Source organism: Priestia sp. 3CA3 (assembly GCF_056836725.1).
The window spans coordinates 502,725-559,807 of sequence record NZ_JBXENJ010000002.1 but is presented as its reverse complement, the minus strand read 5'-3'; the positions used below and the strand labels follow the sequence as shown (position 1 = coordinate 559,807).

At 39.5% G+C, this 57,083-nt stretch carries 60 protein-coding genes, 1 other RNA gene and 2 pseudogenes (2 of these 63 cut by a window edge); 42 read left to right on the top strand and 21 right to left on the bottom strand.

Translation table 11 applies throughout. From position 1 onward, the window contains the following. Together AC1VNJ_RS07975 and AC1VNJ_RS07970 are read right to left on the bottom strand one after the other, a co-directional pair. Positions 1-415: the 5' portion of an FMN-dependent NADH-azoreductase gene (locus AC1VNJ_RS07975; RefSeq protein WP_028414603.1), read on the bottom strand. It extends 221 nt beyond the left edge of the window; only the first 415 of its 636 coding nucleotides appear in the window; its start codon is at positions 413-415; its stop codon lies beyond the left edge, outside the window. A 30-nt stretch (positions 416-445) separates the two neighbouring features. Next, positions 446-763 carry a winged helix-turn-helix transcriptional regulator gene (locus AC1VNJ_RS07970; protein WP_013058076.1) on the bottom strand — a complete coding sequence of 106 codons (318 nt, stop codon included), beginning with the start codon at positions 761-763 and terminating at the stop codon, positions 446-448. Positions 764-983: 220 nt separating this feature from the next. Between AC1VNJ_RS07970 and AC1VNJ_RS07965 the strand changes: the two genes are divergently transcribed. The 4 genes from AC1VNJ_RS07965 (at position 984) to AC1VNJ_RS07950 (ending at position 4,596) form a co-directional block, all read left to right on the top strand. Next, on the top strand, positions 984-1,226 hold the full coding sequence (locus AC1VNJ_RS07965; RefSeq protein ID WP_098627597.1) for a spore germination protein: 243 nt from the start codon (positions 984-986) through the stop codon (positions 1,224-1,226). A gap of 319 nt (positions 1,227-1,545) precedes the next feature. Beyond that, complete coding sequence (locus AC1VNJ_RS07960) at positions 1,546-2,115, top strand: LemA family protein (RefSeq protein ID WP_482640567.1); 570 nt, start codon at positions 1,546-1,548, stop codon at positions 2,113-2,115. After that, a complete protein-coding gene (locus tag AC1VNJ_RS07955) occupies positions 2,115-2,888 on the top strand; it encodes a TPM domain-containing protein (protein ID WP_482640566.1) in 774 nt (257 codons plus the stop codon). The genes AC1VNJ_RS07960 and AC1VNJ_RS07955 overlap by 1 nt, the downstream gene beginning before the upstream one ends. Positions 2,889-3,225: 337 nt before the next feature. Beyond that, positions 3,226-4,596, top strand: coding sequence for a DUF2254 domain-containing protein (locus tag AC1VNJ_RS07950; RefSeq protein WP_482640565.1), 1,371 nt, complete (start codon positions 3,226-3,228; stop codon positions 4,594-4,596). Positions 4,597-4,633: 37 nt separating this feature from the next. Here AC1VNJ_RS07950 and AC1VNJ_RS07945 read toward each other — a convergent pair whose 3' ends face one another. Together AC1VNJ_RS07945 and AC1VNJ_RS07940 are read right to left on the bottom strand one after the other, a co-directional pair. Next, positions 4,634-5,938: an aldehyde dehydrogenase gene (locus AC1VNJ_RS07945; RefSeq protein WP_482640564.1), complete on the bottom strand. Its 1,305-nt coding sequence runs from the start codon at positions 5,936-5,938 to the stop codon at positions 4,634-4,636. A gap of 60 nt (positions 5,939-5,998) precedes the next feature. Beyond that, positions 5,999-6,625 (bottom strand): nitroreductase family protein, encoded by a 627-nt coding sequence (locus tag AC1VNJ_RS07940; RefSeq protein WP_080754489.1) that lies wholly within the window; start codon positions 6,623-6,625, stop codon positions 5,999-6,001. A gap of 450 nt (positions 6,626-7,075) precedes the next feature. Between AC1VNJ_RS07940 and gdh the strand changes: the two genes are divergently transcribed. Then, positions 7,076-7,861: a glucose 1-dehydrogenase gene (gene gdh / locus AC1VNJ_RS07935; protein ID WP_033580255.1), complete on the top strand. Its 786-nt coding sequence runs from the start codon at positions 7,076-7,078 to the stop codon at positions 7,859-7,861. A gap of 143 nt (positions 7,862-8,004) precedes the next feature. Further along, on the top strand, positions 8,005-8,994 hold the full coding sequence (locus AC1VNJ_RS07930; protein ID WP_482640563.1) for a DUF4003 family protein: 990 nt from the start codon (positions 8,005-8,007) through the stop codon (positions 8,992-8,994). Between the two features lie 297 nt (positions 8,995-9,291). Here the strand turns inward: AC1VNJ_RS07930 and AC1VNJ_RS07925 are convergent, their stop codons facing one another. Further along, positions 9,292-10,053, bottom strand: coding sequence for an MBL fold metallo-hydrolase (locus AC1VNJ_RS07925; RefSeq protein ID WP_482640562.1), 762 nt, complete (start codon positions 10,051-10,053; stop codon positions 9,292-9,294). Between the two features lie 144 nt (positions 10,054-10,197). Then, positions 10,198-11,778 carry a sensor domain-containing diguanylate cyclase gene (locus AC1VNJ_RS07920; RefSeq protein WP_482640561.1) on the bottom strand — a complete coding sequence of 527 codons (1,581 nt, stop codon included), beginning with the start codon at positions 11,776-11,778 and terminating at the stop codon, positions 10,198-10,200. Between the two features lie 325 nt (positions 11,779-12,103). Here AC1VNJ_RS07920 and AC1VNJ_RS07915 point away from each other — a divergent pair, with 325 nt between their 5' ends. From AC1VNJ_RS07915 to AC1VNJ_RS07905, 3 genes are all read left to right on the top strand, one after another. After that, complete coding sequence (locus AC1VNJ_RS07915) at positions 12,104-12,955, top strand: PRD domain-containing protein (RefSeq protein WP_482640560.1); 852 nt, start codon at positions 12,104-12,106, stop codon at positions 12,953-12,955. A 119-nt stretch (positions 12,956-13,074) separates the two neighbouring features. After that, positions 13,075-15,015, top strand: a complete 1,941-nt coding sequence (locus AC1VNJ_RS07910) for a beta-glucoside-specific PTS transporter subunit IIABC (protein ID WP_482640559.1) — start codon at positions 13,075-13,077, stop codon at positions 15,013-15,015. A gap of 42 nt (positions 15,016-15,057) precedes the next feature. After that, positions 15,058-16,551 carry a glycoside hydrolase family 1 protein gene (locus tag AC1VNJ_RS07905; protein WP_482640558.1) on the top strand — a complete coding sequence of 498 codons (1,494 nt, stop codon included), beginning with the start codon at positions 15,058-15,060 and terminating at the stop codon, positions 16,549-16,551. 79 nt (positions 16,552-16,630) lie between these two features. On the opposite strand, the gene AC1VNJ_RS07900 is transcribed toward AC1VNJ_RS07905, so the two are convergent. Further along, complete coding sequence (locus AC1VNJ_RS07900) at positions 16,631-17,449, bottom strand: histidinol-phosphatase (protein WP_482640557.1); 819 nt, start codon at positions 17,447-17,449, stop codon at positions 16,631-16,633. Between the two features lie 247 nt (positions 17,450-17,696). Between AC1VNJ_RS07900 and rnpB the strand changes: the two genes are divergently transcribed. Then, positions 17,697-18,085, top strand: an RNA gene (rnpB, locus tag AC1VNJ_RS07895) — RNase P RNA component class B. A 220-nt stretch (positions 18,086-18,305) separates the two neighbouring features. Next, a complete protein-coding gene (locus AC1VNJ_RS07890) occupies positions 18,306-18,695 on the top strand; it encodes a VOC family protein (protein ID WP_050690910.1) in 390 nt (129 codons plus the stop codon). Between the two features lie 125 nt (positions 18,696-18,820). On the opposite strand, the pseudogene AC1VNJ_RS07885 reads toward AC1VNJ_RS07890, so the two are convergent. Then, a pseudogene (locus AC1VNJ_RS07885) lies at positions 18,821-20,049 on the bottom strand (MFS transporter). 253 nt (positions 20,050-20,302) lie between these two features. Here AC1VNJ_RS07885 and AC1VNJ_RS07880 point away from each other — a divergent pair. Beyond that, entirely contained in the window at positions 20,303-21,187 is an 885-nt protein-coding gene (locus tag AC1VNJ_RS07880; RefSeq protein ID WP_416420626.1) for a LysR family transcriptional regulator, read from the top strand. 32 nt (positions 21,188-21,219) lie between these two features. Here the strand turns inward: AC1VNJ_RS07880 and AC1VNJ_RS07875 are convergent, their stop codons facing one another. Then, entirely contained in the window at positions 21,220-21,762 is a 543-nt protein-coding gene (locus AC1VNJ_RS07875) for a MerR family transcriptional regulator (RefSeq protein ID WP_154990176.1), read from the bottom strand. A 351-nt stretch (positions 21,763-22,113) separates the two neighbouring features. On the opposite strand from AC1VNJ_RS07875, the gene AC1VNJ_RS07870 reads away from it, so the two are divergent. Beyond that, on the top strand, positions 22,114-22,428 hold the full coding sequence (locus tag AC1VNJ_RS07870) for an MGMT family protein (protein WP_482640556.1): 315 nt from the start codon (positions 22,114-22,116) through the stop codon (positions 22,426-22,428). Positions 22,429-22,752: 324 nt separating this feature from the next. Here AC1VNJ_RS07870 and AC1VNJ_RS07865 read toward each other — a convergent pair whose 3' ends face one another. Beyond that, positions 22,753-23,370: a LysE family translocator gene (locus tag AC1VNJ_RS07865; RefSeq protein WP_034263872.1), complete on the bottom strand. Its 618-nt coding sequence runs from the start codon at positions 23,368-23,370 to the stop codon at positions 22,753-22,755. Between the two features lie 137 nt (positions 23,371-23,507). Between AC1VNJ_RS07865 and AC1VNJ_RS07860 the strand changes: the two genes are divergently transcribed. The 5 genes from AC1VNJ_RS07860 to AC1VNJ_RS07840 all read left to right on the top strand — a co-directional run bounded on the left by AC1VNJ_RS07860 (position 23,508) and on the right by AC1VNJ_RS07840 (position 27,495). Further along, a complete protein-coding gene (locus AC1VNJ_RS07860; protein ID WP_033580269.1) occupies positions 23,508-24,053 on the top strand; it encodes a helix-turn-helix domain-containing protein in 546 nt (181 codons plus the stop codon). Between the two features lie 171 nt (positions 24,054-24,224). Then, positions 24,225-25,157 (top strand): class A beta-lactamase, encoded by a 933-nt coding sequence (gene bla / locus AC1VNJ_RS07855; RefSeq protein WP_482640555.1) that lies wholly within the window; start codon positions 24,225-24,227, stop codon positions 25,155-25,157. Between the two features lie 99 nt (positions 25,158-25,256). After that, positions 25,257-25,520 (top strand): excalibur calcium-binding domain-containing protein, encoded by a 264-nt coding sequence (locus AC1VNJ_RS07850; protein ID WP_028414580.1) that lies wholly within the window; start codon positions 25,257-25,259, stop codon positions 25,518-25,520. A gap of 239 nt (positions 25,521-25,759) precedes the next feature. Further along, entirely contained in the window at positions 25,760-27,157 is a 1,398-nt protein-coding gene (locus AC1VNJ_RS07845; protein WP_482640554.1) for an NCS1 family transporter, read from the top strand. A 188-nt stretch (positions 27,158-27,345) separates the two neighbouring features. Next, entirely contained in the window at positions 27,346-27,495 is a 150-nt protein-coding gene (locus AC1VNJ_RS07840) for a hypothetical protein (RefSeq protein ID WP_013058052.1), read from the top strand. Between the two features lie 76 nt (positions 27,496-27,571). On the opposite strand, the gene bglA is transcribed toward AC1VNJ_RS07840, so the two are convergent. Together bglA and AC1VNJ_RS07830 are read right to left on the bottom strand one after the other, a co-directional pair. Then, positions 27,572-29,011 carry a 6-phospho-beta-glucosidase BglA gene (gene bglA, locus AC1VNJ_RS07835; protein WP_482640553.1) on the bottom strand — a complete coding sequence of 480 codons (1,440 nt, stop codon included), beginning with the start codon at positions 29,009-29,011 and terminating at the stop codon, positions 27,572-27,574. A gap of 13 nt (positions 29,012-29,024) precedes the next feature. Next, a complete protein-coding gene (locus AC1VNJ_RS07830; RefSeq protein ID WP_482640552.1) occupies positions 29,025-30,908 on the bottom strand; it encodes a beta-glucoside-specific PTS transporter subunit IIABC in 1,884 nt (627 codons plus the stop codon). Positions 30,909-31,076: 168 nt separating this feature from the next. Between AC1VNJ_RS07830 and AC1VNJ_RS07825 the strand changes: the two genes are divergently transcribed. The 3 genes from AC1VNJ_RS07825 to AC1VNJ_RS07815 all read left to right on the top strand — a co-directional run bounded on the left by AC1VNJ_RS07825 (position 31,077) and on the right by AC1VNJ_RS07815 (position 32,662). Next, on the top strand, positions 31,077-31,787 hold the full coding sequence (locus AC1VNJ_RS07825) for a GntR family transcriptional regulator (protein ID WP_116514238.1): 711 nt from the start codon (positions 31,077-31,079) through the stop codon (positions 31,785-31,787). 177 nt (positions 31,788-31,964) lie between these two features. Then, on the top strand, positions 31,965-32,147 hold the full coding sequence (locus AC1VNJ_RS07820; protein WP_153255133.1) for a hypothetical protein: 183 nt from the start codon (positions 31,965-31,967) through the stop codon (positions 32,145-32,147). Positions 32,148-32,170: 23 nt separating this feature from the next. Continuing rightward, on the top strand, positions 32,171-32,662 hold the full coding sequence (locus AC1VNJ_RS07815; protein ID WP_482640551.1) for a GNAT family N-acetyltransferase: 492 nt from the start codon (positions 32,171-32,173) through the stop codon (positions 32,660-32,662). 33 nt (positions 32,663-32,695) lie between these two features. Here the strand turns inward: AC1VNJ_RS07815 and AC1VNJ_RS07810 are convergent, their stop codons facing one another. Next, entirely contained in the window at positions 32,696-32,992 is a 297-nt protein-coding gene (locus tag AC1VNJ_RS07810) for a DMT family transporter (protein ID WP_482640698.1), read from the bottom strand. Between the two features lie 161 nt (positions 32,993-33,153). Here AC1VNJ_RS07810 and fabI point away from each other — a divergent pair, with 161 nt between their 5' ends. The 12 genes from fabI to AC1VNJ_RS07750 all read left to right on the top strand — a co-directional run bounded on the left by fabI (position 33,154) and on the right by AC1VNJ_RS07750 (position 39,970). Next, positions 33,154-33,933 carry an enoyl-ACP reductase FabI gene (gene fabI, locus AC1VNJ_RS07805; protein WP_482640550.1) on the top strand — a complete coding sequence of 260 codons (780 nt, stop codon included), beginning with the start codon at positions 33,154-33,156 and terminating at the stop codon, positions 33,931-33,933. A gap of 303 nt (positions 33,934-34,236) precedes the next feature. Next, positions 34,237-34,554 carry a hypothetical protein gene (locus AC1VNJ_RS07800; RefSeq protein WP_028409369.1) on the top strand — a complete coding sequence of 106 codons (318 nt, stop codon included), beginning with the start codon at positions 34,237-34,239 and terminating at the stop codon, positions 34,552-34,554. 336 nt (positions 34,555-34,890) lie between these two features. Continuing rightward, positions 34,891-35,250 carry a hypothetical protein gene (locus AC1VNJ_RS07795; protein WP_047750421.1) on the top strand — a complete coding sequence of 120 codons (360 nt, stop codon included), beginning with the start codon at positions 34,891-34,893 and terminating at the stop codon, positions 35,248-35,250. Next, positions 35,240-35,500: a metal-sensitive transcriptional regulator gene (locus tag AC1VNJ_RS07790; protein ID WP_033580279.1), complete on the top strand. Its 261-nt coding sequence runs from the start codon at positions 35,240-35,242 to the stop codon at positions 35,498-35,500. The genes AC1VNJ_RS07795 and AC1VNJ_RS07790 overlap by 11 nt, the downstream gene beginning before the upstream one ends. Before the next feature lie 91 nt (positions 35,501-35,591). Beyond that, the gene (locus AC1VNJ_RS07785; protein WP_028414566.1) at positions 35,592-35,819 is read left to right on the top strand and encodes a sulfurtransferase TusA family protein; all 228 of its coding nucleotides are present in this window, start codon (positions 35,592-35,594) and stop codon (positions 35,817-35,819) included. Positions 35,820-35,865: 46 nt separating this feature from the next. Further along, positions 35,866-36,348, top strand: a complete 483-nt coding sequence (locus AC1VNJ_RS07780) for a DsrE/DsrF/DrsH-like family protein (protein WP_013058040.1) — start codon at positions 35,866-35,868, stop codon at positions 36,346-36,348. A gap of 27 nt (positions 36,349-36,375) precedes the next feature. Next, positions 36,376-36,732, top strand: a complete 357-nt coding sequence (locus tag AC1VNJ_RS07775) for a rhodanese-like domain-containing protein (RefSeq protein ID WP_028414565.1) — start codon at positions 36,376-36,378, stop codon at positions 36,730-36,732. 22 nt (positions 36,733-36,754) lie between these two features. Then, complete coding sequence (locus AC1VNJ_RS07770) at positions 36,755-37,051, top strand: rhodanese-like domain-containing protein (RefSeq protein WP_088048717.1); 297 nt, start codon at positions 36,755-36,757, stop codon at positions 37,049-37,051. A gap of 55 nt (positions 37,052-37,106) precedes the next feature. Next, positions 37,107-37,658, top strand: coding sequence for a sulfurtransferase TusA family protein (locus AC1VNJ_RS07765; protein ID WP_482640549.1), 552 nt, complete (start codon positions 37,107-37,109; stop codon positions 37,656-37,658). 62 nt (positions 37,659-37,720) lie between these two features. Continuing rightward, a complete protein-coding gene (locus tag AC1VNJ_RS07760; protein ID WP_482640548.1) occupies positions 37,721-38,848 on the top strand; it encodes an MBL fold metallo-hydrolase in 1,128 nt (375 codons plus the stop codon). A 24-nt stretch (positions 38,849-38,872) separates the two neighbouring features. Continuing rightward, the gene (locus tag AC1VNJ_RS07755; protein WP_028414561.1) at positions 38,873-39,097 is read left to right on the top strand and encodes a sulfurtransferase TusA family protein; all 225 of its coding nucleotides are present in this window, start codon (positions 38,873-38,875) and stop codon (positions 39,095-39,097) included. 96 nt (positions 39,098-39,193) lie between these two features. Continuing rightward, positions 39,194-39,970, top strand: a complete 777-nt coding sequence (locus tag AC1VNJ_RS07750) for a sulfite exporter TauE/SafE family protein (protein WP_482640547.1) — start codon at positions 39,194-39,196, stop codon at positions 39,968-39,970. Between the two features lie 26 nt (positions 39,971-39,996). Here AC1VNJ_RS07750 and AC1VNJ_RS07745 read toward each other — a convergent pair whose 3' ends face one another. After that, positions 39,997-40,173: a hypothetical protein gene (locus AC1VNJ_RS07745; protein WP_221816836.1), complete on the bottom strand. Its 177-nt coding sequence runs from the start codon at positions 40,171-40,173 to the stop codon at positions 39,997-39,999. Between the two features lie 472 nt (positions 40,174-40,645). Between AC1VNJ_RS07745 and AC1VNJ_RS07740 the strand changes: the two genes are divergently transcribed. From AC1VNJ_RS07740 to AC1VNJ_RS07730, 3 genes are all read left to right on the top strand, one after another. Further along, entirely contained in the window at positions 40,646-41,848 is a 1,203-nt protein-coding gene (locus AC1VNJ_RS07740) for an aminotransferase-like domain-containing protein (RefSeq protein WP_482640546.1), read from the top strand. 6 nt (positions 41,849-41,854) lie between these two features. Then, positions 41,855-42,457 (top strand): dienelactone hydrolase family protein, encoded by a 603-nt coding sequence (locus AC1VNJ_RS07735; protein ID WP_482640545.1) that lies wholly within the window; start codon positions 41,855-41,857, stop codon positions 42,455-42,457. 107 nt (positions 42,458-42,564) lie between these two features. Further along, positions 42,565-43,179: a GNAT family N-acetyltransferase gene (locus AC1VNJ_RS07730; protein ID WP_482640544.1), complete on the top strand. Its 615-nt coding sequence runs from the start codon at positions 42,565-42,567 to the stop codon at positions 43,177-43,179. A 48-nt stretch (positions 43,180-43,227) separates the two neighbouring features. On the opposite strand, the gene AC1VNJ_RS07725 is transcribed toward AC1VNJ_RS07730, so the two are convergent. From AC1VNJ_RS07725 to AC1VNJ_RS07710, 4 genes are all read right to left on the bottom strand, one after another. Further along, the gene (locus AC1VNJ_RS07725) at positions 43,228-45,171 is read right to left on the bottom strand and encodes an ABC transporter permease (protein ID WP_482640543.1); all 1,944 of its coding nucleotides are present in this window, start codon (positions 45,169-45,171) and stop codon (positions 43,228-43,230) included. After that, positions 45,161-45,922 carry an ABC transporter ATP-binding protein gene (locus tag AC1VNJ_RS07720; RefSeq protein WP_098112392.1) on the bottom strand — a complete coding sequence of 254 codons (762 nt, stop codon included), beginning with the start codon at positions 45,920-45,922 and terminating at the stop codon, positions 45,161-45,163. The genes AC1VNJ_RS07725 and AC1VNJ_RS07720 overlap by 11 nt, the downstream gene beginning before the upstream one ends. Before the next feature lie 100 nt (positions 45,923-46,022). After that, the gene (locus tag AC1VNJ_RS07715) at positions 46,023-47,027 is read right to left on the bottom strand and encodes a sensor histidine kinase (protein WP_482640542.1); all 1,005 of its coding nucleotides are present in this window, start codon (positions 47,025-47,027) and stop codon (positions 46,023-46,025) included. Continuing rightward, the gene (locus AC1VNJ_RS07710) at positions 47,020-47,712 is read right to left on the bottom strand and encodes a response regulator transcription factor (protein WP_033580356.1); all 693 of its coding nucleotides are present in this window, start codon (positions 47,710-47,712) and stop codon (positions 47,020-47,022) included. The genes AC1VNJ_RS07715 and AC1VNJ_RS07710 overlap by 8 nt, the downstream gene beginning before the upstream one ends. Before the next feature lie 170 nt (positions 47,713-47,882). On the opposite strand from AC1VNJ_RS07710, the gene AC1VNJ_RS07705 reads away from it, so the two are divergent. The 3 genes from AC1VNJ_RS07705 to AC1VNJ_RS07695 all read left to right on the top strand — a co-directional run bounded on the left by AC1VNJ_RS07705 (position 47,883) and on the right by AC1VNJ_RS07695 (position 50,644). Then, positions 47,883-48,797, top strand: a complete 915-nt coding sequence (locus AC1VNJ_RS07705) for an NAD(P)-dependent alcohol dehydrogenase (RefSeq protein ID WP_482640541.1) — start codon at positions 47,883-47,885, stop codon at positions 48,795-48,797. Positions 48,798-49,182: 385 nt separating this feature from the next. After that, complete coding sequence (locus AC1VNJ_RS07700; protein WP_482640540.1) at positions 49,183-49,470, top strand: hypothetical protein; 288 nt, start codon at positions 49,183-49,185, stop codon at positions 49,468-49,470. Then, positions 49,460-50,644, top strand: coding sequence for a M20 family metallopeptidase (locus tag AC1VNJ_RS07695; protein ID WP_049165604.1), 1,185 nt, complete (start codon positions 49,460-49,462; stop codon positions 50,642-50,644). Before AC1VNJ_RS07700 ends, AC1VNJ_RS07695 begins: the two co-directional genes overlap by 11 nt. A gap of 472 nt (positions 50,645-51,116) precedes the next feature. Here AC1VNJ_RS07695 and AC1VNJ_RS07690 read toward each other — a convergent pair whose 3' ends face one another. Continuing rightward, positions 51,117-51,590: a hypothetical protein gene (locus AC1VNJ_RS07690; protein ID WP_230624691.1), complete on the bottom strand. Its 474-nt coding sequence runs from the start codon at positions 51,588-51,590 to the stop codon at positions 51,117-51,119. Positions 51,591-51,683: 93 nt separating this feature from the next. Between AC1VNJ_RS07690 and AC1VNJ_RS07685 the strand changes: the two genes are divergently transcribed. Further along, positions 51,684-52,226 (top strand): GNAT family N-acetyltransferase, encoded by a 543-nt coding sequence (locus AC1VNJ_RS07685; RefSeq protein WP_482640539.1) that lies wholly within the window; start codon positions 51,684-51,686, stop codon positions 52,224-52,226. 103 nt (positions 52,227-52,329) lie between these two features. Here the strand turns inward: AC1VNJ_RS07685 and AC1VNJ_RS07680 are convergent, their stop codons facing one another. After that, positions 52,330-53,760 carry an MFS transporter gene (locus AC1VNJ_RS07680; protein WP_033580300.1) on the bottom strand — a complete coding sequence of 477 codons (1,431 nt, stop codon included), beginning with the start codon at positions 53,758-53,760 and terminating at the stop codon, positions 52,330-52,332. Positions 53,761-54,252: 492 nt separating this feature from the next. Here AC1VNJ_RS07680 and AC1VNJ_RS07675 point away from each other — a divergent pair. Further along, positions 54,253-55,851 (top strand): annotated as a pseudogene (locus tag AC1VNJ_RS07675) (FAD-dependent oxidoreductase). Continuing rightward, on the top strand, positions 55,851-56,180 hold the full coding sequence (locus AC1VNJ_RS07670) for a 4Fe-4S dicluster domain-containing protein (RefSeq protein WP_033580302.1): 330 nt from the start codon (positions 55,851-55,853) through the stop codon (positions 56,178-56,180). The pseudogene AC1VNJ_RS07675 and the gene AC1VNJ_RS07670 overlap by 1 nt, the downstream one beginning before the upstream one ends. A 34-nt stretch (positions 56,181-56,214) precedes the next feature. On the opposite strand, the gene AC1VNJ_RS07665 is transcribed toward AC1VNJ_RS07670, so the two are convergent. Continuing rightward, positions 56,215-57,083, bottom strand: partial view of an alpha/beta fold hydrolase gene (locus AC1VNJ_RS07665; RefSeq protein WP_482640538.1) — the 3' portion only. Its footprint extends 520 nt past the window's final position; only the last 869 of its 1,389 coding nucleotides appear in the window; its start codon lies off the right edge, out of view; the stop codon is at positions 56,215-56,217.

Sequence of the window (57,083 nt, the reverse complement as noted above, 5' to 3'; positions counted from 1 at the left end):
TTCCTTTAAGCAATCCTTGAGCGCCTTCTTTTGTATATGTAAAGGTTTTACCTGACACGGTAATCGCATCAATGTACGTTTTCATGATCGCAGGAACAGAAAAATTCCACATTGGCGTGACAAAAATATATTTGTCAGCGAGTACGAACTGTCCGCCTAGTTCGGCTAACCGTCCCACTTTTAATCGTTCATCCGTTGATAAATCCTGGATGGAGGAGTGAGAACGAAGCTTTTTCCATCCGTTAAATACGTCTGCATCTAAGTATGGAATATCTGCTTGATATAAATCTAAATGAACCACATCATCTTCTGGATGGGTTTGCTTATACACGTCAATAAATTCTTTCCCTACAGCCATGCTAAGCGATTCGTCTTCAGCTAAAGGGTGTGCAGTAATATAGAGAACATTTGCCATGATGCTCATCCTTTCTATGGAGTAGTTTTATTAATCTTGGACCCAGCTTTCTGCCCACTGGCTAATCGGTCCTAGTATTTTACCTAACTCTGTTCCTTTTTGAGTCAGCGAATATTCAGAACGAATAGGGCGGTCGGGAATGACATTTCGGACAACGATTCCGTGGTCTTCAAGCTCTTTAATCCGTTCTGTCAACAGCCTTCTGCTTAAAGCTGGTATACTTTCATTTAATTCACTAAAGCGTTTAGGACCGCTCATCAGCACATAGATGATTAATCCTGTCCACTTCTTGCCAATCAGTTCGAAACTTTTTTCTACTTTAGGTTGAATATCTTTTGGTTCGTCCATATTACGTATCCTCCTTCAAACAATATGGATGAAAAATAACTTATGCATTTATTGTAACAGAAAAAGCGTAAAAACATGTGGAAACTTTGGGTGAAGCAGGGGGAAATGAATAATTTCACTAGTATTTGTACCTTGCTTTGCGCTTCTTGAAAACTTTTCACACATAGGCTTGTCACGACATACGATGTACGAATTCATTTTAAGAAAAGGTGGTATGGTCATGGCAGGAGTTATTAACATCTGTAACACGAGAATTAATGGTATGGCAAGAAACGGATCGATGAATTTTGGAGAAGTTCTTCACAACGGACACACAGCCGATGTTAAATCTGTTGGAATCAACTCAACCTATGGAGACATTTCAGCTGCTTGTGCGCGAATGAAAAACACGAACCTGGATCCAGACGTGTTTGATCAAACCGATTTAGCCAATCTTGATAACGCATATGGCAATCAGATATAAAAACGAGTAGCTTATAACAAATAAAGTTATAAGCTACTCGTTAGCTTGTCTTGCTTTTTTCTAGATGCATAGTGGACAAGATTCTGACTTTTTTCATTGTTGTACGATAAAACTAATTCCTTTGTGCTAGTGGCACAAAGGTGGTAAGGTATGACATGTGCTAGAAAAAGGAGAGACTATAAAAGAAGCGCTATAGGCACATTATAACGCTAGTTCATCTGTTTGCCCTTAATAAAATTGGCAAAAAATGAATCTTCTTAGAGCGTGGTTCGTACTAGTAAATAGATACATAATTTTGATGAAGAAAAGAGGTAGTACATTGAAAAACAAAGGTTTGATTGCTACGATTGTTGTGTTAGTACTTATTATAATTTACGGAATAAGCTCTTACAACAGTCTCGTTAGCGCAGAGGAAGATGTAGATAATAAATTTTCCCAAATAGATAATCAATTAAAAAGAAGAGCTGATCTAATTCCGAACTTAGTGGAAACGGTCAAAGGCTATGCTAAGCATGAGCAGGAAGCAATTGATTCGGTCACTCAGGCAAGAGCGCAGCTAGCGGGAGCGAAAACTCCTGAAGACAAAGCTGATGCTAATCAACAGTTAAGCGGTGCGTTAAACCGCCTGCTTGTAGTGGTTGAAAAATATCCGGATTTAAAAGCGAATGAAAACTTCAGAAGCTTAATGGACAGTTTAGAAGGAACGGAAAATCGACTCGCTGTAGCGCGTAAAGACTATAACGATGAAGTTGCAAAATACAATAAATCGGTTAAGAGATTTCCTAAAAGCATGTTAGCGGGTACGTTCGGTTTTGAAAAAAAGCCATATTTTGAAGTAACAAATGAAGAAAAACAAGCGCCGAAAGTTGATTTCGGGAGCGATAAGTGATGAAATTTCTTGCTCCGTTTGCTTTATTATTATCTCTTTTATGTAATACGGTAAGCGTTGCTTTTGCTGCACCTGATATCCCAAATCCGGTAGGCGATATTTACGTTCAAGATTTTGCTCATCTGTTAAATGACCAGGAAAAAGCGGATATCAATCAAATGGGCAGAAAGTTAGATGATGAAACGAAAGCTCAAGTAGCGATTCTTACGGTGAATTCATTAGGTGATTCGGATGTAGAAGAGTACGCAAATGAAGCGTTTCGAAAGTACAAACTCGGTGATAAAAAGCTGAACAATGGCGTTCTTATTTTGCTCGCTAAAAAAGAACAAAAAATCCGAATCGAAGTAGGGTATGGATTAGAAGGAGCTATCACCGATATCAAATCTGGAGAAATCATTGACTCTTATGCTATTCCTAACTTAAAAAACGGCAAATACGATACGGCGCTAGAAAGCACATATAAAGCTGTTTATAACCAAGTCGTAAAAGAGTATGATTTAGGAACAGATTTTGAACAAAAAGTGCCAAAAGCATCTCCGCCCTCTGATAGCGGTGTTCATTTAACAACTCTTCAAACGCTGCTGATTGCAGCTGTTATTGTGGGCTTGCTTATCCTTGACTTTGTCTTTTTTAAAGGAGCCATCACTCAATTTCTGCTAAACTTCCTTGTCATGTTTGGAGGAAGAGGCGGAGGTGGCGGCAGCGGAGGCAGCGGTCCTCGAGGAGGCGGAGGCGGAAGCTCTGGAGGCGGAGGAGCGAGCCGAGGCTGGTAAAAAGATAAGAGTTAAAAGAGGCTGAGATAAAATTAGGTTAGTTGAAAGAAAATCCGAACGAGATGGATTCTTGATTAAGAATCCAACGCGTTCGGATTTTTTGTTTGTAGGGTGAACCCAGCTTTCGTATCTTCATTCAGTTCCTTCTAGCAGTTCAGCTCATGTATCCTAGTTGTACGCATTTAAATCGAATTAATTAGGTATGTCTCAACCTCTTTTTTTGTTTGTACGATTACACCTTAAAAAATAGGTTTTTTCCATTATAGAAGCATAATTAGAAAAATTAAGGGAACTAAGAAAAAAGTTAGAGATTTACAAATAAAAAGGAAGGTTTTATATGAATACATTTAGATGGATAGCTGCAAGGAAACAGCTTTCTCCCCGCGCGTTTAAAGATGAGTTAACTAGTCAAATCTGGTTTAGTCCCTTAATTTATGCTTTCTTTTCTGTTCTTTTAGCTGCACTGACGCTGTTTCTTGACTATTATTGCAAAGTAGGAGAGAAGGTCCCTTCATTTTTTTCAATCAACATGGATTTAACGAATACGTTAGTGAGTACGATTATGCCCGGGATTTTATCGATTACCACATTTACCTTTAACTTAATGCTTGTTGTGTTTACATCATTTGCAGCTCAGTTTTCTCCTCGCGTGTTAAAAAACTTTGCTTCTTCTAAGTCTACTCAGCGAATTTTAGGTATTTTTATAGGGAGTTTTTTGTATACACTTTTTGTCTTTCTTTTTTTAAACAGCTCTCAAGTAAACGGATATTTTGCGATTCCGTTTGTGACGACAGCCCTTTCTGTTTTTAGTGCGGGCACGTTTGTCTACTTCATTAATCATTCTGTTAAGTGGCTGCAAGTAAATCATATGACTCAATCGATGAAAACAGCGTCCATAAAAGCGATTAAGACAACGATTCGCGAGGAACTGGAGATTCATCGAACGCAGTCTAGTCATAGCGAACAATTTTCCTTTCCAGAAGGAGAGAAAAAGCCGGTATGTATTCAAACATCTGGCTATATTCAAACGTTGAACTACAGCCAATTGATTCACTGTGCCAAAGAGCATAATTTAGTGATAAAAATGGAGCGTGAAGTAGGGGATTATGTGCTCAGCGGAACCGTATTGTTTTATTATTGGCATAGAGATTCGACGGAGCACGATGAAATGGATTGCGCCGTCTTTCACCAATATATCCATGTAGGGAAATCCCAGACTGATATTCAAGACACGACGTATATTATTACCAAGTTTGTGGAGATGGCGATTAAATCACTAGGAAATGATGACTTCAAAACGGCAGTTAACTCCATTCACCAAATTAGCGATATTCTTCGGGAAATTTGTGCCGCGAGTCAATTTTCTTCTTACTTAGTTGATGATAAAGGCGTGATACGAATGGTGATCCCTGACAAAAAGTTTGAGGACTTTTTATATGATGGATTTGCTAATATCCGGCACTATGCGAGACGGAATATTATCATTACGATGGAGCTGCTCAAAACGCTTGGAAATCTCGCTGAGGCCATTGGGCCAGCTTATTATGACGACATCTGGGAGTTTGCCGTATACATTTCTAAAGGCTTTGAAGAAGAGTATTTATTTGTTCAAGATAAAAAATATTTTTTACATATTCTTTGCGATTTAGCGGTTTCCACAAAAAAAGAAGAGCAGTATGAACAAATCGCCAAACAAATGAAAGAATAAAAAAAGCCGAAGTCAGACGCTGACTTCGGCTTTTTCTTTATTTATTCGAACGTTTTAAGATGCTTTTAGCATGTGAAAATGTATCAAAGCTTGCTTTTCCGTGATACGCACCCATTCCGCTGTCACCAACGCCGCCAAATGGAAGGTAGTGAGATGTCATATGGTTAATTGTATCGTTAATAGAACCTCCGCCGAATGACACGCTGTTTAAGATGTGATCTTGGACTGCTTCATCTTCAGAGAAAAGATAAAGTGCTAATGGTTTTGGACGTTTTACGATTGCTTGGATTACTTCTGAGATGTCATCGTATACGATGACTGGAAGAATTGGTCCAAAGATTTCATCTTGCATCACATTGTCTTCCCATGAGATGTTGTCAAGAACAGTTGGTTCAATAAACAGACGAGAACGGTCCGTTTTGCCTCCAAAAACGATATCTCCGTTTGTTAAGAAGCTGTTAAGACGATCAAAATGCTTTTCGCTCACTACGTGAGGGAAGTCTAGATTTTGTGAAACATCTTCGCCGTACGTGTTTGTTACGACTTGTTTTAGGTTAGCTAGCAGTTCGTCTTTTACATTTCGCTGAACAAGAATGTAGTCTGGCGCTACGCACGTTTGGCCAGCATTTGCAAATTTACCGCGCGCAATACGTTTAGCTGCTTCTTCAATATTAGCATCTTCGTGTACAATTGTAGGACTTTTTCCGCCTAGTTCTAGCGTAACAGGCGTTAAATGTTTAGCTGCAGCTTCTGCTACAATTTTGCCGACCATTGTACTTCCTGTAAAGAAGATGTAGTCAAAGTTTTCTTTTAGTAAAGCCGTGCTTGTTTCCACTTCACCTTCGACTACAGTCAAGTATTCTTCAGGGAAGTTTTCATTAAACATCTTAGCAAGAAGGCTTGACGTATGAGGTGTTAATTCAGAAGGCTTTAACACCACGCAGTTACCTGCAGCAATCGCGCCTACTACTGGTGATACAGCAAGTTGGAACGGATAGTTCCAAGGTGCAATCACTAGAGCTAAACCGTATGGATCTTGATAAATGTAGCTTTTTGCTCCAGCATGAGTAGATGGTGTTTCTACTTCTTTTGGCGCTGCCCATTCTGCAAGATTCTCAACTGCAAAGTCGATTTCGCTTAGTACAAGACCAACTTCTGCACGTTTTGCTTCCATTTCTGGTTTGTTAAGATCAGCTTTTACTGCTTTTAAAATGTCGTCTTCATGTCGGACAACAAGTTCTCTTAATTTTTTTAGCGTTTCGATACGGAACGCAACGTCTTTTGTTTTACCGCTGTTGAAGAATGAAAGCTGTTTTTTTGTAAGTTCTTGATAGTTATTCATCAGAAAGTCTCCTTTTACTTCACATTTTTAGCTCTTTACTTATTGAATAGAACTAGCTGCTTATTTCCAAGTCGTAACCGTATTGACCGGTAGACGGTAAGAAGCATGGCCTTCGCTTGCTGCTTTTCCGATTGAGATAAGCATAATTGGAAGATAACGTTCTTTATCTAGACCGAATGCTTCTGCGATTAAGTGTTTTTCGTATCCGCCGATTGGATTTGTATCATACCCGTGAGCACGAGCCACAAGCATAAGCTGCATAGACACAAGACCTGAATCGATCAGCACGATGTCTTTCATATCTGCTTTTGGCATGTTTTCGTAAATCGGCTTAAAGAAATTTAGCTGCTGTTCTTTAATGTCTTGAGGCATATAGCCCAGCTCTACGGCCTTGCCGAAAATCTCATCTGCATATTCAACGTTATTCATATCACCAAACACGGCAATAACAGCTGAAGATGTATGAACTTGTTCACTGTTAAATTTCGCAAGTTCAGCTAGCTTTTCTTTTCCTTCCGGCGTTTCAATTACAACAAAGCGCCACGGCTGCATATTAACAGAAGAAGGAGCGCGCATAGCTTCTGTAAGAATTTCCTCCATTTCCTCACGGCTAATTTTTACTGAAGGATCATATTTTTTAATTGAACGACGTTTTAAAGCAATTTCGTTAAAGTCTTTTGTAGTCATAGTCATTATTCCTTTCTTTTTAGGCGTTAAACATATTTATTGTCATTTCCATATTTTTGATTGCGGACAATTGTTTGACATATCAATAATTGATACATCAACAATATAATACATTGATTTAAGAATTGCAAGGGAAAAAGTTTAAACTTTTGAAGTGGTGTGAATTGGAAGTGTGAAGACTCATTCTCCAGGGAACAAACAACTATAAAGAGAGTAAGGAAAAAAGAAATGATAAAAATGATCAAACAAAAAGTTTGACTACTTTATCTCTCTTGGTTACGATAAGTAACGAAAAGGGAGCAAAATTGAATTTACTGCTCTTTAAATGAATGACAGTTTGACAAAGAAGAGATAGAAAAATGTTTATTCTCTTTTTAAAACTTAAACTGTATCTGTAATTAGTACAGTATAACAAGACATATTAAACAGGAAAAGTAGGAGGACTTCAAGATGTATACAGATTTAAAAGATAAAGTAGTAGTTGTAACAGGCGGATCAAAAGGATTGGGTCGCGCAATGGCCGTTCGTTTTGGTCAAGAGCAGTCAAAAGTGGTTGTAAACTACCGCAGCAACGAAGACGAAGCGCTAGAAGTAAAAAAAGAAATTGAACAAGCTGGCGGTCAAGCGATTATTGTTCGAGGCGACGTAACAAAAGAAGAAGACGTTGTGAACCTTGTAGAGGCAGCTGTTAAAGAATTTGGCACATTAGACGTTATGGTTAATAATGCTGGTGTTGAAAACCCGGTTCCTTCTCATGAATTATCATTAGAAAACTGGAATCAAGTAATTGATACAAACTTAACGGGCGCGTTTTTAGGAAGCCGTGAAGCAATCAAATATTTCGTTGAAAACGACATTAAAGGTAACGTTATTAACATGTCTAGCGTTCACGAAATGATTCCTTGGCCATTATTTGTTCACTATGCAGCAAGTAAAGGTGGCATGAAGCTAATGACGGAAACATTGGCTCTTGAATATGCACCAAAAGGAATCCGCGTAAATAACATTGGACCTGGGGCAATTGATACACCAATTAACGCTGAAAAATTCGCTGATCCAGAACAGCGTGCAGACGTAGAAAGTATGATTCCAATGGGCTACATCGGTAACCCGGAAGAAATCGCGTCAGTTGCAGCATTCTTAGCATCATCACAAGCAAGCTATGTAACAGGTATTACATTATTTGCGGATGGCGGTATGACAAAATATCCTTCTTTCCAAGCGGGAAGAGGTTAATAAATAGAACTGAACAAAAAAGACCTCGGAATATTCCGGGGTCTTTTTTGTATGTAATAAATGTATAGGATATTTACTAAATATTGAAACTTTTGTTGAAGTGCTACGTATATAAGCTAACGACGAATAAAGGACGTGTTGATATGCTCCCGGAAACGATTCAACAAAAAGTAAATCAGTATAGAGATTTTTATATAAGCTTAAAAAATGAGCTCAAATGGAAAGCGGCAGATCACAAGCAGTTTATGGCTATCGCTTCTATGTATGCAGTGAAAGGTAAATCGCTCGAGCTTCAGGATTATCTCGAGTTAAGCGACTATATCAAAAATCAAGTAGGGATGTTTTCTACGTTAAAATCATCACAGCGTTTTACAATAGCAGCTATGCTTGATACTCGCTATGAGAATCCAAAAGAAACGTTTCATGAGTTTCTTGACGTATATGATCAATTGATACAAGGCGGATTTACGAGAGGCGCTTTTACGTACATTGCGGCTTCGGCTATGCTGTCGAATGAGTCAAGCCGAAGTCATAAAGAAATGGTCCGAAGATCCGCAGAAATTTATCAAGGCATGAAAAGAAAGCACCTTTTCCTTACTTCAAGCGGCGATGTACCTCTTGCCGTTTTATTAGCTGAAACGAGCGAGTCTACTGATGATCTCATGCATGAAATTGAACACTTCTATACAACATTGGCACAGCATGGATTTAAAAAAGGAAATGACCTTCAATTTTTAAGTCATATTCTTTCAATCGATAAAAATTTAGATGCAGATACCCTTATTGAAAGATGCGTATCAGTAAAAGAAGCCTGTGAATCGGCAGGCATGAAAGTAAAAGCGATGCATTATCCGGTCATTGGCTTATTAGCACTGTTTGAAAAACCGGAAGCTGAAATTGAACTTATCCATGAAGTGGTGAAGCAGTTAAATGCAGATAAACTTTTTAAATGGCAGAAAGACATCAACGTTATGCTGGGGGTTAATTTGGTTATCAGTGAAAAGCTAAAGGATTCTAGACTGGTCGAAACAGGCATCTATACAACGATTGAAACGATTATTCAAGCCCAGCAAGCGGCTATGCTAGCGGTTATTGCGAGCACTTCAGCAGTTGCTACTACGACTACTACTTGATAAATTAAAGAGCTATAAAAGAGAGAGGGAGACATAACTACATCAATCTAACCTAAAGATGAATCAGTGGGATAAATAGCTCGTAGATCGCTTATGACACATCGGTTGATTTCCATGCAAGGCTTCGCTTTCCGCGGGCGGGCGCTGAGCCTCCAATCAACCGCTGGAAGCAACTGCACATATGAAAGCTACGTTTACTATATCAATGAAAAGATCCGAACGTATTTGATTCTCAACTAAGAACCAAACTCGTTCGGACCTTTCTTCAACTTAAATACTTTTGTCTCATCTTCTCTCTTAAAAAGTATAGACCTCGCCATCATCTGGAACTAAGACACGGGACGCCATATCTTTTTCGTTGATAAAGCTTTTTAACTCTTCTCTTGATAGCGTCCAGTGATTGACAGCTTCCATATGGACAGAAAGAATCGTAGCATGAGGGGCCGCTTTGTGTACTTCGTAAATATCTTCTTTCCCCATCACAAGAGAACCGCCTTCTAAAAACTGATTATCGCCGCCGTTTACGACAATGACATCCGGTTGATGGGTGTTGATTTCTTCTTCAACAGCGGAATACCATACCGTATCTCCAGCTACATAAAGCGTTTTTTCGCTCTTGTGTTTAAAAACAACGCCGCATACTAAACCGGTACGCTTTAAAATTTCTCCTCTTCCGTGTTCACCTTTTGTTTTGGATAATTGGATGCCTTCAAAGACCGTGTTCTTTGTTAGTACTTCTACATTTTTAAAACCATCAGCTCTTACTACTGCGGCATCTTCTTCATTTTGAACGAACATTTTGATATCGTTTGGCAACGCCTGCTTAGCGGCATCGTCAAAATGGTCCAAATGAAGGTGAGTGAGAATGACGGCATCAATACCCTCAATAATCTCTTCAACGGATAACGGTAAGCTTACTAAAGGATTGTTTTGATCTTGTCTGATCGAATTTGGGAAAGGAGGGTACGTTCCTTTCTTCGCTAACATGGGATCAATTAAAAACGTTTTTCCCCCGTATTCAACAAGTAAAGTGGCATTTCGAATATGTGTAATCTTCATCTCTATCTCTCCTTTTTTTGATCTACCTCTAGTTTATAGGATGAGCTGTTTTCAAATACATAAACAAAATCAAGTCTTTTAGCACTTTTACTTGATAAATGAAAGAATAGTACTCAAAAGAAAAAAGAACCGAAACAGTGCTGTTTAGGTTCTTTCTAAGATTTCTTTTATTTCTTTATATACACGTACTTGGTTGCGTCCATGTTGTTTGGCAGCGTACAGGGCGATATCTGCTTTATTCAACAGCTCATCTAACGTTTCATTTTCTTGTTTTTCCGCTTGTGCTACTCCAAGACTTAGCGTAACAGAAATGGTTTTTTCATTAATCAGTAAGGGCTGAGTCTCGACGTGACGGCGAATTTGGTCAGCAAGCGTTTCGCCTTCAGATAAAGTATGGCCCTTTAGCGCGAGTACAAATTCTTCACCGCCGTACCGAGCAAAAAGGGCTCCTTGCGGCAATGCGGACTCGCAGGCTTTTACGACATGTACAAGCACCTGATCGCCGGCATAATGACCATATGTGTCGTTCACTTTTTTAAAATAATCAATATCAAGTAAAAGAAGTGTAAAAGAAGATGCGGACTTTTTTGCTTCATCGAACGCTTGCTTGCTGTGCTGAAAAAATGCCCGACGATTATAGATTTGCGTCAGCTCATCGTAATAAGCTTGATTTTCAAGCTTTAGCTGAAGTCTTTTTAGCTCCGTGATATCTGTAAAAATAAGCAGCAAGCCGTGACTGTTGCTAGCATACTGCAAAGGAGAAGTGCGAACTTGATACGTATAGGAAGATTGATCTTCAGAAAAAAGCTCCAGTTCATGACTGCTTTTTGCATTTTCTAATGCAAAAGGAAACGAACGGCCGGACAGCGTCACCCAAATATCAGCAAAATGTTTTCCAAGCATCGACTTTTTTAGCTGCGGAAACATGTTTTTAGACGCTAAGTTAAATTCAATTAATCTGTAGCTTTCATCGAGCACGACAACGCCGTCATTGATGCTGTTAAATATCGCGTCTTTAGCAACGGGCATAACCGTAAACATACGCGAGGAGTTAATGGACCATAAATATAAAAATGAAGAAACCCATAAAACCATCGGAACTGGATCAATTCCCTGCGGCGTAAAGCCCATTAAATAGATAAAAGCTGTGACGATAGGGACTAATTGACCGACCATTAATGAAATTAACTGCAGGCGGTAAGCTTTAGCTGTTTCTTTCCAGCGGTAAACGGCGAGCAAAAAAGCAACGAACATAGACGAAAAGATGAACATGCCGTGAATTGTGTACCATGGTCCAATTTCTTGATGAACGTAAGGAGCACCTAGAACGGGATCAATTTCAAACACTCGGTAATGAAGGTGATGCCAGTCATTTGTTGCGACCATAATCAAACTAATAAACGGAATGATAAAAAGGGCAAAAATATGTTTTTTTCTTACCTTTATGCCGACATACTGCATAACAAACAGCAGTCCTGCAGGAGGCGAAAAAGGCATGCCCACGTATTGAATAGCGGTCCAAAATTTCATTTCTCCGAGGTTAACGGATAGTAAGCTAAACGCCGCACCCATACAATAAATAGTGGTGAAACCTGTATGAAGAATAAATAAATGCGCAATGTTAGCGTAGTGGTGACGCTTAATAAATACGTAAAAACATAAGTATAGATTAAGAACACCGGACGTACAGATAAGCGTTATATAAGCTGTTAAATCTAAATTCACAATTGTATCCCTCATTAAGAAAGCATTTTTAGTTAAATGTAGCACAGTTGAAATGAAATGTGGATATTTTATGTAGGAAGTTAGTAGCAGTGAAGGAAGTAGATGGGTAGTCTATAAGAATTATCTCTCTTTCACTAGCAGATTATTAAAAATTCAGTATTTTATATATTGACATCGCTTTCATAGTGGAATATAATTTCAGTAATAACTTAAAACTGGATTGTTACTGATTCGATCAGGCATTACCTGTGTTAAAAATACGTGGTGTGTTCACGTCTTTTTAAGATAGGATTTTTACGTTTGTTCTGATGTGGGGGAAGCATCTATGAAATTTGTTAAAGTATTTAATAATAACGTAGCATTGGTCAAAGACTCCTCTAATGTAGAATGGGTCATCATGGGAACAGGCGTCGGTTTCCAAAAGAAAAAAGGTGATCCCGTCGATAAAGCTGTCATTCGACGAAAGTTTATGGCGGAGTCGTCCAATATTCGTAGACCGCTGGCTCAAATTTTAGAGAGCATCAAACCAGAAATTCTCGAGGTTTCTGTAGAGTTAATCAAGCAAGCAGAAAAAGAAATAGGTGAGCCTTTTCGCACCAATATTCACTTGACCCTTGCGGATCACTTGAATTTTGCAATTGAACGAAGTCATAGTGGCCTTGAATATGCGCAGCCAAGCCGCTGGGAAGTTAAGAAACTTTATCCGAAAGAGTATAATGCGGCTGTTAACGCGATTCGGCTGGTGTATGACCGGCTTGATGTGCTTCTTCCTAAAAGTGAAGAGACGTTTCTTACCTATCATTTTGTAAACGCACAGAATGTACAAGCAAAAGTGGAAGAAACGATGAAGATGACTGAAGTGATTAATCGAATTATCGATGTTGTTCAATATCATTTTCAGCTAAAACTTGATGAAGAATCCATGAACTATTCTCGTTTTGTCACACATCTACGATTTTTTGTTTTGCGTCAGCTGGATCAGAACCCACATGTTTTGCCTGAAGTTGATGCTACGCTGCTTGATGTCGTAAAAACAAAGTATGAAAAAGCATATAAAGCTGTTGAAAAAGTGGCTAATTTGCTTCATAAACAGCATGGCTGGTCTTTAACTTCAGATGAAAAGCTTTACTTAACGCTACACATTTGGCGCGTAACGAATCTCGTAGAAACTGAATAAGCATTCTTCATTGGAGGATTGTTACTGACTCGATCAGGCATTACCCAAGCAGGCATTTGCATGTTACAACCATGCGGTGATCTGTTTGGGTTTTTTTATTGAAAAAAGGAGGGATATAAATGAGTTCATATAAAGAAACAGCAAAACAAGTGGTAGATAAAATCGGTGGAGCACAGAATGTTAACCAAGCTTGGCACTGCGTGACGAGACTTCGCTTTAATCTTCATGATAAGAATAAAGTCCAGGTGGAGGAAATTAAGCAAATAAAAGGAGTTATGGGCGCTCAGTTTTCTGGAGATCAGTTTCAAGTCATTATTGGAAATAGAGTGGCTGAAGTGTTTGAAGAAGTTGAACCTTTGGTAGGAAGCGGAAGCGCGGCTGAGGAGAAAAGCGGCACAAAACAAGGCGTTGTGTCACTTGTGATGGACAGCATTTCGGGGATTTTTACTCCTGTTTTACCAGCGCTTATCGGTGCAGGTATGCTAAAAGCTTTTGTCGCTTTATTTGCTACTCTCGGATGGCTGAGCATAGAAAGCGATACGTACGCCGTGCTAAACGCAATCGGAGACGGAGTCTTTTACTTTCTACCATTTTTCTTAGCTGTTTCAGCAGCTCGCAAGTTTAAAACAAATGAATACTTAGCGCTTGCTTTAGCAGCTGCCATGCTGTATCCGACCTTTGTAGATGCGGCGCGAGGTATTACGAAAATAAAAGAATTCACGTTATTTGGAATCAATTTTATATCCATTCCAGTCGTTAACTATACGTCTAGTGTAATACCGATTATTTTAGGTGTGCTGCTAGTAAAGTATGTATATAAATTTGTTCGCTCATGGATGCCGGCTACTCTTACGGTCATGTTTTCACCGTTGCTTGCACTTCTAATTGCTGCACCTATCACGTTATGGATAATCGGTCCTCTTGGAACGTATATGGGAGACGGATTAGCAACTATATTCTCATGGATGTTTGAAACAGCAGGTCCGCTTGCTGGTCTTTTACTGGCAGGTCTTATGCCTCTTATTATTATGACGGGTATGCACTATGCAATAGGTCCAATCGCGATTCAAAATCTAAAAGTGTATGGATTTGACAATGTTTTAATGCCGATGATGTATATCAGCAACCTTGCTCAAGGAGGAGCGGCTTTTGGAGTAGCGTTAAAAACCAAAAATAAAGATTTAAAACAAGTTGCGTTTTCATCAGCTATCTCAGCTGTTATCGGAATTACAGAGCCCGCTATGTACGGGGTGAACATGAAGTTAAAAAAACCTTTTTATTACGCTATGGCGTCTAGTGGACTGCTCGGTGGCTTTGCCGGGTGGTATGGGTTTAAAGCTTTTACACTAGGTGGATTAGTCGGAGTATTTGCGATTCCAACGTTTGCAGATCCAAGCGGAGCAGCAGGCAATTTGATTGTCGCTGTGGCTTTAGCGGCAGCGGCCGTTATCTTACCAGCCGTCTTAGTACTCACTCTTGGATTTAAAGATATTGCTTCAAAAGAACCTGAAAAAAATACAATAAAACTTGGAGAACATGCTGGTAAAGAAGAAGCGCTATTACAAAATGTTTCTCTAGCAGTAGAAGAGAAAAAAGGCGGTAAAACGAAAAGCGTCTTCTCTCCGTTGCACGGCGAACTTGTACCGCTGCAGCAAGTGTCAGATCCAACATTTGCTCAAGAAATTATGGGCAAAGGTATTGCGATTAAACCGAGCGAAAACCGCGTAGTCTCGCCTATTGCTGGAACGATTATGGTGCTGCCTGATTCTCAACATGCAATCGGCATTAAAGGAGAGGACGGAGCGGAAATTTTAATCCATATTGGAATTGATACCGTTTCTTTAAAAGGAGAGCATTTTAAAGCACTGGTGAAAGAAAAAGATCACGTAAATGCAGGGCAGCCGCTAGTTGAATTTGACCGACATGCGATTGCAGAAGCTGGATTTGAAACCGTTACGATGGTTATTATCACAAACACAGCGGAGTATTTAGATGTGCTGCCGGTTAATGAAATAGGTCCAATTTTTGAAGGGGAACAGCTACTTTCTGTAGTCAAATAAATGCTATTTTTACTAAAAATATGAGAAAAGGACGTGGGGACTATGTTAACAAACGATACTGTATTTAAAAAGGGATTTTTATGGGGAGGAGCAACAGCTGCTAACCAAATTGAAGGAGCTTACGACGTTGATGGAAAAGGGCTGTCTACTGCAGACATGATCCGATTTGTACCGAAAGACGAACGAACTGGTTACTCAATGGATGTAAAAGCAGATTATATTGAAGATGTGCTCAACAACAAAGTCAACGATCGTTTTCCAAAACGTACGGCTATCGACTTTTATCATCGCTACAAAGAAGATATGGCATTGTTCGCGGAAATGGGATTTAAAACGCTTCGTATTTCAATCAACTGGGCGAGGATTTTTCCAAATGGAGATGATGCGAAGCCAAACGAAGCAGGGTTGCAATTTTATGATAATCTGTTTGACGAAATGTTAAAGTACGGCATTGAGCCGTTAGTGACGCTGTCGCATTATGAAACGCCGCTAGAGCTTACGCGTAAATACAACGGCTGGTATAGCCGAAAGCTAATTGGCTTTTATACACGCTACGCAGAAACGGTATTTACACGCTATAAAAACAAGGTGAAATACTGGCTGACGTTTAATGAAATTAATGTGATTACGCATAGTCCTTATACGGGCGGCGGTATCTTAGTTGAAAATGTTCCAAATCAGTCAGCGGAACAAATTGCGTATCAAGGAGCGCATCATCAGTTTGTTGCGAGTGCACTTGCAACTAAGCTAGCTCATGAAATTATTCCAGATGTAAAAATAGGGTGTATGCTTGCGCGTATGACAACGTATCCTGTGACGAATCATCCGGACGATATTTTACTAGCTCAGCATAAAAATGACTTGAACTTATTTTTTACAGATGTTCAAGTTCGCGGAGAATACCCAAAGGTAATGGAGCGTTACTTTAAAGAAAACAACATTCAAATCGTAAAAGAAGTAGGGGACGATGAGATTATCAAACAATATCCCGTTGACTTTATTTCGTTTAGCTACTATATGTCTCTTTCTGTCACAACTCAAAGTGAAGAAGACAATGTCCTAGGAAATATGATTGCAGGAAGTGTAAAAAATCCTCATCTTCAAACGTCCGATTGGGGATGGCAAATCGATCCGAAAGGACTGCGCTATACGTTACAAGATTTTCATAACCGCTACGGCAAACCGCTGTTTATCGTTGAAAATGGTTTAGGAGCTCATGACAAAGTAGAAGAAGACGGCTCTATTCATGATCCGTACCGTGTAGATTATTTAAAACAGCATATTGAACAAATGAAAGAAGCCGTTAAAGATGGTGTAGACTTAATGGGATATACAGCGTGGGGGCCTATTGATTTAATCAGTGTGTCAACAAACGAAATGTCAAAACGATACGGCTTTATTTACGTAGATCAAGACGATGAAGGAAATGGTACGCTTGAACGATCTAAAAAAGATTCTTTTTACTGGTATAAACAAGTGATTCAGACAAATGGAGAAGATTTATCTTCATCTACAAAAGTCAAAGTTTCTCAGTAAAAAACACATGCCTGAAAATACGAGATGTCCTTCATCTCCGTGTCTTCAGGCATATTTTTATTGTGAGTCTATTTACGTTTTATAAAGGTGTCACCTGCATTTGTTTCTGTCTGAAAAAGACCCAATCTGTAAAGCCGATTTCTTTAAGACGCTTTTTTACTAGTTCAAAGTCGTCGCCGATGCGTTCCGGATCATGAGCATCGGAACCAAATGTAATGTGTACCCCGTAGTGCAGGGCTCTTTCTAAAATATCATCTGCAGGATACCAGCCTCCGCAGTCTTTGGTTTTGCCTGATGTATTCACTTCTATAGCAATGTCATGTGCCGAAATCACTTTTAGCGTCTGATCGATTACAGCCGTCTCAATAGAAGAAAAAGAGGGATAGAATCCTTTCATGGCATCAATATGGCCAAGAATCTGAAACATTCTGCTTCGGGCGGATTCTTCGATCAATTGATAATACGTTTCTTTCGTGCGCTGCTTTTCTTTTTGAGAAAGTCCTTCCCAGCGCGTTTTATGAAAGATACTGATTTCATCAACTTGATGGACAGAGCCGATTATGTAGTCAAACGGATATTTTTCATAGTGGCTTTGATATATTCCCGCATGCTCAGGAAAGAAATCAGACTCCACGCCTAACAGCACTTCAATTTTCTCTTTATATTCTTCTTTTAGTTTCAAAATCTCAGCTACATATCCGGAGAATGCGCTTTTTCCCATCGCAATGTGAGGATACGGCTGCTCTTCTTCGCTCGCAAAATAAGGAGAATGATCCGAAATCCCAATAATATCAAGGCCTTTATCAATAGACGCCTCTATATAATCTCGAATCGTTCCGCGAGCATGTCCGCATCGGTCGTGATGGGTATGAAAATCAAATTTTAAATCAGCGTTCATGTTTCATCACCTCTGTTATCTTTTTGTGTGGTATATAGAATATTCTACAAAGAAACAAAGTATCCCTCGTAGAAATGGATGAAGAGAATATTTCTTGGCTTGCTGGTGAGTCATCTACTAAAAAAATTGTACAGAAAGAGGTTATTTTATTTAATTTGCCGCAAAAATTGACATGGAATCCATACCAAAAGTTACATTTGATTCGGCAAGCTAAAACGCATATACTACTCATACACGATCTGAAATAACGTTCAGGTAATCGCTGCATCATTTGATGTAGAGGAAAGTCCATGCTCGCACGGTGCTGACATGCCCGTAGTGTTCGTGCCTAGTGAAAAAATAAGCTAGGGCAGCTTGGCTTGTAGCTTAGCTGACGGCGGGAAAAACCACCTACGTCTTCGGATATGGTCGAGTATCCCTGAAAGTGCCACAGTGACGAAGCTTTGCTGGAAACAGCAAAGGTGGAACGCGGTAAACCCCACGAGCGAGAAACCCAAACAATGGTAGGGGAACTGTCTCGAAGGAATCAAACGGAGAGACGGACGGTTACATGCGTAATCGTAGATAGATGATTACCGCCTGAGTACGAGAGTAAAATCGTTTGCAGTACAAAGGTACAAAACATGGCTTATCGAACGTTGTTGAAACAGAGACTGACTATAAAATATGTAACCAAAACAAACCAATGAGGTTTGTTTTTTTGTTTGTTATTTTCAAATCATAGCCGATTCATTAATAGAGTGCTTGAATTTTCCTAACCATAGTATGAGAATTCAAGGTATATGGAAATACATATTGCCTAAATTGAGGTATAGTTTACTTGTACTTACTAATTATGGGGAAAGGGAGAATATTCATGATTAAAAAAATGGAGCATACAGCAATTATTGTTGGAAATATGGATGAGACGATTCACTACTACGGGGATATGTTTGGCTTTAAAGTTCGTCTTCAAGGATCTACCGAAAAAAGAGAGATGGCTTTTTTGTATCTTGAAGAACAGCCGGGTATCGAAATTGAGCTCATTCGAGATATTGATCCGATTGGCGAGTATAACAAAAGCGGGATTGTTAACCACCTTGCCTTTACGGTAGAGGATATAAATAAGGCGATTCAACATTATAAGAGCAAAGGAATTGAATTTTTATCATCGGAGCCTCAGCCAACGCTTGAAGGCGGCCGTATGATTTTATTTCACGGACCTAATGATGAACTGCTGCAGTTAGTAGAACGAGTTAAACTTTAAAAAAGTTTACTTTAAGAGGTACATACAAGAAAAAATACGTTTTACATTCTCAAAAAAGACCTTTCTGTGATTGTGAGAGAAAGGTCTTTTTGATGTGAATTTACTATGATATCTCAGTTAGCTTTTTAATAACTTTCCTTAACATTTGTAGCGCGTCTTGTCTTTACTGAGCTTTTTAAAAGAAAACCAGAAAGGATAAAAGCAATTAGTAAAAAAACAATAATCATACAAATCAAGCCGGTCCAGCCAAACATTGACCAAAAGACTCCTCCGAGCGTTCCACCTACGCTTGAACCCGTGTAATATAGAAACAAATAAAGTGAAGAAGCCTGCGCTTTATTTGTTAAAGCGCGCTGACCTACCCAGCTGCTGGCAATCGAATGGCTACCGAAAAACCCAAACGTAAACAAGCCCAAACCGGCTATTTTAGCAAGTAAAGCAGGATTTAACGTTAAAACGACACCGGCTAGCGTAATTAAAAGGTTGATCATAAGTATTTTTTGTTTTCCGTAGCGGTCTACCAGTCTGCCGGTCCACACCGAACTAAACATTCCGATAATAAGAATTAAAAAGACCCAGCTGACAATCGTTTGGCTTAAGGAATAAGGTGGAGCCGTTAGTACATACCCAATATAGTTAAATAAGGCGACGTTGCTGCCTAACAACAAAAATCCTAAGCCATATAAACAAACTAACTCCGGATCTTTAAGATGATCAAGTAACGATTTCCCTAACTTTCCAACTTCTAATTTACGAGGTCGAAAGTGCTGTGAAGGAGGGAGGCTAATCCAAAAGATAACGGTCGCTGCTATACTTATAATACCAATTCCTGCTATTGCACCGTGCCAGCCGAAATAATCACTGAGCGTTCCCGCAATCACTCCTCCGCCAACCGCGCCAATTGCATTGCCGCTTATGTAGAGGCCCATTGCTGAACCAAGGCTTTTAGCTTCGATTTCTTCCCCTAAATAAGCCATTGCCACTGACGGCAGACCGGCTAGCGTAATTCCTACCATTATTCGGAAAAATAGCAGAATATGAAAAGTAGGGCTCCATGCAGTCAACAGACATAATAAAGAAGCGGCAAGCATGGAATAGACCATGACAGGCTTTCTTCCCCAAACTTCCGATAGCGAACCGAAAATAAGCATACTGATAGCCAAATGATAGCCAAAGCTATGGTTGTAACGGAAAGCGATAGGCTAGAAGTTGTTGGAGAAATATGAAATTCTTTTGTGAACGCTAGCATTAAAGGCTGTGCGCAGTATAAAATCGCAAATGTATTAAACCCGGCTGCAAAAAATGCAAAGCTTGTTTTGCGAAAAACGGGCGTTCCTTTTTTTATGTAACTCATAGAGCAACCAGCTTACGCTTTCTCAGATGTACGATACGTTTCATAACAAATCCTTCTTTCTGATAGAAAATGATGATCATAAAATTTTGTAGGAGCTGTATACAGCAGTCGTTAAAAGAAACTAAAAACATCCTCGAGTATGTTTCCGTTTTTTATCGTAACACCTGCTATTTATAATGTATAATTCATTATAATCATATTTTTCATACATCTATGTAATGAGTAGAGCCGCTTGATAAGGAGATGGTACAAAGTGGAATGGCAGCAGTTTAAATATTTTCAAACGCTAGCACGTACGCAGCATATGACGCGCGCCGCAGAAGAGCTGTTAATTACGCAGCCTGCGCTCAGTCGTTCAATCGCTCGTTTTGAAGAGGAAGTAGGAGCATCGCTATTTGACCGGCAAGGACGTTCCATTATATTAAATCAATATGGTAAGGTTTTTTTAAAGCGTGTAGATAACATAATGAAAGAATTTGATAAAGGACAAGAGGAAATTCAAGCGCTGCTAGATCCTGAAAAAGGGCAGGTGTCACTTGGATTTTTACATACGCTCAGCACGGATTTGATTCCAGATTTAATCGCTTCGTTTCGCAGTTTATATCCTAAGGTGAATTTTCAGCTGAGGCAAAGTCCTTCGCACGTGCTTCTTGAACAGCTGGAGCTCGGCGAACTGGATCTTTGTTTGATTGCGCCGATGGAAGAGAAATCGTTCATTAAGTGGCAGCATCTTTGGAGTGAAGAGCTGTTTGTAATCGTACCGAAAAATCACCGGTATGCTGATCGTGAATGTATTGCACTAGAAGAAATTGCTGAGGAATCATTTATTCACTTAAAAGAAGGCTTTTCTCTTCGTCTTACGTTTGAGCAGTTATTTGAAGAGTCAGGAAGAATGCCTCACATCATGTTTGAAGGAGAGGAAGCTGATACCGTAGCGGGACTAGTAGGAGCCGGCTTAGGAATTTCTATCCTTCCAGATTTACACGGAATCGATCAAAGCAAAATAGTGAAAATCCCATTAGCTAAGGCCAACTGCCACCGAGTCATTGGACTAGCATGGATTGAAGGAAGATATCTATCACCGGCTGTTAAACAGTTTAGAAACTTTGTTTTACATAAATTTAATGATCAGAAATAAAGATGCTTCATGGCCTAGGCTTGTTTACAAACTTAGTCCTTTTTTCGTTGGAATAATCGTTTTAAAATCGATCTTTTTTTACCTACTACGCTGCTTTCTTTTGAAGCTTCTACTAATTCTGAAATGGCCTGCTGTTCACGCAGACTTTTACGCAAAGATTGAATAAGCTGCTTATCTTTTTCCTGAAGAATTTGTTTTGTATCAGGCTCTTGTTGGGGTGGAGGCTGTACCGGCTGTTCGGGAGGTGTCGGCTGCTGGTCATCGGCCTCGGGCTGTTCAGCTGCTTCTGCTGTGTCCTCTTTGTCTTCGTCTAGAGACACGGCAGCTTGATCCTCGCTTGTAGTCAAAGAGAATTCTTTTTGCAGCGCTTCATTGATTTCTTCTGCTTGACAGCCTTCATCATAAAGCTGCTTAATTTTCAGTAAGACGGTCGCAGCTGCAGCTTCATATTGTTTTGGTCGATGATCTTCTTTTTGTATAAAGAAATCTTCGAATTTATCTATGTATCTTCTGATAGTTGAAGTAGGAATACTCGTTTCTTCAGATAATTCTTTTACACTAAGCCATTTTGTCATTTTCTCACCACTTTTTAAATGATTACTTATTCGTCAGCATCAATTTGAATTTGTACTAGTATCTCTACTGTTTATCTTATCATGTAACGCTTCTACGTACCTTGCTGTGTTGGTTTCTGTAACGTTTTTATAATCACAGTGTCATAAATGAGGTATAAGCTGCCACTCGCACAAAGATTTGTTAGTTGAAGAATAGGAAATAATCAGTAAGCATTTGTTTGGAGTATGTTGAACAATGATGAGCGTACTTCTTATTATTATCTTATAATGTTGCTGAAGAAAAATCGAGTGATTACTTCACTGTTTATTTAATATGGTAATGTTGTACTAAAGAATAAAAGGAGGGGCGGCATGAGTTTTACAGAGCGAACAGTAGCCCTTATTAAAGAAATCCCTCGTGGAAAAGTCATGACATACGGACAAATTGCCCGCCTGGCTGGTAGTCCGCGAGGTGCAAGGCAGGTTGTACGAGTCCTGCATTCGATGAGTAAGAAACATAATCTCCCCTGGCACAGAGTCATTAATTCTAAAGGAGAAATTGGGTTTAAAGACGAAGAAATGTACGTTGTTCAAAAACTTTCACTCGAAGCGGAAGGAATACTCGTTTCTTCGGATGGAAAGCTTGATCTTAAAGTCCATCTCTATGAACCTGACGTGTATAAATAATAAAAGAAATTGAGACATAGCGAAATTAATTCCAGTTAAAGATGAACAAATGAGATAGAGGAACTGAACCGCTTGTGACACCGCCATTAATTTCCGTGCAAGACTTCGCTTTCCGCGGGCGGTGAGCCTCCTCGTCGCGTATGCTCCTGCGGGGTCTCACCATTCCCGCTTTTCCCGCATGAGTCTTCGTCTTGCCCTCCAATCAATAGCTAGAAGCACCTGATTAGACCTACGTTCACCATCACAATAAAAAAATCCGAATGAGTTTGATTCTCCATCAAGAATCAAACTCGTTCGGAACTTCCTTCAACTAACATATTTTTGTTATTTATGTTTTTCAAAAGCCAGTTTTAATCCAAACCCGATTAAAACGACGCCCGTTGCTTTATCCATAAAGCGCTGAACACTAGGTGTTGTGAGCCATTTTCGTAAATAGTTAATAAAAAAGACGAATACGAAAAACCACGTGATAGCAAGGATCGTATATGTTATTCCCATCAGAAGTAATTGAAGCGTTACATTTTGATCACTTTGAACAAATTGAGGTAAAAAAGTTAAGAAAAACACCGCTACTTTTGGATTAAGAACATTTGAGACAAGGCCTTGACGAAAAGCGGATGTTTCTTTTGACTGCTCCTCTTTTTCAGAAGAAGATGCATTGCTTTTTTTAGAAAGGAAGGCAGAGATGCCTAAGTACATTAAGTAAAGGGCTCCTGCGTATTTTACGATTTCAAATGCCAGAGCTGACTGAAGGAGAAGAGCCGATAAGCCAAACGTGGCGGCGAGCGTATGAACTAAAGAGCCGCTCGCTAAGCCTAATGCCATTTTATAGCCGCCAGTTTGTCCGTCTGCCATCGTTCGTTTCGTGATAAGGGCGGTATCGATACCAGGGCTCATAATAACAAACAATGTAAGAACCAAAAAGGTCAAGATGTCATTCATTTTTTTCTTCCTCCTCGCTGTGATAAAATTAAAATATACTTTATTTATTAAATATAATTTAACACACTTAACTCAGTTTATTAAGTTTAATTTAATAAAATTAAATATAATTAAACATCTTTTACGGAGGAATCATCATGGAAAACATAGATATTGGAAAAAAAGTAGAGAAATTTCGAAAAGAAAAGGGACTAAGCAGTCGTGAATTAGCAAAATTAGCGGATATCACGCCGTCTATGCTAAGTCAAATTGAACGAGGGTTAGCTAATCCGTCTATTTCAACGCTTAAGATTTTAGCTAAATGCCTCGACGTGCCTACTTTTAGCTTTTTGCTTGAAGACATAAATACCTCTCATTTAGTCGTACGGTCAAACGAGCGTAAAACGATGAAGGTAAAAGAGTTAACGTATTCGCTAGTATCACCAGATTTTACTGGAAATCTAGCTACGGCGATTATGGAAGTCCCTCCCATGATGTCTTCATCTGAAACTCCTTTAGCACATAAAGGGGAGGAAGTGGCATACGTTTTAGAAGGAAAAATTAAAGTGTATTTGGACGAGGAAGTATACGTGCTAGAAAAAGAAGATAGCGTCAAAATCCCTTCGCATCTTAAGCACAAATGGGACAATCCGTTTGATGAGAAAGCCGTTATTTTATTTTCCGTTACGCCGCCGGTATTTTAAATTTATTAATAGGTGGTATGCTAGTTATTCTTCATTATCGGGTACTTTATTATATAAATGTGATAAAACTATCATGTTTGTAAGAGTAAACAATTGATAAAATAGAATTGTTGGTAACCTCTACCTAAGAGAATACATACTAAATACTTTTTGGAAAGGTGTTGAAAGGTAATGAAGAGATGGAAAGAGATGTTTTACACTTCAAAGCTTAAAAAAATGATGCCTGCACTGGCTCTATCATGCGCGGCGGTTGTAGGCTTTTCAAGCAGCGGAGTACAGGCTGAAACGGTGAAGTGTCAAAAACAAGAAACGAAAAGTGATCGAGAGTTTGCTAAGCTTGAAGAAAAATATGATGCGAATCTTGGCGTTTTTGCTTTAGATACCGGTACAAACAAAACGGTAACGTATCATCCGGACGAGCGCTTTGCTTATACGTCTACCCATAAGGCTCTTGCTGTCGGTGCACTTTTACAGCAGAAATCAATTGAAGATCTCAACGAGCGAATCTTTTATACGCGCGATGACCTTGTGAACTATAACCCTATTACAGAAAAACACGTGGATACAGGCATGACTCTTAAAGAACTCGCGGATGCATCGCTTCGCTACAGCGACAATACGGCAGGGAATTTAATTCTGCAGCAGCTGGGCGGACCGGACGGATTTAAAGAAGCTTTAGAAAACATAGGAGACGATGTAACGCTGCCTGAGCGGTTTGAGCCGGATTTAAATGAAGTGAATCCAGGAGAAACCCACGATACAAGTACAGCAAGAGCACTTGCTTCAAGTCTTCAAACGTATGTACTTGGACAGGCACTTCCTGAAGACAAACGTGCACTTTTAACGGATTGGATGAAACGAAATACGACAGGGGATGCCTTGATACGAGCGGGCGTGCCGAAAAGTTGGGAAGTAGCCGATAAGACAGGCGCAGGCTCATACGCGACGCGAAATGATATTGCCATTCTTTGGCCGCCGAACGGAGATCCAATTGTTCTTGCGATCCTTTCCGATCGTACGGAAAAAGATGCGGAGTATCATGATAAACTGATTGCAGAAGCGGCTAAACAAGCGGTCAAGGCTCTTAAAGTTACTCATAAATAAAAAATGGATAATAGTAGTTTAAATGTAAAAAAAAGATTGAAAAGATTGATAGAACATTCTATTATTAATGAGACAAAATATAGGAAGGAAGTATCTCTTATGAAAAAGATTTTTCCAATTGTTCTATCTTTCGGTTTGTTAACAAGCGTATCTTTTGGCATGGTTTCAAACGTAGATGCGGCAGCTAAATCTTACAAAAACTGTACCGAATTAAACAAAGACTACAAAGGCGGCGTAGCTCGTGCGGCTAATGTAAAGAATAAAGGCGGCAAAACAAAGTACAAACCGTACGTATCAAAAGCACTGTATGATGCCAATACAAAGCTAGATCGAGATAAAGACTACATTGCCTGTGAAAAATAAATACTGAGTGACTCATCCAAGCGCTTATTGTAAGCGCTTGGATTTTTTATTATCAACTTTTGTTTGTTACGAACTGAGGTCAACAATTAGTCAAGTTGCACAAATTAATATCAGAAAATTCACATAAATAATGATGAACTTACACTGCAATTCGTATACACTATGTACATGTTAAGTTAACTTACATTTGATGTTAGGTTAGGGCGTGGAATCACCATAAAAAAGGAGTTGAGTGTATAGTGTCTACAAATGCAACAAGTACCGTTATAGAAGAGGTACATTCTCATCAAGATAGGGGTCTTGATCCGTCACTAAAGCCAAAAGCGGAAAGTGATCGAAAGCTAACTCCGCTGTCCTATATGTTTATGTGGATTGGAGACGGCGTTAATTTAGGAAATATGACGCTTGGTGCGAGCTTAGTAATTGCGGGTACAGCGGTATTAAATCTTTTTCAAACGTTTGTGGCAGCCATTATTGCCATTGGTATTATTTCTACTTTTTTTGTGTTAAACGATCGAATTGGCTATAAGACGGGTATACCGTATGTGATGCAGCTTCGAATGTCTTTTGGAATAAAAGGATCCGTCATCTCGTCTCTTTTACGAGGTATTCCAGCTATCATTTGGTATGGTTTCCAAAGCTGGACAGGCGGTACAGCTTTAAACGAAATTGGTAAAATTGTGAGCAAAGGGTCTTTTGACAATCTTGTTCTTTGTTTTATTATCATTCAACTGCTGCAAATTGTGCTTTCCCTGTACAGCTTCCACGCGGTTAAATGGGTAGAGATGCTTGCTTCAATCATCATATTGCTTGGCCTTGTTTACGTATTTGGCGTTCTTTTAACTTCTCATAGTGAGGTAGTAGGGGAGAAGTGGGTACATACAAAAGGTTCATGGGGACTTCCGTTCTTTTCTTTCATTATGATGTTTATGGGAAATTATGCGGCAATTTTTCTAAGCGCAGCCGATTACTCTAGAGAACTGAAGCCAGGAATTAGTGACACAAAGCGTGGGTTCTTATACTTTACACCGATTCTAGTAGCCTACGGATTCGTTCTTACAATCGGAGCAATGCTTGCTTCTGCTACGGGCATATCCAATCCTGTCAAAGCGTTTGCGGTTGTAGTGGATAATTCATATATTACCGTCGCTGTATCAGCTTTTATTGTGATTGGCGTTATTGCGGTAAACATGGTGGCAAATATTATTCCGCCTACGTATGTGATTACGCTGCTGACAAAAGCAAACTATAAAGTGGCGGTTATCATTACTGGACTGCTTGCTTTTTGCTCGTTCCCTTGGGTGCTTGTTCAAGATTCGTCAGCTGCAGGTCTTGGGCTCTTCATTTTAATTTACTCTGCTTTTTTAGGGCCGATTGTTTCTATTTTACTAGTCGATTATTATATTTTACGGAAACAAAGAGTAAACGTAGAAGAATTGTATCAAGAAAAAGGGCCGTTTTCCGGCTATAATCCGTGCGCCATGCTTGCGATGCTCATCGGTGCAGGCGCTGCGTTCATCGAAGTTGATTTAGGTTGGATTATAGGAGTAGTAGTCGCAGGAATCTCTTATATTCTTTTGACGAAATTTGCTTTTAAACATTCAAAATTTAAAAAAGGAACCATCTTTGAATCCTAACATTCCATCGATAAAAGCCTTTGCTTTCCGCAAAGGCTTTTATCGCGTCAGATTAAATCTCGTTGTCTAGTTTCCTAAAAAGTGGGTAAAGTAAAGAAGAGAAAAAAGTTACCTCTATTATGAGTTGCTTTTAATAGGAGCGCATCTAATGTATCGCATCAATCATAGCTTAAAGGAGAGGGCAGAGTATGTATGAATTTAGAGTGTATACTCTTCGAGATGGAAGCGAAAAGGTAATCAAAACGCTGAAGCATGAATCGTTTGCGGATGAAATTCAACGAGCGGGAATTAAACAAACAGAAATTGCGCAAACGCAGCTAGTAGATAAACCGAGATAAGAAATTTGCATTTATTCTTACACTAAAAAAGATGGGCTCCTGTGTCTTTACGCAGGAGCCCATCTTTTCTAATTTTTTATAGTTCTTCACCATTTGTTTCAATTACATGTTTATACCAGTTAAAAGAATCTTTTTTATAGCGCTCCATTGATCCGTTTCCTTCGTTGTCACGGTCGACATAAATCATGCCGTATCGTTTTTTCATTTCGCCTGTTGTAAAGGAAACAATATCAATAATTCCCCACGGCGTGTAGCCCATTAAATCAACACCATCGTATGTCACAGCTTGTTCTAACGCTTCGATGTGCGATTTTAAATATTCAATTCGTGATGCGTCATGAATGGATCCGTCTTCTTCAACCGTATCAATGGCGCCAAATCCGTTTTCTACGATGAACAGCGGAATTTGATAGCGGTCGTAGAAGCGGTTTAACGTATAGCGCAAGCCCGTTGGATCAATCGACCAACCCCAATCGCTTGATTTGATATAAGGGTTTGCTACGCCGTTTGGCAATCCGCCGTTTACGATATCGCCCGTGTTGTCAGCTTCAACGTCGCTTTTAACCGTTGTGGACATGTAATAGCTGAAGCCTAAATAATCCACTTTTCCGTTTCGTAAAATTTCTTCGTCGCCTTCTTCAAACGGAATATGATAGCCTTCACGTTCGAATTCTTTTAACGCATAGCTCGGGTAATAGCCGCGAACTTGAACGTCAGGGAAGAAGTAGCGCTGTCTCATTGTTTCTTCTGCTAACATCACGTCTTCAGGGTTTGAAGAATACGGATAAATTGGCACATGTGACACCATTGCTCCGATTTGGAAATCTGGATTAATTTCTTTTCCTTTTGATACGGCAAGAGCGCTTGCTAAAAGTTCATGATGTCCCGCTTGATACATCACTTCTTTTGCATTTTCACCAGGCTTTACAGAAACGCCAGAGTTCGTCCATAGAAATAGAGGATTGTTTACGTCCATTTTATTGTTGATTTCATTAAACGTCATCCAGTACGTGACTTTGTCTTTGTAGCGGTCGAAGCAAACTTCAGCGAATTTCACAAAGCAATCTACCACTTTTCGGCTTCTAAATCCGCCGTATTCTCGAGCTAAATGAAGAGGCATTTCAAAGTGAGACAGCGTAATAACCGGTTCAATCCCGTGCTTTAACAGTTCATCAAATACATCGTCGTAGAATTTTAGTCCTTCTTCGTTTGGCTCAGCTTCATCGCCTTTAGGGAAAATACGGCTCCAGCCAATCGATGTACGCAAACATTTTAAGCCCATTTCTGCAAACAGCGCGATATCTTCTTTGTAGCGGTGATAAAAATCAATTGCTTCGTGATTTGGATAGAATTTATCTTCTTCTACTGTTTCGGTGATTTGTCGCGGCACACCGTGCGCACCTGCAGTCATAACGTCTACTACGCTCGGTCCTTTTCCGCCTTGGTTCCATCCACCTTCAAATTGATGAGCTGCTAATGCGCCGCCCCATAAAAAATTCTTTGGCATCTTTGTCATTGTTAGTTCCTCCTTATTTCACTACGGTAAATAATGTTTGATTCAGTCCGCTATTTTTAACATCTTCAACAATTACTTCTCGATAAGCGCTTGAATTGGTGATAATAACCGGCGTAATCGTTTGTAATCCCTGTGTTTCAATAAATTCTTTATCAAATTCAATGAGTAAATCGCCTTTTTTAAACTTTGCACCGTCTTCTACATGCAGCGTAAACGGCTTGCCGTCTAATGTAACGGTATCTAATCCAATATGAACAAGCAGCTCAACGCCGTATTCTGATCGAAGGCCGATGGCGTGCTTTGTTGGGGCTACCATGACAACTGTTCCGTCAAAAGGTGCATAAAGCTTATTATCTGAAGGATCAATCGCTAATCCTTCTCCCATCGCACCTGAGCTGAATACTTCGTCCGGTACGTTAGAAAGAGGGATGACTTTTCCGCTAAACGGTGCGCTGATCGTTTCTTCATTGTCGTTCGGGTTGCTGACAGCTACTTCGTTTAAAGAAGCAGTAGCTGCTTCTTTTGCTGCATCTTCTCCGTAACCAAACACTTGAATAAGCACAACGGGAAGAATAATCGCAATGGCACATCCGATTAAAATTCCCCAGATCGACATCGGGTAGTCTTGACTGATCCCGTTTACAATGGTCAGAGGTCCGGGCAGTCCTGCGTAAGCAAAGTAATAAGGGTGAAAGAAGCTTGCTACAACAGCACCAATAGCACCTGAAATGCATCCAAAGATAAACGGCTTTTTAAAACGTAGGTTTACGCCGTAAATGGCCGGTTCTGTAATACCAAATAACCCTGTTATCCCGGCTGATACGCTCACTTTGCGTGCTTCTTGGCTTTTTGCTTTTAAAATAACCCCAAGTACCGCTCCAACTTGAGCTACCACGGCAATTGTCTGATACGCTTGAAACGAATCTCTGCCGTTTAAGTCAAAGTTAGCAAGTATCATCGGCGTAATTCCCCAGTGTACCCCGAATATGACAACAATTTGCCAGAACCCGCCAATGATTGCTCCGGCCAAAGCAGGTACGTTTTCAGCTAAAAAGTTATAGCCATGAGCGATTCCATTAGCGCCCATCGTAGTAACAGGACCAATAAGCAAAATTGTTACTGGAACCATAATTATCATACATAAAAATGGAACAAACAGCGGTCTAACCACTTCATGAATGCTCTTATTTAGGAACCTTTCAAGATAAGACAAAATCCATACTAAAAATAAAGGCGGTAAAACAGAAGAAGTATAGACCGTTTCGGATAAGGGAAGACCTAAAAGTGTAATGCTGCTTCCGTCTGAAATTTTCGCCGCCATTTCTGCCCATGTTGGGCTAACCAATGCTGCACAGCAAGCCACTGCGATGTAGGTATTGGTTTTAAAATGCTTAGATGCTGTGATAGCGATAAATATAGGTAAAAAAACAAACGGTGCCCACGAAATGAAGCTTAATACTTGATATGTGCCCGTTTTTGCAAAGCTATCCGCAAACAAATTAATAAGTATTAACGAACCCTGTAAAATTCCTGCTGCTGCTAGGATGTATACAAATGGTGCAAACACAGCAGACATTGTCGCAATCACGCGGTTTAAAATCGTGCCTTTGTTTTCAGTTTGCTCTTTTTCCGTATCTAAATTTACTAAACTAGCAAACTCCTCATAAACATCTCCCACGTGCTGTCCAATCACAACTTGAAACTGTCCGCTGTTTTCAACAACTGTAATAACACCAGGCATAGAAGACACCTTGCGTTTGGCTTCTGGCTTTGAGCGCTTTAACACAATTCGCAGCCTCGTAGCGCAGCGTGTAGCGCTTACGATATTTTCTTCGCCGCCTGCCGCATCTAAAATGTCTGCTGCAAGCTTGTGGTAATCTCTAATTTTCCCTCCCATATGTTCAACCCCCTTGTTGAGTATACGCTTTCAGTATAATTGTATCGATACAATTTATCAATACCCTAATAAAATAATAATCAATAAATAATTTAAGTTTATGGCATGGAGTTAGATTATGGTATAATCGTGTTATTCTTGAGACAAATTCAGTAAAGAGGTATAGCTATGATCAAATACCAACAAATTGCAATTGAAATTGAAACCTATATTGAAGAACACAAGCTTCAGCAAGGAGAAAAGCTGCCTGTATTAGAAACACTGATGGCGCAGTTTAAGGCAAGCAAAAGTACCGTAACAAAGGCCTTAGATCTGCTAGAGAAAAAAGGCGTTGTTTTTCAAGTGAGAGGAAGCGGCATTTTTGTCCGTCGCCATAAACGAAAAGGCTATATTGGCTTGCTTTCCAATCAAGGATTTACGAGTGAACTTGAAGATTTTCAGTTAACGTCGGAAGTGATTGAGTTAGATGTACGAAAGCCGACGCAAGAAGCCGCGTTAAATTTAAACATAGAAGAAAATAGTGACGTCTATTATGTAAAAAGAGTACGGTATATTAACGGCCAGACGCTTTGTCTAGAAGAATCGTTTTATAATAAATCTATCGTTACATACTTAAATAACGAAATTGTTTCTCAGTCTATTTTTCATTACATTAAAGAAGGACTTGGCTTAAAAATCGGGTTTTCGGATCTATATCTTCACGTTGGCAAGCTGAACGAAGAAGAAGCTACATACTTAGGATTAAAAGAAGGCGATCCTAAATTGTTTATTGAAACACTTTTTCACTTAGCCAACGGACAGCCGTTTGACTTTTCAAAAGTGACGTACAACTATGAACAATCTCAGTTCTTTTTACAAGCAACGAGTCATGTTTTATAAAAAAAGTGTCTGTCTCTCAATTAGTCAGGAACGAGAGGCAGGCGCTTTTTTCTTTATTTCTCTAATGAAGATACGAAAAAAGACAAAGATTGTAATAAATAGGAAGTTGATATACGGTAAAATGGTTACAGTTACAAGATTTATGGAGATAGGGAAAGAGGTGCTAAGGTGAAAAAGATGCTGAGTTATCTTATTCCCATGCTTTTTATGTTTGGTTTGCTTTCCATGAATTTATTTCAGCCGACTAAAGGCGATTTTATCGCTGTAGGTGTGATATCGATTCTTGCAGGTATTGTGATTGGTTTTATAATGAACATAGGCTGTGCAGTATTAAAAACAGTCAAAAGTAAGATGGAGTAAACTGATTAGAGGCGGTGGAGGTTTTGAGTGAAAGTATTGTTATTCAGCCATATACGAGCAAGTATCAACAGCAAGTAGTGGATTTAATTCTTCATATTCAGCAGCAAGAATACCATATTCCGATAACGGAAAAAGATCAGCCTGATTTGTTTGAAATCGAAAGCTTTTATCAACAGGGAAACGGAAACTTCTGGGTTGCTGTTTGTAACGAAAGAGTAGTAGGAAGCGTGGCTTTAATAGACATCGGCAGCCGTCAAGTAGCGCTGCGGAAAATGTTTGTAGCAAAGTCTTATAGAGGAGCAAACTTTAAAACAGCTCACCGGTTGTTGCATACAGCCATCGCGTGGGCAAAAGAGAGAGAAGTGGAAAGAATATATTTAGGAACCACATTACAATATAGAGCTGCTCATCGATTTTATGAGAAAAATGGGTTTCAACATATAGAGAAAGAAAAGCTGCCTGAGAATTTCCCGGTGATGAACGTAGATAAAAAGTTTTATACATATAAGGTATAAAGTGAGCCGCTAGGTCAACGAATCTAGCGGCTTTTACTTTGGCAATGTTTCTTGATAATGAACTCTTTTTTTAAGTAGCAAATTGTCTAACTGAGCAATTAAAATCCCCGCAACCACAATAACAGAACCAATCAGTTCTTTAAGCGTAAACATCTCATGCAAAAAAAGAACGGCAAACAGCGCAGCAAAAATCGGTTCCGTTGCAAAAATAAGTCCTGTGTGAGTAGGAGTTGTGTAGCGCTGCGCAATGGCTTGACAAATGAAGCCAATCGCACTGCAAAGAACGCCAAGACCTAAAATCGCAATCCATGATGATAAAGTAGTGGGGATGCTAGGGTGTTCAAATAAAAAGCTGCAAATCAGTGCAAATAATCCAGCAAAATCGGTTAATTCATAAGACTCTTAGGAACTAAGAGCATCTTTGTGCTATAATAAAGCTATACAATTACCTATTAGTCATCATTGATGACTAATTTTTTTTGGAGGATAATATGGAAGATTTATTACAATTAAAGAACAAGAACATTGTGATCATGGGAGTTGCCAACGACAGAAGTATTGCTTGGGGTGTTGCAAAAGCCCTTCACCAAGTAGGAGCAAACTTAATTTTTACATACCGTAAAGAACGTTCACTAGGAAAATTGAACAAGCTGCTAGAAAAAAATGAAATTCAAGCATCACTAATTGCTGAATGTGACGTGAACAGCGATGAAAGCATTGAAACAGCGTTCAAGAAAATCGGAGAAGAAGCAGGCACAGTTCACGGAGTGATTCACTCTGTTGCGTTTGCTCACTCAGAGGATTTAAACGGTGAGTTCATCAATACATCAAGAAGCGGATATGCATTTGCTCAAGACACAAGCGCTTATTCATTTATCGCTGTAGCGAAAGCAGCAAAACCTCTTATGACAGAAGGCGGTTCTCTTGTAGCAATGAGCTATCTTGGTGCAGAACGTGCAGTTGAAGGCTATAATGTAATGGGCGTAGCGAAAGCAGCGCTTGAGTCTTCAGTAAAATACTTAGCATTAGACTTAGGAAAAGACAATATCCGCGTAAATGCGATTTCAGCAGGCCCAATTCGTACGCTTGCAGCAAAAGGCATTTCTGACTTTAACCAAATTCTTCACAAAGTTGAAGAAAAAGCACCTCTTAAGCGTAACGTAACGCAAGCAGAAGTTGGCGACATGACGGTTGTATTACTGAGCCACCTTTCACGCGGCGTAACAGGAGAAATCGTACACGTAGACGCTGGCTATAATATTGTAGGTTAATTGCAAAACACCTTCTCAAATGAGAAGGTGTTTTTTTCATGGGAAGACAAATGCATCCCAAAAAACACGGATCCCTTAAAGAAATATTATTAGCAATAAGGTGAATGATAAGAAATATTCATTCTATACTTCTAGATAAATACGTGCTTCCACTTGTAAAACAAGAGCTCATGCCTATAAGAAAAGAGAAGAAATACGTAATTTAATTCATAATTAATCAAACGCCTATATATTTTAAAATAGATAAGCTCTAAATCCCAACATGAACATATGATGTGGCAAAGGAAAAGGAGTTGAAGAAACATGCATCAAGGACAGCAACATTATATTCCATGGGAACAATGGCATCACCAGCATCCTCAAGGCACGTGGAATCAATGGCATCAGCAACATCCTCATGTACCTTGGGAGCAGTGGCATAAACAGTATCCGCACGGCACGTGGAATCAATGGCATCAACAACATCCATATACACCTTGGAATCAGTGGCATCAGCAGTATCCGCACGGTACGTGGAATCAGTGGCATCAGCAAAATCCATATGTGCCATGGAATCAGTGGCACCAGCAGCATCCACACAGTTCGTGGAATCAATGGCATAATATTTATCATCAAAGCTAAAGCGCTTTTTACCATAAAAGGTCCGGTTCTCCTTGGGAACTGGACCTTTTGTGTAGAGACGTGAATGACGCAGTGAGTTTAATTTTCAGCGCTGTATACGAGCGGCGATGATGAAGAATATGTTTGGTTGATAGGGTAGGGGGTACACAAATAAAGCGGATTAAAGACCGCTATTCATGATGTTTAAGCTATGTAGTAGAGTAGACTGGTTCGCAGTAAAGCAACGATGTAAACAAGCAAAAATTAAATATAATTTTCTTGCTTGACAATATACCTATAGGGGTATAATATAGAGCATGTAAACAACATCAAATTAATAGCAAGGCGGTGATTGTTATGCTTTATATAGCAGTATTGTTGCTTGCTATTTTATTTATTGCATACAGACGTTATTATCCTGTTAAAGGAATACAGTGCATACGGGAATCTGAAGCAAAAGAACTTGGGCGAACGGTTGTAGATATTCGTCATTATCATGAAGTTCATGATTCGATTAGTATAGTTATTCCGTATGCGTATCTCAAACGCTTTTATTCAGAAATTCCACAGGGCAGCGTTCATCTGATTGCCGGAGATAGAGTGGAGTTAAATTTAGGCGTACGGTTCTTACGAAAAAAAGGTTTTAAAGTACGCAGCTATGAGTTAGCAGCGTGTAAAAGTAAAGGAAAGAAAGGGGTATTCGATTATGGAGTATAATCAACAAGTGAAAAATCGCATGCGCCGAATTGAAGGGCAGTTAAAAGGCGTGCTTAGCATGATGGAACAAGGAAAAGACTGCCGAGACGTCGTGACTCAATTATCTGCTGCAAGAAGTGCCATTGATCGCACAATGGGAGTTATTGTGAGCAGCAATCTTGAACAGTGCGTCAGAGAAAGCCTTCAGCAAGGAGAGCCAACGGAAGGTTTAGTGAAAGAAGCTGTACAGCTTTTAGTGAAAAGTCGTTAATCATTGTCACCTTGTTTAAAGTTGACGAATATCACTATTTAATATAACATACCCTTACAGGTATATGTATATAAAAGGAGAGATAAATAAGATGAAAATTGATCAAGTTTTAGATGCAAAAGGATTAGCGTGTCCAATGCCAATCGTCAAAACAAAAAAGGCAATGGATACTTTAACAACAGGCCAAGTATTAGAAGTGCAAACGACAGATAAAGGTGCTAAAAGTGATCTAACAGCTTGGGCAAAATCAACAGGACACGAGCTTATTGATTTTAAAGAAGAAGGAAGCACATTTATCTTTTACATTCAAAAGAGCTAATTTTTTTAAATTCAAATATACCCCATAGGGTAATAGGAGGAGCAACATGACTGAGCAAAAGAAACGAACAACAATTGTATTATTTAGCGGTGATTATGACAAAGCGATGGCAGCTTATATTATTGCTAACGGAGCGGCTGCTTATGACCATGAAGTGACGATATTCCATACGTTTTGGGGATTGAATGCGCTTCGTAAAGAAGAAATGGTGCCGGTGAAAAAAGGATTTTTAGAAAAGATGTTTGGCAAAATGATGCCGCGCGGTGCGGATAAAATGGGCTTATCTAAAATGAACTTTGCAGGTATGGGACCTAAAATGATTAAAAATGTCATGAAAAAGCATAATGCCCTAACGCTGCCGCAGCTTATCGAAATGGCACAGGAACAAGATGTGAAGCTAGTGGCTTGTACGATGACGATGGATCTTCTAGGGTTACAGGAAAAAGAATTGCTAGATAATATTGAATATGCAGGCGTAGCGGCGTATTTAGCCGACGCAGAAGACGGAAACGTAAACTTATTTATCTAAAAGATAGCTCATGAAGTGAGGGTCAATATGATTATTAATGCGCTTATTATCGTCTTTCTGCTGTGGTTTTTGTATCAGCGTTTTGCAACAGTAAAAGGTATTCAGCAAATAGCCACAACGGAGTTAAAAGCAAAGTTAAAAAATAAAGATAACCAGTTTATCGATGTGCGAACACCACATGAATTTCGTACCAAACATATTAAAGGGTTTCGAAACATTCCTTTATCAGAATTGCCAGCGCAAACAGGGCAGCTTTCAAAAGACAGAGAAGTAGTCGTTATTTGTCAAAGCGGAATGAGAAGTATGAAAGCAAGTAAACTGTTGAAAAAGCAAGGTTTTATAGCCATTACCAACGTTAAAGGCGGCATGAATACGTGGAGATAAATCAAGAAGGAGGAGAAGCAGCGTGAAGACAATAGCAGCACAAGAAGTAGAACAGCTAGTAAAAAAACAAGAACAAATTCACATTTTAGACGTGCGTGAAGTAGAGGAAGTAAAAATAGGTAAAATACCAAATGCGTTAAATATTCCGCTTCCTTTATTGGAATTCCGTATGCATGAGTTAGATAAAGCAAAGAATTATATTGTTGTCTGTCGTTCTGGTGGCAGAAGCGGAATGGCAGCTCGTTTTCTGGAGCAGCAAGGCTACAGTGTAACGAATATGACCGGCGGCATGATGGAGTGGAAAGGGGAAACGGTCTAATTTTTTTAGATAAAAATATACCCCTACTAGTATTTAAACCAAGGAGGAAAAAGAAATGATGCAAGCAAACTTCGTATTAGATGCAAAAGGGTTAGCATGTCCAATGCCAATCGTAAGAACAAAGAAGAAAATGAATGAATTAGAAGCAGGTCAAATACTAGAAATTCAAGCAACGGATAAAGGCTCTACGGCTGACTTACAAGCGTGGGCAAAAAGCACAGGTCATGAGTATTTAGGTACCGAGGCAGCAGGTGACGTTCTTCACCACTTTCTTCGTAAAGGCGGAGCTGAAGAAAACGTAACGCCAATTCCTGAAATTTCATTAGAAGAATTTGCGAAAAAAGTAGAGAATGATGAACATCTTCATATTTTAGACGTTCGTGAAGTAGAAGAATACGATGAAGCTCATATTCCAGGCGTAGTTCATATTCCGCTTGGTGAAGTAGAAAAACGTTTCAATGAGTTAAATAAAGAAGATGAAATTTATATTATTTGCCACTCTGGAAGACGAAGTGAAATGGCAGGCCAAACAATGAAAAAGCAAGGATTTAAACATTTAATTAACGTGGTTCCCGGTATGCGTGACTGGACGGGTAAAGTAGAATAACCAATCGATTATAATGGATTAAAAAATTTTGATAGTTCATATACCTAAGGAGGTATTTTAATATGACAGTACATGTACTTACTGCAAAAGAAGTTACATCTAAAATTATCAATAAAGAACCGTTATTTATCTTGGACGTTCGTAACGAAAGTGATTTTAGCGATTGGAAAATTGAAGGTCATCAATTCCAGCATTTAAATGTTCCATACTTCGATCTTTTAGACGGAGTAGAAGAAATCTTAGAAAAAATCCCTTCTGATAAAGAAGTATTAGTTGTCTGCGCCAAAGAAGGTTCATCAGTGATGGTAGCTGACATGCTTTCAGAAGCTGGTCTTACCGTATCGTACCTTAAAGGCGGTATGAAAGCGTGGAGTGAGTACTTAGAGCCTGTTAAAGTTGGCGATTTAAAAGACGGCGGAGAAATTTATCAGTTTGTTCGTATCGGTAAAGGGTGCTTATCTTATATGATCGTATCAAACGGTGAAGCGGCTATTATTGACGCGACGCGTATGGCAGATGTGTACATCGACTTTGCCAAAGAACTTGGTGTCACTGTTAAGCACGTGTTTGATACGCACCTTCATGCAGATCACATTTCAGGAGGAAGAGTCATTGCGGAAGCAACAAATGCAGCGTACTGGCTGCCTCCAAAAGATGCAGAAGAAGTGATTTTTGACTACAAGGCTTTAGAAGAAGGCAGCGATGTCGTAATTGGTAACACAACGATTACGATTCAGCCTCTTTATTCACCGGGTCATACGATTGGGTCAACTTCATTTATCATAGACGATCAATATTTGCTTTCAGGTGATATTTTGTTCATCGATTCAATTGGACGTCCTGATTTAGCTGGTATGGCTGAAGACTGGGTAGGCGATTTGAGAGAAACGCTTTATACACGTTATAAAGCATTGTCAGATGAGTTAATCGTATTGCCAGCTCATTTTATGATTATTGATGAGCTAAATGACAACGGCAGCGTAGCTGAAAAGTTAGGTACGTTGTTTGCAAAAAATCACGGATTAAATATTGAAGACGAAGCAGAGTTCAGACACTTAGTAACAGATAATTTACCGCCGCAGCCAAATGCGTATCAAGAAATTCGTGAAACCAACATGGGAAAAGTAAGCCCAGATGAAGAAAAACAGCGTGAAATGGAAATTGGACCAAACCGCTGTGCGATTCGCTAAAACCTAAACAAAGGAGAGAGAGAAATGGAATCAAATAAAGTACTAGATGCAAAAGGGCTGGCATGTCCAATGCCGATTGTTAAAACAAAAAAAGCAATGAATGAACTAGAACCAGGTCAAGTGTTAGAAATTCACGCAACGGATAAAGGAGCGAAAAATGACCTTGCAGCTTGGGCAAAATCTGGCGGTCATGAGCTTCTTCAGACAGAAGAAGGCGACGTTCTTAAATTTTGGATTAAAAAAGGATAAGAAATATTTGGATTAAAAAAGGATAAGAAATAATGGATGAAAAGGGTATCTCTTGTAAAAGGTACCCTTTCCTTATATGAAACGGAGCGACTATAGATGGATCTTACATTTATCATCACGCTTTTTCTTATTGGATTTATTGGGTCGTTCATTTCCGGTATGGTCGGTATTGGCGGGTCTGTGATTAATTATCCGATGCTGTTATATATTCCTCCATTAGTAGGAGTAGGAGCATTAACGGCTCATCAAGTCTCAGGTGCAGGAGCTGTTCAAGTGTTCTTTGCGACAATAGGCGGCGTATGGGCGTATCGAAAAAGCGGATTTTTAAACAAATCATTAATTTTATATATGGGCAGCAATATTCTAATTGGGAGCATGCTTGGAAGCTACCTCTCACATTATATGAATGAACAAGGATTAAATGTTGTATATGGAGTTTTAGCTCTTATTGCGGTTATGATGATGTTTATTCCAAAGAAAAATGTAGATAAGATAAAAGAAGGCGAACTTCAATTCAATAAAGGATTAGCTTCTATTTTATCACTGCTTATCGGAGCCGTAGCAGGCGTGTTAGGAGCAGGGGGAGCCTTTATTTTAGTTCCTGTGATGCTTGTGGTGCTTAAAATTCCAACTCGAATAACCATCGCAACTTCACTAGCCGTTACCTTTATTTCTTCCATTGGTTCAACGGTTGGAAAGCTGGTGACCCATCAAGTCCCATTTATACCGGCACTTATTTTAGTTGCGGCAAGTTTAATTGCCTCTCCAGTCGGTGCAAAAGTTGGTCAGAAAATGAATACAAAAGTGCTTCAGTGGATCCTTGCCGGTTTGATTCTAGCAACAGCAATTAAGATTTGGTGGGGGCTACTATAAAAAGCTATGGATTCCCATAGCTTTTTTTATAGCACTTCATCACTTTCCACATACGTTTCAAGCGCAGGATGAAATTCTTTTTGGTAGTGGTTAGACGGACACACTTTCACTATAGTCGCGTGAAGTGCATTAGATTTTGATGTATTTAACACTTGCTTACATTTTGGGCATCGTTCATTAAACAGAAAATGAAACCATTTCACTTTTCATCACTCCTGTACTAAAACCTTTAAATCTTATCGAGTTAATAAGGATTATAACGAGTTTTATACGGAAGGTCAATGAAAAGGGAAAGGAATCTTACATAATAGTTTACTGAAATAAATATATTTGTATAAAAAATTAAGAATTTGTAGAATTTATTGTTTATTTATTTGATTTTTATGTTATCCTTTTTAACATACATTAAATATAAGGCCACATTTATCGTACGACCTTTGATTTGTATTATAAATAGTGAATAAGAAAATATATATTGAAAGGAGAAAGGGAGAGTCAGAGAGGACGCACATGCTAGTTGTCTGTTAAAAAGGCATCTTGCAAGCTGTAAAAGCTGCATAATCTCATGAATAGAAGCATCTGTCTTAATTTTTCTGACTATTCGAATAATTAGTTTTACCATTGAAAGTTTGAGTCACTGTAAAAGTTTAAAATCTAAAAAAGGAATGATCATCAATGAAAGATAAATTTGCCCAACGAGCTAGTCTTGTAAAATCCTCTGAAACGCGCGAAATTTTAAAAGTAACGGAACGACCAGAAGTGATTTCGTTTGCAGGAGGACTTCCAGCGCCGGAGCTATTTCCCGTTGAAGCAATGAACGATGCGTGCCGCGCCGTATTAAATGAAGACGGAGCCGCTTCGCTCCAATATAGTACAACTGAAGGGTATATTCCTTTACGAGAAGCCATTTCGACACGAATGAAGCATATTGGCATCGAGTCCACTGTTTCAAACATTTTAATTACGTCCGGATCTCAGCAGGCAATCGATCTTACAGGAAGACTGTTTCTTGATGACGGAGACGTGGTAATCTGTGAAAGTCCAACGTACCTAGCAGCCATCAACGTCTTCAAATCTTACAATGCAACGTTTGTAGAAGTAGATATGGACGAAGACGGAATGATTATGGAAGAGCTGGAGAAAAAACTTCAAGAAAATCCGCATGCTAAATTTATCTATACAATTCCAGATTTTCAAAACCCTACAGGACGCACCTTAACGCGAGAAAGACGTCAGCGAATGATCGAGCTTGCGAATGCATACGACGTGCTGATTGTAGAAGACAATCCGTACGGAGGCGTTCGATTTGCAGGAGAAACGCTGCCGCCGGTTAAGCATTTTGATACAGAAGGCAGAGTTATTTATATCAGCACATTCTCTAAAATTTTTGCGCCAGGTCTTCGAATCGGCTGGGTGTGCGCAGATGAAGACTTCATTGATAAGTACGTAGCGTTTAAGCAAGTGGCGGACTTACATACCGACAGCTTTGCTCAGCGGGTAACGGCTAAGTATATGGAGCTTTATGATATCGAAGAGCACATTCAAAAAATTAAAGCTGTGTACAAAGAGCGATGTACACAAATGTTATCTTGTATTGAAGAATTTTTCCCGGAGAATTTGTCTTACAGTAAGCCAGAAGGCGGATTGTTTATTTGGGTAGAGCTGCCCAAAGGAATCGATTCAGCACATATCTTTTCAGAATGTCTAAAAAATAACGTAGCCTGTGTTCCGGGAACACCATTCTTTCCAAATGGCACAAGAAACAACGCGCTGCGCTTGAATTACTCGAATATGTCTGCGGAGCAAATCGTAGAAGGCATGAAGCGCATGGGAGACGTATTGCACCGTGAACTGGCGAGAGAAACGACTGTTTTGTAAAAAGGTATGGAAAAGCCAAATAAAGCCATTTTATTAATTCATGAAATATACGGTGTGAACGATCATATGAAGTTTATGAAAGAGAAATTTTCTAAGTTAGAGGCAGATATTATCTGTCCTAACTTATTATCTAGAGACATTCCTTATAGTTATGAAGAAGAAGAAATGGCTTATCAGAACTTTGTTCAAAACATTGGGATTGACGAGGGTTCAAAACAAATTACTAACATGTTAATTCAGCTAAAACAAGAATATGAAGAAGTAGGGATCATGGGATTTAGTGTAGGAGCCACAATATCGTGGCTATGCAGTGAAAACAATTTGTGTGACTTTGTGATTGGCTGTTACGGATCGCGCATTAGAGACTATATAAATAGACGTCCTGTGTGTCCAACTCTTCTTATTTTCCCCGCTGAAGAGCAAACATTTGATGTAGACTGTTTAATAAACTCACTAGAGCAAAAAAGAGAGCCGCTTTTGGAAATCAAAAAGTTTTATGGATTTCATGGGTTTATGAATCCTTTTTCACAAACCTTTAATAAAGAATCAGCGGACGAAGCCTTCCAAACAGTAAGTGACTTTCTCGAAAAGCACTTAGCTGATCACTAGCTATACACGCTGAAAGTGATACCTTGCAATAAGCAGAAACTGACCCTTTTTCAGTACGTATACCTGTATTAACATTTTCTTTAAACGTATCAAAAAGGAGTGAGGTTATGCTAAAGTCAGTTGAACTTGTAGGAACAGCGGTAAAGCTAGTGCCGCTTGAAAAAATGCATGAGCAAGGACTCTATGAAGCTGCAAAACCGAAAGAAATTTGGGAGCATCTCCCGGTAAAAGTTCATCGTCTAAGTGATATGAAACAGCTGATTGAAAGTGCTTTAACAGCAAAGCAGGAAGGAAGAGAGCTGCCTTTTGCTGTATTTGATATAGAGTCACATTCAATTGTAGGAAGCACAAGATTTTTAGATATATCACTTCCTAACAAAAGCGTAGAAATAGGGTGGACGTGGTATCATCCATCCGTGTGGCGAACGCGAGTCAACACAGAGTGTAAGTATTTATTATTAAAATACTGTTTTGAAGAGCTGAAGTTTCACCGCGTTCAGTTCAAAACGGATGCGCGAAACAAGCGGTCTAGAGCGGCTATTAAACGGTTAGGTGCTACGCAAGAAGGCATTAGCAGAAAACATATGCTTTTACCAGGTGGATACGTACGAGATTCGGTCATCTTCAGTATAATCGATGACGAATGGCCGTTTGTCAAAAAGCGATTAGAAATTTTTTTACATGAAGCCAGTGCGGAAAATAAAGAAAACGCCAGCAATTAATGGCATTTAAAAATAAAAAGCACAAGCTATAGCTTGTGCTTTTTATTTTTAGAGAGCTTGTTTAATAATTTTTTTATAGTAAAGAACAGATAAAATACCAAAAATAGAGTACAGCGCCGTATAGACAATCATGACGATAATAATAGGTGTCCAAAGCTCTGTTCCAAACCAGAACCAGCCGGATTGTACGGCAAAATAGCTGTGAAGCAACCCTACGATTAACGGAATGCCGAAATTAAAAAGCTGCTTTATTTTTATGCCTTTTAGTAAATCATTTTCAGTGAAGCCGAGTTTTCTAAGAATCGTATAGTTCGGCTTTTCATCTTCACTTTCGTCCATTTGTTTAAAGTAAAGAATGCACCCTGATGTGATTAAAAATGCCAGTCCTAGAAAAGCGACAATGAACATGATTAGACCCATAGTCTGCTTTTGGCTTTTTACCGTTTCGATACGCGAATCATTGAAAGTATGATTTCCCAATTTCATTTCTTTGAAAATCTCATTTGCTTTTGGTAAGTCATTTTTTTGTGATATATCTATCCCTGTGTACACAGAAGATTCTTTTTGCACAGAAGGATTCACGTCTTTTTCCAGTTCATTAAACACAGAATCGTCTACAATCACAGTAGGCATACCGCTCGTAAAATAGGTAGATAAGAGAAATTTTCGATTTAAACCTATATACTTTTGCGGAATGATTTTTTTCTTTCCTATTAGCTCAATTTCTCCGGAATCTTTAAATGAATTTACTCGTTGAAGCATATCATTATAGCCGGTAAACAAAGTTTCATTTTGAGCTACCTTTACACCACTAACAGATTTTTCGCTAACAACTGAAAAAACCATAGCGGACGAGTCTACCATCGGGCCTTCCAAATTATTTTCTAAGATGTTTTTTACGTTTGCTTTTACTTGGATGACGTCGATCTTTTTTTCCGTATATGCTATTTTCTTTTGATCCAACGCGGCTTTAAATGAAGCAGCGTCTTTTGTATTATTGATTGAAAAATCGTTAGGCACATAATCTTCGGCCGACTTTTCAGCAGAATAATAAGAGATGTAGCTCAAGCACAACAGACCAATAGCAAGAGCCGATACGGTTGTAATAACCGTCAGTAACAGTGCATTTGATTTCATGCGAAACATAATGGAAGAAAGAGATAATACATTGTTAATCGATAAATAGCCTTTTTTGCTTTTACGCATCAGATTTAATAAAAAGCGAACTGAGCCTTTATAAAACAAATAGGTTCCGATGATAACCGAAGCTAAAATAGATACCATTGCGATGGACAAAGCATTCATGCTTGTAAAAGATCCGTCAAACAATTTAGCAGAAATATAGTAGCCGGAAGCAATAAAGATCATGCCAAGAATTCCAATAATAATTTCAAGAATACTGATTTTTTTTGTTTTGCTTTCTGTAGATGACGTAACGCGGAATAGGGCTAAAATGGTCTGTCTTTTAATAAAAAGATAGTTCATCGTCATGATTAACAAATAGATGACGCCGAACACAATCAGCGTTTGAATCAAGGCTTCTTCTGAAAAGTGAAGCTTGGCAATGCCTTTGGTATCCGTGATTTTAAATAAAATCATAATGATTACTTTTGAAAATGAAAATCCAATTAAAATGCCGGCAATCAGCGAGCTAAAGTACAGCATAAAATTTTCAGTCGTCAAAATACGGAAAATTTTTGTTTTGGTCATGCCAATTAGCTGAAATAAGCCAATTTCTTTACTGCGTCGCTTAATAAAAATCGTATTTGCATATAGTAGGAAGATAGAAACAATGGCTACAAGTAAAACAGAAGCGGCCCGAACGGCTGCGCCTCCTTTAATGGAGCCTTTGGTTGCATCAAGAGCAGGATCGTACTGAAGCGTGACAAAAGCAAAATATAAAGCTGCGCTGAAAACCAGTGCAAAAACGTACAGATAATAGTTTTTTACATTCTTTTTGAAGTTGCGGAAGACGAGCTGATTAATATTCATCTTGCACTCCGCCTAGTACACCTTGAGTTTTCATAATATCTTCAAAGAAGTCTTTTCGCGTTTGATCCCCTTTATACAGCTGCGTATAAATTTGTCCGTCTTTTATAAAAATCACTTTACTGCAGTAGCTGGCTGCCACTGGGTCATGCGTTACCATCACAATACTTGCGCTTCTTTTGTCATTAAGCTCGGTCAGTTTGTTTAATAAATCGCTGGCTGCTTTTGAGTCAAGTGCACCGGTTGGTTCGTCAGCAAAAATCATACTTGGCTCATGAATAAAGGCTCTTGCAGCAGAAGTACGCTGCTTTTGTCCGCCCGAAATTTCATTTGGATATTTATCTTTGAGCTCATAGATGCCGAGCTGTTTGGCTAGCGCGTCAAATTTTTTGTGAGCTACTGCTGAAGGAGTTTTTACAACAGAAAGAGGCAAGAGGATATTTTCTTTGACTGTCAGCGTATCGAGCAAGTTATAGTCTTGAAAAATAAAGCCTAAATGTGTTTTTCGGAAGTTTGCTAACTGCTTTTCTTTCATTCTGCTAATTTCATTTCCTTCAATTTTGATGGTTCCGCCGTTGATTTTATCAATCGAGGAAAGCACGTTAAGAAGCGTCGTTTTACCTGAGCCTGAAGCGCCCATAATTCCTACAAATTCTCCTTTCATAATCGTAATATCTACCCCTTTTAATACTTCTTGTTTATTAAATTTATTTCCGTAGCTTTTGTGAATATTAGTAGCTTCTAATATGTTCATATGTATTCACTCCTTTGATTTGATACGTTTATTATAAAAAAAGAGCCTTGCGTTTTCCTTTGATTCACCGAACAAATGACGAAAGCATGTGACATTTTTGTCACATGCTTTTCATATCAACAAAATCATTTGATTTAGGAAAGGCAAGCGTAAACGTCGTGCCTTCGTTAAGAACTGACTTCACACCAATGTGAATAGAAAGAGCGTGCGCAGCTTTTTGAGCGAGATACAAACCCATACCTGTGGCACGGCTGTCTTCATGCTGAGTGGTTGAGGTAAAACCTTTCTCAAAAATGCGCGGCATATCTTGAGGAGAAATGCCGCGTCCGCTGTCTTTTACCTCGACGTACACTTGACCATTGTGCTTGTAGCTTCTAATCATTACGTCAGATGCTTCACTGTACTTGACTGCGTTTGTTAAGAGCTGTCTCATAATAAACGAAAGCCACTTTGCGTCACACAGTACACGTTCTGCCTGTATGTCCACATCAAACCCAATATTTTTTTGCATACACCAAGCTTGCAGCGTTTTGATTTCAGTGAAAATAAGGGACTCTAAATCCAGATGTTCAATATACATATCATTTTCGATAAAGAAAATGCGCTTTTGATGCAGCTGTTGATCAAGTAAAAAGTGAATACGGAGCCACTCGAACGTCAAGTTTGCTTTAACTTCTCGATTTTCTAAGCGTTCAATTATTAAATGCATTGCAGTTAACGGCGTTTTAATTTCGTGAATCCAAGCTAACATTTCATCTTTTTCCTGCGTCACGTGCAGCTGGGTTTGCACCGCATCTTTTTTCGCCTGTTTTAATTGTTGCATCAGATTTTGCTGAACAATCTTTTCAAAGGGGCGCAGCGGATGAGAAAGAGTAGAAGAATCAAAGAAATCCTCTTCATCTTTTAACCCTTGATAAAATTTCGTTTCTTTATGATAGCGGAAGACGCAAAAAATAAGAAAGACAATTGATGATATAAACACGATATAAAGAATCGAAGACAGAGGAATGGATTCATCAATATAAGCGATAAAAAGCATTAAAAGATGCATCATAAAAAAGAAAAGAATCCAGCTTAGACGCTCGCGAATAAAGAGTTTAATCATAGCGTTCCTCTTCAATCGCTACGTAGCCTTGACCGACTTTTGTTTCAATAAAGCTTCCCAGTCCAATTTCATCTAACTTTTTTCGCAGGCGATTGACGTTTACCGTTAGGGTATTATCACTGATAAACCGTTTATCTTCCCACAAACTATTAATCAGCTCATCTCGGCTTACAATCGTATTCTTTTTATATATTAAGCATTTTAAAATAAAGATTTCATTTTTGGTTAACTCAATAGCTTTAGATTCCGTTGATACTTTATTTTTTTCGTAATCAATCGTTGCGCCTTGCCACGAAAGAAGGCTTACTTGTTCAACGCTGTAATTATACACGCGGCGGAGAAGGGCTTGTATTTTTGCTACAAGCACATCAAAATGAAACGGCTTTTGCACAAAGTCGTCGGCTCCAAACTGCATAGACATGACCATATCAGAAGGATGATCTCGTGAAGATAGGAATATAATAGGGATTTTCGAGTGAGAGCGAATCATTCTGCACCAGTGGAATCCGTCATACTTCGGCAGCTGAATATCCATAATCACTAAATCAGGTTTTACCTCGCTAAACTCCTGCATAACGTTACTGAAATCACGGATGCCATAAACATCATATGACCATTGCTCCAACCGCTCTTTCAGTTCGTTAAACAGCGTTACATCATCTTCAATTAAAAGAAGTTTAAACAATAACACGTACCACGCTTTCTGTTTTTATACTCATTTTATAGTAATATCCTTTTATTTACCATATATGTTAGTAGATTCATAGGGGTTCTTTTTAAAATGTGAAAGAATAGCTTTTGACGAGCATAGTTTATAAACATATATTGAACTCTAGTGAAAAAAGGAGAGCTGTTATGAAAGCAATGGTATGTACAAAGTATGGTAAACCAGATGTTCTTCAGCTTGAAGAAGTAGAAAATCCTATTCCAAAAGAGAATGAAATACTGATAAAAATTCATGCCACCACGGTCACATCGGGCGACTGCAGAGTGAGGAGCTTTAACAGTCCACTGCTGTTGTGGCTTCCAATGCGAATAGTTTTAGGATTACGGAAGCCTAGAAAATCAATACTAGGCGTAGAGCTGGCCGGAGAAGTAGAGGACGTCGGAAAGAACGTAACGCGGTTCAAAAAAGGCGACCAGCTGTTTGCGATGACTGGTATGAAGTTCGGAGGATATGCGGAATATATCTGCTTACCAGAAAAGGGGACAATAGCCGTAAAGCCAGAGAATGTAACCTGTGAAGAAGCCGCTTCTATTTCTTTTGGTGGCACAACGGCTCTGCATTTTTTTAGAAAAGGAAACATTCAAGTCGGACAAAAAGTGCTTATCTATGGTGCTTCAGGTGCGGTAGGAACTGCCGCTGTACAGCTTGCTAGCTATTACGGGGCCGAAGTGACAGGCGTGTGCAGCGCCAAAAATAGCGAATTAGTAAAATCTTTAGGAGCAGATTACGTCATCGACTACCAAAACGAAGATTTTCCTAAAAAAGAAGAAAGATATGATCTTATTTTTGATGCCGTTGGAAAACTTACAAAAAACCAGTGTAAGGAAGCGTTAACACTAAATGGACGCTTTGTTTCAGTAGAAGGACAAGGAATTGCGAAAGTGCAGACGGAAGATTTATTGTTTCTTAAAAAGCTCATGGAAGAAGGCCGGATCAAATCAGTCATTGATAGATGCTACTCTTTAGAACAAATTCCAGAAGCTCATAAGTATGTAGAGACCGGACATAAGGTAGGAAATGTGGTTGTAGTTTTAAAGGAATAAAACTACATATTTGAAAAGATGATTTGACTTACCCGGATAGTAGGTATAACATGCAGATAAGTCAACTAAACAGCTATTTAAAACCAATCGACCAGACGACTGGAGATGCTTTGAACAATCAAAGCATCTCTTTTTTCCAAGTATTGATTTAATTATAGGAGATAGCGAGGAAGATGTAGAAAGAATATATGGAGAGCTTGCCGCGCTAATTCCAATTGATCATGCCATTACATATTTAGCTCGTTTTTTTGATGATTATGACTTTCATCAATTTGACGTAGACGCACCGTTTCCAGAGTTAGGGGATATCGGAGCCAATGCCTTTCAAAGTACTACAAATAAAATTAAACAAGCGGCGGCTGCTAGGAAATTAACGTTAAGACAAGTGGCGCTTGAAACAATTTTGCCTCGTTCGCCGTTTTCAGGAACGCCAGAGCACGTAGCGGATGAAATGCAAAAATGGTATGAGCAGGAAGCAGCGGATGGATTTGTGCTTCGCCCGTTTATGAGCGAGACGTTTCATCAGTTTGTGGAAAAAGTGGTGCCTATCTTGCAAGAGCGCGGGCTTTACGACACTTCATACGAAAGCAATACGCTGCGCGGAAATTTAAATCTTTCCGTTCCAGCCAATCGATATAGTCAAACAAAGGGGGAGTTTGCATATGACAGTTAAATCAATCGGTGAATACAGCGTCACAGAAAGCTTAAAGAAGCAGGTAATTGAGTGGAGAAGACATTTTCATCGCTATCCTGAATTATCGTTTCAAGAGCACCGAACGGCTCAGTTTGTGGAAGATACGCTTCGTTCGTTTGAAAGCTTTGTCATTACGCGTCCTACACCAACAAGCGTGGTAGCTAGATTAATAGGGAAAGAAGAGGGAAAAGTAGTTGCGATTCGAGCGGATATGGACGCGCTGCCGATTGAAGAAGAAAATACGTTTTCATTTGCTTCGGTTCATAAAGGCGTGATGCATGCATGCGGACATGACGGTCACACGGCTATTTTGCTAGGAGTAGCTTCTGTGCTTTCTCAGTTAGGAAATGAATTTAAAGGAGAAATTCGCTTGATTTTTCAACACGCAGAAGAGCTGCTGCCCGGGGGAGCGCAGGAGCTTGTGAAAGAAGGCGTGATGGAAGGTGTGGATTATGTAATTGGTACGCACTTGAATTCTGGTCTTCCGGTCGGAGAAATCGGCGTGCTTGCAGGTCCTATGATGGCTTCGCCTGACACGTTTAACATATCGATTAAAGGAAAAGGAGGACACGCCGCAGCGCCTCATGAAGCAGTTGATGCCATTGTGGTAGGAGCGCAAATTGTGACCAACCTTCAAACCATTGTTTCAAGAACGACGAATCCAATTGATAAATTAGTTGTATCAGTTACACAATTTCACGGAGGAACTACGCACAATGTACTTCCTGATAAAGTGGAGCTGAACGGTACTGTTCGAAGTTTTGACGCGGCTCTGCGAGAAAAAGTTCCGGCACAAATTGACCGGATTGTAAAAGGACTAACAGAAGCCTACGGCGCAGAGTACACGTTTACGTATGAAAAAGGCTATCACCCTGTCATTAACTCTGAAGAAATTACGCGTTTAATTGAAGAAACAGCCATCGAAGAATACGGAAAAGAACGTGTTAAAACACTGTCTCCTAAAATGGGAGGAGAAGATTTTTCAGCTTACCTGCAGGAAACGGAAGGAGCTTTTTTTAACATCGGAGCCCGAAATGAAGAACATAACATCGTATACCCTCATCATCATCCGAAGTTTACGGTAGATGAAGCCTCGCTTGAAGTCGGAGTAAAGATGTTTTTGCGCGTTACTGAAAAGCTGTTGGCTCGTTAAAAAAAGAGATTCAGACATACAATGACCCAATTTAAAGACGAAAAAAGGCACAAAGGAGCTCGTATGGATTGCTTGTGACACGGCTGTTGGTTTCCGTGCAAGACTTCGCTTTCCGCGGGCGGCCGGTGAGCCTCCTCGTCGCATACGCTCCTGCGGGGTCTCACTTCTTCCGCTTTTCCCGCAGGAGTCTTCGTCTTGTCCTCCAACCAACAGCTAGAAGCTACTACATAGATTAAATCTACGTTGGCTAGCACAATGAAAAGATCCCAACTGTTTATGGTTCGGATCTTTTTTCAACTAAACTACGTTTGTCCCACCGACTCTTCTTTACGACATCTTACTTTGTATCCTTATAATTCGTCGCAAATCCTGCTGCAATTAAACCAATTAGACCTAGCACTCCTACAATAACCGTTATGACCACTATGCTCACCTCAATCGCTCTGAATAATACGCTTTCATTTGTTTAATTTTACCATGAGTCTTCGTATGAAAGAAGCTTTTCTTTTAAAGGCTCGAGCTTCTTAAATTTTCGATCATAGCTTTGCCGTTTTAACATGTCGTTAGTGATTATCAAGGCATCTTCTTTACGCCCTGCATACAAGTAGGCTTCAATGACTTCGTCAAATCCTTCTGAGTAAGGGAATTCTTCATATTTTGCTAGTTTAAATGAGGCATCGTAGTGTTTCGTTGATTCTTCATATTGCTTTAGTTTTAAAAGCATACGCCCGTTCGCTAAATGTAAATCAGCTCGTTCTAAATCGGTAAGGGTATGGAGTTCAATTCCTTGGTTACGTATATCAAGAGCATCTCCATAGCGCTTTTTCTCTTCCAGCTCAAACGCTCTCTCGTAAAAATGATCAAACTTCGTTAGCGGTCTCCTTGATTTATACAACTTGTAAATGCCGTATAGAATCAAAAGCAATAACCAAAGCAATTCCTTCAACTCTCTTTCATCTCTTTATGTATAATATTTATAGTAAAGGAAATTAAAACTAATTGATAGATTGAATGAAAGAAATACATGTGGAGGTATAGGGTGTTCATCAACCAGCAGATTTACCATGTAAAAGGACTTCAGTACATTATTCGCTCAGCTGCCACTAGCGATGCAAACGAACTGTCTCACCTAAGAGTTCAGCTAGATGGAGAAACAGAAAACTTAGATCGTGAATCAGGAGAAGGATATATGGACGAATCCGACTTTGAAAAACTTATTCAACGTGACACAGAAAGTAAACGAAACTTATTTTTAGTAGCGGTTGTACATAATGAAATTGTCGGATTTTCAAGATGTGAAGGTAATGAGTTGAAGCGATTGGCTCATAAAGTAGAGTTTGGTGTATGCATCGCAAAAGAATATTGGGGATACGGAATTGGCAAAGGTTTTTTGCAGCAATCCATACTGTGGGCAGAGAGCGCGAGCATGAAGAAAATGACGCTGAATGTGTTAGAAACGAATAAAAAAGCCATTGATTTGTATGAAAAGTTCGGATTCGAAGTAGAAGGAGTATTAAAAAATGACAAGGTGCTGTCAGACGGCAAGTTCTATAATACAGTAGTGATGGGGCGCTTTGTATAGCTTTTTATGAGGATTTTTTTATCGATCTTTAAAGAAAAAAACACCTTCAAGTACACTATACTTGAAGGTGTTTTGCGTTTCGCCTGTTTTACTAGAATGATAGTTAGTGATACACCTCACTCTTTTCACTAAAGCTTTTATTGATTTCAAATCCTTGTTCTTCTTCTTTTTCGACATCTGTGCCAATAGGCTCCCACTTAATAAGAAACGTCGCGATCAGACCAATAACGGGAACGATTGTAAGGACGAGAAATGTTGTATAAATTCCGCCAATCGAAAGGACAACCGGGAATAAGTAAAAACCTAAAATGCTGCCGATACGCGTTGTTCCTTGCCCCCATCCAGAGCCTAGCCCTCGCAGTTCAGTAGGGTAAGAAAGAGTGGCCATTGTCATCCCTTGCGCTCCCGGGCCAAAAGATTGACCAAAAATAAATAAAGCAATAAATAAAATGGGCAGCGCAATAAAATGAGTATCACCTGTTAGTCCCATCAGGACCAAGCTTAAAGAACAAATGATATAGCCTGTAATCGCAAGTTTTCTTATGCCAACTTGTTCAGTTAGCCGTGATTGTGTAAAGCCGCCAATAATCCCAAATAAATTAAAGAAAAGAGTACCGATAATTGCATAAATCATTCCTTTACCAAAAATAAGCGTGGAGATGGTTGGGATATAGAAGCCAACTGCAAAATACTGCATACTTTGAGTAGCCGTAATGATGGAAGCTAGAAATGTCCGAGCCCGATACTTTCCTTGGAAAATAGCTTTGTAAGACAGTTTTTTTGAACGAGATACTGGTTCTTCTTTTGCATTTTTAGCCACCGTGACTTGTATGTCATAGGTTTTCTCTAACACCTTGACAGCTTCTTTAAGCGGAAGATGATGAGCCGCCCACATTGGACTTTCATCCATGTAGCGGTAGCGCAAAATTAACACGATTAGTGCAGCAACAGCTCCAAATCCTACCGACCAGCGCCAAATGTCTTCGTGCTGCCCGAGCAGGTAAAAAGGAAGAACAACAAGTCCAGTAACAGTTGCGGCCACGTACCACAGGGGACACCACAAGTTCACGTATTGGCCTTTTTTCTTTAAATTACTAAACTCAGCAATAAAGCTGAGCGCTACCGGAACATCTAGTCCTACGCCTACGCCCATTAAAAACCGAAAGATAAATAACCAAACTAAATCAGTTGCTAAAGCAGCGCCAAGAGCAGAGAATACCATGAAAAATAAATCGATTAAAAACATTTTGTTGCGGCCGAATTTGTCCGTGTAATATCCTCCTACAGTAGCTCCTAGCAAGGCGCCAAAGGCCATAATAGCTGTAAGGCTTCCAAGGCCGGCAGGAGAAAGGTTAAATTGTTCCTTTAATTGATCAGCTCCAATTCCGAGACTGGTAAAGTCGTAGGCATCGACAAAAATGCCCCCTAAAGCTACTAAAATGATTTTCCAGCTTTTAGAGGTAACTGGATTTGAATTAACAAAGTTGATAATGTCTTGACGGGATTGAATTACGTGTGGTTGAGCACTTGCCATACTTGACCTCCTTATCGTATTAAAACCCTTAACCAAAGAAACAAAAAAGACTCTCATCTATTAAAAAGAATGAGAGCCTCCAGTTGTCTGGTCGGTTTTTAAATCCTATATGTTTAGTGAGATTAATTTACCAAAAAATTCATAGAGTTGTCAATACGAGATAAGAACAATTCAAATAAATTCTAAGAATAACATAATCATTGACAATCGTAGCATAAACTTTTAATATATAATTAAACAAAGTGAATTACTTGGTATTGATGATACTGTACGAAAAAGCGCCTACTAGGCAACTGGAGGCCAGACCATTGTGGTGAAACAAATGGACTGGTCTCCTTTTTATATTGAATGGGTGTTATGGAAGAGTTGGATTCTGGAACGGAATAGTTGGTATAGATTTAACGATGAGCAAAATAGTCGAGTGGATAATAAGCAAGGTTTTTCTTAATAAGGTTTTTGAGAGCGCAAACATTTTAAGAGGGGGATCCGTATATGACTGCCGACTTTCATTTTCATACAGATGTATTAATTATTGGAGGAGGCCCTGCCGGTGCATGGGCAGCTCTGCAAGCAGTTAAAGAAGGTGCAAAAGCTGTACTTGTTGATAAAGGATATTGCGGAACGAGCGGAGCAACTGCGCCTTCGGGTACAGGAGTTTGGTATGTGAAACCTACTTCTGATGAACAGCTGGAAGCAATGAAAAGCAGAGAAGAGCTGGGGGGATATTTAGCTGAAAGAAGCTGGATGAAACGAGTGCTTGATTGTACGTTTGAACAAGTAAATGAATTAGCTCATTTTGGCTATCCGTTTCCTGTAGATGAAAAAGGAATTTCTCAGCGAACGACACTTCAAGGGCCTGAATATATGAGGCTAATGCGGCGTCAGCTTTAAAAAGCAGGCGTGCAGATTTTAGATCATAGCCCGGCACTGGAGCTTCTTGCAGATGAACACGGTGTGGCAGGTGCTTGCGGAATTAATAATCAAACGAAAGAAACATGGAGAGTGGAGGCTGCTGCAGTTGTGATTGCAACGGGAGGCTGTGCATTTCTGAGCGGAGCACTCGGTACAAATGTTTTAACAGGAGACGGTTACTTATTAGCTACAGAAGCAGGTGCGTCGCTTTCCGGCATGGAGTTTTCAAATGCTTATTCGATTTCGCCAGCTTTTTCTCCAATCACAAAATCAGCATTTTATAAATGGGCTACATTTTATTATGAAGACGGTACAGTGATTGAAGGAGCCGGTTCTCATAAAGGACGCTCCATCATAGCCAGAACGTTAATGACCCAGCCTGTTTATGCAAGGCTGGATAAAGCGGATGGACGTATTCAAAAAGCAATGCGCTTATCACAGCCAAATTTCTTTTTATCGTTTGATCGTCTTCATATGAATCCCTTTACTCAAATGTTTCCAATCACCCTGCGTTTTGAAGGAACCGTTAGAGGAACAGGCGGTATTCACATTATAGACGAAACGTGTAGAACCGACATTCCAGGGTTATATGCAGCCGGAGATGCGGCAACACGCGAATTAATCTGCGGAGGATTTACCGGAGGAGGCAGCCATAATGCAGCATGGGCTATCTCTTCAGGCTGCTGGTCAGGAAAAGCAGCGGCAGCATTCGCTGTTAAGCAAGGGCGAAATACTGCAAGTCGGCATGCCAAAGGCTTATCAGAAGCGTCAGGAATCACAAAGTCAGTAGCTTCTTCTGATTCAGCTGATACGAAAGAAATGATAGCATCGGTTCAGCGCGAAGTCTTTCCATATGACCGGAACTGGTTTCGTTCAGAAGCAAGATTGCAAGATTCTCTGACGAGGTTAAATGCGGTGTGGAATGAGTTGAAGAACGGAGTGTATGATAAAGAAAGAAACATCGTGAGAAGTCGAGAGCTTGCGTCCATGACGGCAACCGCGCGATGGATGTATACAAGTGCATTAGAAAGAAAAGAAACGAGAGGAATGCACCGGCGTGACGATTTTCCGTTTATGGATTCCAAGCAGCACTACCGGATTCTGAGCGGAGGCGTGCAGGAAGTTTGGGCGAGACCTTTAGGTACAAAGTCTTCTAATCACGTAAAGGGGGTTATATAATGATCGAGATCCTTAGTGAAGACCGGTGTATTAACTGCAATCTTTGTGTATCCGTTTGTCCAACAAATGTCTTTGACCGCTCTCGCATGGGAGGCGCTCCTTCCATAGCTCGTCAATCCGATTGTCAAACTTGCTTTATGTGTGAACTGTATTGTCCGGTAGATGCTTTGTACGTGACGCCTTTAGCTGAACAAACTGCAGAAGTAGATGAACAGCACCTAATTAATCATCACCTGCTCGGAAGTTACCGAGAAGCTGTAGGCTGGGGAAAAGGAAGAAAATCCACCGCTTCTTCTGATCAGTCGCATATCATCTTAAATAGAAAATAGACAAAAAAGAGCGGACAAAGCCGCTCTTTTTTCTTTACTTTTGCGTTTCACGAACCCATTTCACAATATCATCAATCACATAAGAAGGAATGTTGGCTGAAACAGAATATTCATCGGGCGTGCTTTTTTCACCAGTTCCTTCTGTGAAAAAGTGGTTGAGCTTTGGATAAAGCTTAAAAGAAGCGTTGGAACGCTGAGACAAGCTTTGCTTCCAGCCTTCAAAATCTTCGGTCGTTACTTGATAATCACGCGCTCCTTGTAAAAGAAGCAGCGGCGTTTTCTGAGATTTTGCAATTTCTGCAGGGTGCCAGTGAGCTAAGTCATACCAAAAATAAGGCGTGCCAAGCAAAAATTCTTTTGGCGGCTGAGCTGGCGAAAAGCTTGGGTCTTGTAAAATGACAAACTGCTGCTGGAAAAAAGAAAGCTGCTCTTTCGGAAGCTGATTCAGCGATACAAGATAGGCAAATTGTTCAAACATTAACTCTGGAAGTGTGCGGCTCGGTGCAGCAAGTAAAACAGAGCCCCGCACGCTTTTATCAGGCGTTTGATTTAAAATTCGAGGCATCATCATGCCCCCTTGACTGTGTCCTAGTATAAAAATGTTACGGCTGTCGATGCCTTTTTGTTTCGCCATTGCTTTGACTGCGAGTACGGCATCATCAGTTGTTTCATCGTCAACGCTTATCTTACTTTCACCGGACATTTTAGCTGTATGTTCGTATGTACGCTTGTTGTAGCGTAAAACGGCGATTCCTTGAGAAGCCAGTCCTGAAGCCAGATCTCGAAACGGCTTTAAGCTCATAAAGGTTTCATCTTGATCAGAAGGACCTGATCCGTGAACTAAAATGACAACGGGGACATTTTGATGCTTTGAACGTATTGGAAGAGTGAGCGTTGCTGGAA

Coding starts and splice junctions, on each gene's coding strand:
- AC1VNJ_RS07735 (WP_482640545.1), top strand. CDS start 41,855: ATGGAAAAGCCAAATAAAGCCATTTTATTAATTCATGAAATATACGGT.
- AC1VNJ_RS07795 (WP_047750421.1), top strand. CDS start 34,891: ATGCTTTATATAGCAGTATTGTTGCTTGCTATTTTATTTATTGCATAC.
- AC1VNJ_RS07680 (WP_033580300.1), bottom strand. CDS start 53,760: ATGGCAAGTGCTCAACCACACGTAATTCAATCCCGTCAAGACATTATC.
- AC1VNJ_RS07775 (WP_028414565.1), top strand. CDS start 36,376: ATGATTATTAATGCGCTTATTATCGTCTTTCTGCTGTGGTTTTTGTAT.
- AC1VNJ_RS07760 (WP_482640548.1), top strand. CDS start 37,721: ATGACAGTACATGTACTTACTGCAAAAGAAGTTACATCTAAAATTATC.
- AC1VNJ_RS07825 (WP_116514238.1), top strand. CDS start 31,077: ATGATCAAATACCAACAAATTGCAATTGAAATTGAAACCTATATTGAA.
- AC1VNJ_RS07740 (WP_482640546.1), top strand. CDS start 40,646: ATGAAAGATAAATTTGCCCAACGAGCTAGTCTTGTAAAATCCTCTGAA.
- AC1VNJ_RS07705 (WP_482640541.1), top strand. CDS start 47,883: ATGAAAGCAATGGTATGTACAAAGTATGGTAAACCAGATGTTCTTCAG.
- AC1VNJ_RS07755 (WP_028414561.1), top strand. CDS start 38,873: ATGGAATCAAATAAAGTACTAGATGCAAAAGGGCTGGCATGTCCAATG.
- AC1VNJ_RS07870 (WP_482640556.1), top strand. CDS start 22,114: ATGAGTTTTACAGAGCGAACAGTAGCCCTTATTAAAGAAATCCCTCGT.
- AC1VNJ_RS07875 (WP_154990176.1), bottom strand. CDS start 21,762: ATGACAAAATGGCTTAGTGTAAAAGAATTATCTGAAGAAACGAGTATT.
- AC1VNJ_RS07765 (WP_482640549.1), top strand. CDS start 37,107: ATGATGCAAGCAAACTTCGTATTAGATGCAAAAGGGTTAGCATGTCCA.
- AC1VNJ_RS07905 (WP_482640558.1), top strand. CDS start 15,058: ATGTTAACAAACGATACTGTATTTAAAAAGGGATTTTTATGGGGAGGA.
- AC1VNJ_RS07730 (WP_482640544.1), top strand. CDS start 42,565: ATGCTAAAGTCAGTTGAACTTGTAGGAACAGCGGTAAAGCTAGTGCCG.
- AC1VNJ_RS07925 (WP_482640562.1), bottom strand. CDS start 10,053: ATGAAGATTACACATATTCGAAATGCCACTTTACTTGTTGAATACGGG.
- AC1VNJ_RS07950 (WP_482640565.1), top strand. CDS start 3,226: ATGAATACATTTAGATGGATAGCTGCAAGGAAACAGCTTTCTCCCCGC.
- AC1VNJ_RS07860 (WP_033580269.1), top strand. CDS start 23,508: ATGGAAAACATAGATATTGGAAAAAAAGTAGAGAAATTTCGAAAAGAA.
- AC1VNJ_RS07970 (WP_013058076.1), bottom strand. CDS start 763: ATGGACGAACCAAAAGATATTCAACCTAAAGTAGAAAAAAGTTTCGAA.
- AC1VNJ_RS07715 (WP_482640542.1), bottom strand. CDS start 47,027: ATGATTAAACTCTTTATTCGCGAGCGTCTAAGCTGGATTCTTTTCTTT.
- AC1VNJ_RS07820 (WP_153255133.1), top strand. CDS start 31,965: ATGCTGAGTTATCTTATTCCCATGCTTTTTATGTTTGGTTTGCTTTCC.
- AC1VNJ_RS07800 (WP_028409369.1), top strand. CDS start 34,237: ATGCATCAAGGACAGCAACATTATATTCCATGGGAACAATGGCATCAC.
- AC1VNJ_RS07780 (WP_013058040.1), top strand. CDS start 35,866: ATGACTGAGCAAAAGAAACGAACAACAATTGTATTATTTAGCGGTGAT.
- AC1VNJ_RS07830 (WP_482640552.1), bottom strand. CDS start 30,908: ATGGGAGGGAAAATTAGAGATTACCACAAGCTTGCAGCAGACATTTTA.
- AC1VNJ_RS07890 (WP_050690910.1), top strand. CDS start 18,306: ATGATTAAAAAAATGGAGCATACAGCAATTATTGTTGGAAATATGGAT.
- AC1VNJ_RS07930 (WP_482640563.1), top strand. CDS start 8,005: ATGCTCCCGGAAACGATTCAACAAAAAGTAAATCAGTATAGAGATTTT.
- AC1VNJ_RS07945 (WP_482640564.1), bottom strand. CDS start 5,938: ATGAATAACTATCAAGAACTTACAAAAAAACAGCTTTCATTCTTCAAC.
- AC1VNJ_RS07865 (WP_034263872.1), bottom strand. CDS start 23,370: ATGAATGACATCTTGACCTTTTTGGTTCTTACATTGTTTGTTATTATG.
- AC1VNJ_RS07850 (WP_028414580.1), top strand. CDS start 25,257: ATGAAAAAGATTTTTCCAATTGTTCTATCTTTCGGTTTGTTAACAAGC.
- AC1VNJ_RS07790 (WP_033580279.1), top strand. CDS start 35,240: ATGGAGTATAATCAACAAGTGAAAAATCGCATGCGCCGAATTGAAGGG.
- AC1VNJ_RS07840 (WP_013058052.1), top strand. CDS start 27,346: ATGTATGAATTTAGAGTGTATACTCTTCGAGATGGAAGCGAAAAGGTA.
- AC1VNJ_RS07720 (WP_098112392.1), bottom strand. CDS start 45,922: ATGAACATATTAGAAGCTACTAATATTCACAAAAGCTACGGAAATAAA.
- fabI (WP_482640550.1), top strand. CDS start 33,154: ATGGAAGATTTATTACAATTAAAGAACAAGAACATTGTGATCATGGGA.
- AC1VNJ_RS07940 (WP_080754489.1), bottom strand. CDS start 6,625: ATGACTACAAAAGACTTTAACGAAATTGCTTTAAAACGTCGTTCAATT.
- AC1VNJ_RS07785 (WP_028414566.1), top strand. CDS start 35,592: ATGAAAATTGATCAAGTTTTAGATGCAAAAGGATTAGCGTGTCCAATG.
- bla (WP_482640555.1), top strand. CDS start 24,225: ATGAAGAGATGGAAAGAGATGTTTTACACTTCAAAGCTTAAAAAAATG.
- AC1VNJ_RS07915 (WP_482640560.1), top strand. CDS start 12,104: ATGAAATTTGTTAAAGTATTTAATAATAACGTAGCATTGGTCAAAGAC.
- AC1VNJ_RS07725 (WP_482640543.1), bottom strand. CDS start 45,171: ATGAATATTAATCAGCTCGTCTTCCGCAACTTCAAAAAGAATGTAAAA.
- bglA (WP_482640553.1), bottom strand. CDS start 29,011: ATGACAAAGATGCCAAAGAATTTTTTATGGGGCGGCGCATTAGCAGCT.
- AC1VNJ_RS07750 (WP_482640547.1), top strand. CDS start 39,194: ATGGATCTTACATTTATCATCACGCTTTTTCTTATTGGATTTATTGGG.
- gdh (WP_033580255.1), top strand. CDS start 7,076: ATGTATACAGATTTAAAAGATAAAGTAGTAGTTGTAACAGGCGGATCA.
- AC1VNJ_RS07965 (WP_098627597.1), top strand. CDS start 984: ATGGCAGGAGTTATTAACATCTGTAACACGAGAATTAATGGTATGGCA.
- AC1VNJ_RS07910 (WP_482640559.1), top strand. CDS start 13,075: ATGAGTTCATATAAAGAAACAGCAAAACAAGTGGTAGATAAAATCGGT.
- AC1VNJ_RS07955 (WP_482640566.1), top strand. CDS start 2,115: ATGAAATTTCTTGCTCCGTTTGCTTTATTATTATCTCTTTTATGTAAT.
- AC1VNJ_RS07695 (WP_049165604.1), top strand. CDS start 49,460: ATGACAGTTAAATCAATCGGTGAATACAGCGTCACAGAAAGCTTAAAG.
- AC1VNJ_RS07670 (WP_033580302.1), top strand. CDS start 55,851: ATGATCGAGATCCTTAGTGAAGACCGGTGTATTAACTGCAATCTTTGT.
- AC1VNJ_RS07900 (WP_482640557.1), bottom strand. CDS start 17,449: ATGAACGCTGATTTAAAATTTGATTTTCATACCCATCACGACCGATGC.